At 60.2% G+C, this 56,769-nt stretch carries 52 protein-coding genes, 2 tRNA genes, 1 other RNA gene and 1 pseudogene (1 of these 56 running past the window's edge); 32 read left to right on the forward strand and 24 right to left on the reverse strand.

Features of this window, described 5'->3' with window-relative positions; translation table 11 throughout:
* The 9 genes and pseudogenes from murD to rnpB all read right to left on the reverse strand — a co-directional run.
* Nucleotides 1-833: the 5' portion of a UDP-N-acetylmuramoyl-L-alanine--D-glutamate ligase gene (gene murD, locus P5689_RS13080; RefSeq protein ID WP_023977566.1), read on the reverse strand. The gene continues 535 nt to the left of window position 1, outside the view; the window shows 833 of its 1,368 coding nt (coding positions 1-833); it begins with the start codon at nt 831-833; its stop codon lies off the left edge, out of view.
* Between the two features lies 1 nt (nt 834).
* A complete protein-coding gene (mraY, locus tag P5689_RS13085; protein ID WP_023977565.1) occupies nt 835-1,926 on the reverse strand; it encodes a phospho-N-acetylmuramoyl-pentapeptide-transferase in 1,092 nt (363 codons plus the stop codon).
* The gene (gene murF, locus P5689_RS13090) at nt 1,926-3,302 is read right to left on the reverse strand and encodes a UDP-N-acetylmuramoyl-tripeptide--D-alanyl-D-alanine ligase (protein ID WP_285533494.1); all 1,377 of its coding nucleotides are present in this window, start codon (nt 3,300-3,302) and stop codon (nt 1,926-1,928) included. Before murF ends, mraY begins: the two co-directional genes overlap by 1 nt.
* Complete coding sequence (locus P5689_RS13095) at nt 3,299-4,762, reverse strand: UDP-N-acetylmuramoyl-L-alanyl-D-glutamate--2,6-diaminopimelate ligase (protein ID WP_285533495.1); 1,464 nt, start codon at nt 4,760-4,762, stop codon at nt 3,299-3,301. Before P5689_RS13095 ends, murF begins: the two co-directional genes overlap by 4 nt.
* Before the next feature lie 4 nt (nt 4,763-4,766).
* A complete protein-coding gene (locus P5689_RS13100; protein WP_408868547.1) occupies nt 4,767-6,797 on the reverse strand; it encodes a peptidoglycan D,D-transpeptidase FtsI family protein in 2,031 nt (676 codons plus the stop codon).
* Nucleotides 6,798-6,927: 130 nt separating this feature from the next.
* Complete coding sequence (locus P5689_RS13105) at nt 6,928-7,941, reverse strand: hypothetical protein (protein WP_285533496.1); 1,014 nt, start codon at nt 7,939-7,941, stop codon at nt 6,928-6,930.
* Entirely contained in the window at nt 7,938-8,939 is a 1,002-nt protein-coding gene (rsmH, locus tag P5689_RS13110) for a 16S rRNA (cytosine(1402)-N(4))-methyltransferase RsmH (RefSeq protein WP_285533497.1), read from the reverse strand. The genes P5689_RS13105 and rsmH overlap by 4 nt, the downstream gene beginning before the upstream one ends.
* Nucleotides 8,931-9,406, reverse strand: a pseudogene (gene mraZ / locus P5689_RS13115) (division/cell wall cluster transcriptional repressor MraZ); the annotation flags it as partial. The gene rsmH and the pseudogene mraZ, both read right to left, overlap by 9 nt.
* Before the next feature lie 422 nt (nt 9,407-9,828).
* Nucleotides 9,829-10,225, reverse strand: an RNA gene (rnpB, locus tag P5689_RS13120) — RNase P RNA component class A.
* Between the two features lie 289 nt (nt 10,226-10,514).
* Here rnpB and P5689_RS13125 point away from each other — a divergent pair.
* Entirely contained in the window at nt 10,515-11,495 is a 981-nt protein-coding gene (locus tag P5689_RS13125) for an alpha/beta hydrolase (RefSeq protein ID WP_285533500.1), read from the forward strand.
* 28 nt (nt 11,496-11,523) lie between these two features.
* On the opposite strand, the gene P5689_RS13130 is transcribed toward P5689_RS13125, so the two are convergent.
* Together P5689_RS13130 and zwf are read right to left on the reverse strand one after the other, a co-directional pair.
* Nucleotides 11,524-11,997, reverse strand: coding sequence for a hypothetical protein (locus P5689_RS13130; protein ID WP_285533501.1), 474 nt, complete (start codon nt 11,995-11,997; stop codon nt 11,524-11,526).
* A gap of 9 nt (nt 11,998-12,006) precedes the next feature.
* Nucleotides 12,007-13,476: a glucose-6-phosphate dehydrogenase gene (zwf, locus tag P5689_RS13135; protein WP_285533502.1), complete on the reverse strand. Its 1,470-nt coding sequence runs from the start codon at nt 13,474-13,476 to the stop codon at nt 12,007-12,009.
* A gap of 252 nt (nt 13,477-13,728) precedes the next feature.
* Here zwf and P5689_RS13140 point away from each other — a divergent pair, with 252 nt between their 5' ends.
* The 7 genes from P5689_RS13140 (at nt 13,729) to P5689_RS13170 (ending at nt 22,139) form a co-directional block, all read left to right on the forward strand.
* Nucleotides 13,729-14,028, forward strand: coding sequence for a DUF2312 domain-containing protein (locus P5689_RS13140; RefSeq protein WP_051395789.1), 300 nt, complete (start codon nt 13,729-13,731; stop codon nt 14,026-14,028).
* 266 nt (nt 14,029-14,294) lie between these two features.
* The gene (locus P5689_RS13145; RefSeq protein WP_062164309.1) at nt 14,295-14,801 is read left to right on the forward strand and encodes an RNA polymerase sigma factor; all 507 of its coding nucleotides are present in this window, start codon (nt 14,295-14,297) and stop codon (nt 14,799-14,801) included.
* Nucleotides 14,798-15,685, forward strand: a complete 888-nt coding sequence (locus tag P5689_RS13150) for a DUF4880 domain-containing protein (RefSeq protein ID WP_285533503.1) — start codon at nt 14,798-14,800, stop codon at nt 15,683-15,685. Before P5689_RS13145 ends, P5689_RS13150 begins: the two co-directional genes overlap by 4 nt.
* A gap of 108 nt (nt 15,686-15,793) precedes the next feature.
* Nucleotides 15,794-18,388, forward strand: coding sequence for a TonB-dependent receptor (locus P5689_RS13155; RefSeq protein ID WP_285533504.1), 2,595 nt, complete (start codon nt 15,794-15,796; stop codon nt 18,386-18,388).
* Entirely contained in the window at nt 18,385-19,614 is a 1,230-nt protein-coding gene (locus tag P5689_RS13160) for a histidine-type phosphatase (protein ID WP_285533505.1), read from the forward strand. Before P5689_RS13155 ends, P5689_RS13160 begins: the two co-directional genes overlap by 4 nt.
* A gap of 163 nt (nt 19,615-19,777) precedes the next feature.
* Nucleotides 19,778-20,761: a hypothetical protein gene (locus P5689_RS13165; RefSeq protein ID WP_285533506.1), complete on the forward strand. Its 984-nt coding sequence runs from the start codon at nt 19,778-19,780 to the stop codon at nt 20,759-20,761.
* A 307-nt stretch (nt 20,762-21,068) separates the two neighbouring features.
* Nucleotides 21,069-22,139 carry an SDR family NAD(P)-dependent oxidoreductase gene (locus tag P5689_RS13170; RefSeq protein ID WP_285533507.1) on the forward strand — a complete coding sequence of 357 codons (1,071 nt, stop codon included), beginning with the start codon at nt 21,069-21,071 and terminating at the stop codon, nt 22,137-22,139.
* Between the two features lie 198 nt (nt 22,140-22,337).
* On the opposite strand, the gene proB is transcribed toward P5689_RS13170, so the two are convergent.
* From proB to rplU, 4 genes are all read right to left on the reverse strand, one after another.
* The gene (gene proB / locus P5689_RS13175) at nt 22,338-23,474 is read right to left on the reverse strand and encodes a glutamate 5-kinase (RefSeq protein ID WP_285533508.1); all 1,137 of its coding nucleotides are present in this window, start codon (nt 23,472-23,474) and stop codon (nt 22,338-22,340) included.
* Nucleotides 23,471-24,490, reverse strand: coding sequence for a GTPase ObgE (gene obgE, locus P5689_RS13180; protein WP_023977547.1), 1,020 nt, complete (start codon nt 24,488-24,490; stop codon nt 23,471-23,473). The genes proB and obgE overlap by 4 nt, the downstream gene beginning before the upstream one ends.
* 95 nt (nt 24,491-24,585) lie before the next feature.
* On the reverse strand, nt 24,586-24,852 hold the full coding sequence (gene rpmA, locus P5689_RS13185; protein ID WP_023977546.1) for a 50S ribosomal protein L27: 267 nt from the start codon (nt 24,850-24,852) through the stop codon (nt 24,586-24,588).
* 28 nt (nt 24,853-24,880) lie between these two features.
* Nucleotides 24,881-25,195 (reverse strand): 50S ribosomal protein L21, encoded by a 315-nt coding sequence (rplU, locus tag P5689_RS13190; protein WP_023977545.1) that lies wholly within the window; start codon nt 25,193-25,195, stop codon nt 24,881-24,883.
* A 279-nt stretch (nt 25,196-25,474) separates the two neighbouring features.
* Between rplU and P5689_RS13195 the strand changes: the two genes are divergently transcribed.
* The 3 genes from P5689_RS13195 to P5689_RS13205 all read left to right on the forward strand — a co-directional run bounded on the left by P5689_RS13195 (nt 25,475) and on the right by P5689_RS13205 (nt 27,248).
* Nucleotides 25,475-25,564: transfer RNA gene (locus P5689_RS13195), tRNA-Ser, on the forward strand.
* Between the two features lie 209 nt (nt 25,565-25,773).
* Nucleotides 25,774-26,163, forward strand: a complete 390-nt coding sequence (locus tag P5689_RS13200; RefSeq protein WP_285533510.1) for a zinc ribbon domain-containing protein YjdM — start codon at nt 25,774-25,776, stop codon at nt 26,161-26,163.
* A 32-nt stretch (nt 26,164-26,195) separates the two neighbouring features.
* Entirely contained in the window at nt 26,196-27,248 is a 1,053-nt protein-coding gene (locus P5689_RS13205) for an alpha/beta hydrolase (protein ID WP_285533511.1), read from the forward strand.
* A gap of 33 nt (nt 27,249-27,281) precedes the next feature.
* Here the strand turns inward: P5689_RS13205 and guaD are convergent, their stop codons facing one another.
* Nucleotides 27,282-28,640 (reverse strand): guanine deaminase, encoded by a 1,359-nt coding sequence (gene guaD, locus P5689_RS13210; RefSeq protein ID WP_285533512.1) that lies wholly within the window; start codon nt 28,638-28,640, stop codon nt 27,282-27,284.
* Entirely contained in the window at nt 28,637-30,775 is a 2,139-nt protein-coding gene (locus tag P5689_RS13215) for an FUSC family protein (protein WP_285533513.1), read from the reverse strand. Before P5689_RS13215 ends, guaD begins: the two co-directional genes overlap by 4 nt.
* 964 nt (nt 30,776-31,739) lie before the next feature.
* Between P5689_RS13215 and P5689_RS13220 the strand changes: the two genes are divergently transcribed.
* From P5689_RS13220 to P5689_RS13230, 3 genes are all read left to right on the forward strand, one after another.
* Nucleotides 31,740-32,231 (forward strand): MucR family transcriptional regulator, encoded by a 492-nt coding sequence (locus P5689_RS13220; protein WP_023977541.1) that lies wholly within the window; start codon nt 31,740-31,742, stop codon nt 32,229-32,231.
* A 90-nt stretch (nt 32,232-32,321) separates the two neighbouring features.
* Complete coding sequence (sppA, locus tag P5689_RS13225; RefSeq protein ID WP_285533514.1) at nt 32,322-33,266, forward strand: signal peptide peptidase SppA; 945 nt, start codon at nt 32,322-32,324, stop codon at nt 33,264-33,266.
* Between the two features lie 67 nt (nt 33,267-33,333).
* A complete protein-coding gene (locus tag P5689_RS13230; RefSeq protein ID WP_023977539.1) occupies nt 33,334-33,630 on the forward strand; it encodes an integration host factor subunit beta in 297 nt (98 codons plus the stop codon).
* A 189-nt stretch (nt 33,631-33,819) separates the two neighbouring features.
* On the opposite strand, the gene P5689_RS13235 is transcribed toward P5689_RS13230, so the two are convergent.
* Together P5689_RS13235 and trxB are read right to left on the reverse strand one after the other, a co-directional pair.
* Nucleotides 33,820-34,710 (reverse strand): LysR family transcriptional regulator, encoded by an 891-nt coding sequence (locus tag P5689_RS13235; protein ID WP_023977538.1) that lies wholly within the window; start codon nt 34,708-34,710, stop codon nt 33,820-33,822.
* A gap of 175 nt (nt 34,711-34,885) precedes the next feature.
* Entirely contained in the window at nt 34,886-35,842 is a 957-nt protein-coding gene (gene trxB / locus P5689_RS13240) for a thioredoxin-disulfide reductase (protein WP_285533515.1), read from the reverse strand.
* A 259-nt stretch (nt 35,843-36,101) separates the two neighbouring features.
* Between trxB and P5689_RS13245 the strand changes: the two genes are divergently transcribed.
* From P5689_RS13245 to P5689_RS13260, 4 genes are all read left to right on the forward strand, one after another.
* Complete coding sequence (locus P5689_RS13245) at nt 36,102-36,599, forward strand: Lrp/AsnC family transcriptional regulator (RefSeq protein ID WP_051395788.1); 498 nt, start codon at nt 36,102-36,104, stop codon at nt 36,597-36,599.
* Nucleotides 36,596-37,687 carry a glycosyltransferase family 2 protein gene (locus P5689_RS13250; protein ID WP_285533516.1) on the forward strand — a complete coding sequence of 364 codons (1,092 nt, stop codon included), beginning with the start codon at nt 36,596-36,598 and terminating at the stop codon, nt 37,685-37,687. The genes P5689_RS13245 and P5689_RS13250 overlap by 4 nt, the downstream gene beginning before the upstream one ends.
* Entirely contained in the window at nt 37,656-39,131 is a 1,476-nt protein-coding gene (locus tag P5689_RS13255) for an ArnT family glycosyltransferase (protein WP_408868548.1), read from the forward strand. Before P5689_RS13250 ends, P5689_RS13255 begins: the two co-directional genes overlap by 32 nt.
* 195 nt (nt 39,132-39,326) lie before the next feature.
* Nucleotides 39,327-41,477 (forward strand): prolyl oligopeptidase family serine peptidase, encoded by a 2,151-nt coding sequence (locus tag P5689_RS13260; protein WP_285533518.1) that lies wholly within the window; start codon nt 39,327-39,329, stop codon nt 41,475-41,477.
* 223 nt (nt 41,478-41,700) lie between these two features.
* Here P5689_RS13260 and rpsU read toward each other — a convergent pair whose 3' ends face one another.
* Complete coding sequence (gene rpsU / locus P5689_RS13265; protein ID WP_007283570.1) at nt 41,701-41,904, reverse strand: 30S ribosomal protein S21; 204 nt, start codon at nt 41,902-41,904, stop codon at nt 41,701-41,703.
* A gap of 221 nt (nt 41,905-42,125) precedes the next feature.
* Here rpsU and def point away from each other — a divergent pair, with 221 nt between their 5' ends.
* From def to P5689_RS13285, 4 genes are all read left to right on the forward strand, one after another.
* Nucleotides 42,126-42,656, forward strand: coding sequence for a peptide deformylase (gene def, locus P5689_RS13270; RefSeq protein ID WP_023977532.1), 531 nt, complete (start codon nt 42,126-42,128; stop codon nt 42,654-42,656).
* A gap of 3 nt (nt 42,657-42,659) precedes the next feature.
* Complete coding sequence (locus P5689_RS13275; protein ID WP_031239950.1) at nt 42,660-43,142, forward strand: MarR family winged helix-turn-helix transcriptional regulator; 483 nt, start codon at nt 42,660-42,662, stop codon at nt 43,140-43,142.
* Between the two features lie 83 nt (nt 43,143-43,225).
* Nucleotides 43,226-43,960, forward strand: a complete 735-nt coding sequence (locus P5689_RS13280; RefSeq protein WP_023977530.1) for a response regulator — start codon at nt 43,226-43,228, stop codon at nt 43,958-43,960.
* A gap of 7 nt (nt 43,961-43,967) precedes the next feature.
* Nucleotides 43,968-45,314 carry an ATP-binding protein gene (locus P5689_RS13285; protein ID WP_023977529.1) on the forward strand — a complete coding sequence of 449 codons (1,347 nt, stop codon included), beginning with the start codon at nt 43,968-43,970 and terminating at the stop codon, nt 45,312-45,314.
* 201 nt (nt 45,315-45,515) lie between these two features.
* Here P5689_RS13285 and P5689_RS13290 read toward each other — a convergent pair whose 3' ends face one another.
* Nucleotides 45,516-46,088, reverse strand: a complete 573-nt coding sequence (locus P5689_RS13290) for an outer membrane protein assembly factor BamE (protein ID WP_023977528.1) — start codon at nt 46,086-46,088, stop codon at nt 45,516-45,518.
* A gap of 188 nt (nt 46,089-46,276) precedes the next feature.
* Here P5689_RS13290 and P5689_RS13295 point away from each other — a divergent pair, with 188 nt between their 5' ends.
* From P5689_RS13295 to P5689_RS13325, 7 genes are all read left to right on the forward strand, one after another.
* On the forward strand, nt 46,277-46,894 hold the full coding sequence (locus P5689_RS13295; RefSeq protein WP_081866767.1) for a DUF177 domain-containing protein: 618 nt from the start codon (nt 46,277-46,279) through the stop codon (nt 46,892-46,894).
* A gap of 137 nt (nt 46,895-47,031) precedes the next feature.
* Nucleotides 47,032-47,235 (forward strand): 50S ribosomal protein L32, encoded by a 204-nt coding sequence (gene rpmF, locus P5689_RS13300; RefSeq protein ID WP_023977526.1) that lies wholly within the window; start codon nt 47,032-47,034, stop codon nt 47,233-47,235.
* A gap of 65 nt (nt 47,236-47,300) precedes the next feature.
* Nucleotides 47,301-48,392 carry a phosphate acyltransferase PlsX gene (plsX, locus tag P5689_RS13305; protein WP_023977525.1) on the forward strand — a complete coding sequence of 364 codons (1,092 nt, stop codon included), beginning with the start codon at nt 47,301-47,303 and terminating at the stop codon, nt 48,390-48,392.
* A gap of 68 nt (nt 48,393-48,460) precedes the next feature.
* On the forward strand, nt 48,461-49,414 hold the full coding sequence (locus tag P5689_RS13310; protein ID WP_023977524.1) for a beta-ketoacyl-ACP synthase III: 954 nt from the start codon (nt 48,461-48,463) through the stop codon (nt 49,412-49,414).
* Between the two features lie 69 nt (nt 49,415-49,483).
* On the forward strand, nt 49,484-49,807 hold the full coding sequence (locus P5689_RS13315; protein WP_023977523.1) for an integration host factor subunit alpha: 324 nt from the start codon (nt 49,484-49,486) through the stop codon (nt 49,805-49,807).
* Nucleotides 49,804-50,718, forward strand: a complete 915-nt coding sequence (locus P5689_RS13320) for a MerR family transcriptional regulator (RefSeq protein ID WP_285533520.1) — start codon at nt 49,804-49,806, stop codon at nt 50,716-50,718. The genes P5689_RS13315 and P5689_RS13320 overlap by 4 nt, the downstream gene beginning before the upstream one ends.
* 84 nt (nt 50,719-50,802) lie before the next feature.
* Nucleotides 50,803-50,876, forward strand: a tRNA-Pro gene (locus P5689_RS13325).
* A gap of 249 nt (nt 50,877-51,125) precedes the next feature.
* Here P5689_RS13325 and P5689_RS13330 read toward each other — a convergent pair.
* From P5689_RS13330 to P5689_RS13340, 3 genes are all read right to left on the reverse strand, one after another.
* Nucleotides 51,126-52,292, reverse strand: a complete 1,167-nt coding sequence (locus P5689_RS13330; protein WP_408868579.1) for an AI-2E family transporter — start codon at nt 52,290-52,292, stop codon at nt 51,126-51,128.
* 177 nt (nt 52,293-52,469) lie between these two features.
* Entirely contained in the window at nt 52,470-52,838 is a 369-nt protein-coding gene (locus tag P5689_RS13335; protein WP_285533522.1) for a DUF3574 domain-containing protein, read from the reverse strand.
* A 178-nt stretch (nt 52,839-53,016) separates the two neighbouring features.
* On the reverse strand, nt 53,017-53,853 hold the full coding sequence (locus P5689_RS13340; RefSeq protein WP_285533523.1) for an NUDIX domain-containing protein: 837 nt from the start codon (nt 53,851-53,853) through the stop codon (nt 53,017-53,019).
* An 89-nt stretch (nt 53,854-53,942) separates the two neighbouring features.
* Here P5689_RS13340 and P5689_RS13345 point away from each other — a divergent pair, with 89 nt between their 5' ends.
* From P5689_RS13345 to rpmB, 3 genes are all read left to right on the forward strand, one after another.
* Entirely contained in the window at nt 53,943-55,748 is a 1,806-nt protein-coding gene (locus P5689_RS13345) for an ABC transporter transmembrane domain-containing protein (RefSeq protein ID WP_285533524.1), read from the forward strand.
* 64 nt (nt 55,749-55,812) lie between these two features.
* The gene (locus tag P5689_RS13350; RefSeq protein ID WP_231944660.1) at nt 55,813-56,157 is read left to right on the forward strand and encodes a hypothetical protein; all 345 of its coding nucleotides are present in this window, start codon (nt 55,813-55,815) and stop codon (nt 56,155-56,157) included.
* Nucleotides 56,158-56,277: 120 nt separating this feature from the next.
* Nucleotides 56,278-56,580, forward strand: coding sequence for a 50S ribosomal protein L28 (rpmB, locus tag P5689_RS13355; protein ID WP_023977516.1), 303 nt, complete (start codon nt 56,278-56,280; stop codon nt 56,578-56,580).
* The last annotated feature ends 189 nt before the right edge of the window (nt 56,581-56,769 follow it).

Here is a 56,769-nt window from a genome sequence, read left to right on the forward strand (position 1 = left end):
GCGCCGGGCAGGGCGGGCGCTGCTTCAAGGGCTTTCGCAACCGGCGCGATAAGCGTTTCATCATGAACCGAGATCGTGACGACGTTCAGACCCTCGGCAATCAGCGTTGATGCCTCGGCGCGTGTGTAGGTGTCATCCATGCCCACCACAGCGAGATCACCCGGGGTCATGTTATCGAAAACGTGGCGTTTGGCTGCGGCATAGCCCGCCATATCCCCGTGACGGTCCAGATGATCCGGCGTCAGATTGAGCAGGCAGGCTGTCGCAGCATGATACTGGTCCAGACGCTCCAGCATATAGGACGACATCTCGATGACATACACGCCGTCATCCGGCAGGAGCGGCAGGGCAAGCGAGGCCGTACCGAGATTGCCCCCGGCCAGAACGGGCACTCCGGCTCTATCAAGCATGTGGGCGAGCAGGGCAGTCGTCGTGGATTTGCCGTTCGTCCCGGTGATCGAGGCGAAACGGGCCTTCGAGCCCGCCTTGCGCACCGCACGATATAGGATTTCGGCATCGGACAGAACGGGGACGCCAGCGTCACGTGCCTTGACGGCGACGGGGTGAGGGCTCGGAAGCCTGTGAGGAATGCCCGGTGAGAGGATCAGCGCCTCGAACCCCGTCAGGTCCTCCAGAGGGGCTGCGGTAAAGCGGCTATTTTCGCCCTGCGCCCCATAAGCATCAGGGGCCGGGGGTGATTTGTCATCCCAGGCCTGAACTTCTGCCCCCATGCCAAGCAGGGCCTTGACGACAGCATGGCCATTGCGGCCAAGGCCGACCACAGCAAAGCGCGACCCGGCAAACAGATCGGAGGGGAAGGGGCGACCCGTCATCTCAGCGCAGCTTCAGCGTGGCAAGGCCAGCCAGGCCGAGCAGGATGGACACGATCCAGAACCGGATGACAATCTTGGGCTCCTGCCACCCCTTCTTTTCGAAGTGATGATGCAGCGGGGCCATCAGAAAGACGCGCTTTTTTGTGCGCTTGTACCAGAACACCTGAATGACCACGGAGAGCGTCTCGACCACGAAAAGCCCGCCCACGATGCAAAGCACCAGCTCATGCTTGACCGCTACCGCGACAGCGCCCAGAGCGCCACCCAGCGAGAGTGAGCCCGTATCGCCCATGAACACATCGGCCGGGGTCGCATTGAACCAGAGAAAGCCGAGCCCTGCGCCGATAAGCGCCGCGCAGAAAACCGCAAGCTCGCCGGTGCCGGGGACAAGGTGGAGCTGCAGATAATCGGCGAAAACGCGATTGCCGACCAGATAGGCGATCAGCGCGAACACCAGCGAAGCGATCACGACAGGCACGATGGCGAGCCCGTCGAGGCCGTCGGTAAAGTTCACCGCATTGCCGAACCCGGTCATGGTGAGCATGGCAAAAAGCGGAAAGGCAAAGCCGAGCGGCAGCAGGAAGTCTTTCACGAACGGAAAGGCCACCATATTGCGCAGTTCGGGCGGCATCAGGCTTTCCATCCAGTAGCCGGCAATCAGCGAGGCAGCGAATTCGCTCCCCAATCGGGCTCGCTTGGATACGCCTGCCGTGTTGCGACGCGACAGCTTGAGATAGTCATCCGCAAACCCTACCGCACCGAAAGCGGCTGTCACGAACATGACGGCCCAGACGAAGCCGTTCGTGAGATCGGCCCAGAGCAAGGTGGAAGCAAAAAGCGCGATCAGGATGAGCATGCCGCCCATTGTGGGGGTGCCGGCTTTTTCGAGGATATGGCGTTCCGGGCCGAGTGTGCGAATGGGCTGCCCCTCGCGCTGGATACGCTTGAGCTGCGCAATAAAGGGACGCCCGAAAACCAGCGAAATGACGAAAGCCGTCAGGCATGCGCCGCCTGAGCGGAATGTCAGGTAATGGAACAGATTGAAGAAGCCGCCATGAGTCGTGTCGTGGATGGCGATAAGATTATACAGCATCAGGCCTGCACGCCCCCTGCAAGAAGAGGGGTGACAATATCGCGCATGCGACTGCCAAGACTGCCTTTTACGAGAACCACGTCACCGGCTTTCAGATTGGATTGGACGAAGGGGGCGAGAGATGCCGCGTCTGATTGCCAGACGCCACGCTTTTCTTCGGGAAGAGCGTCAAAAACATGGCGCATATGCGGGCAGCAGCAAAAAACCAGATCGGCGTTCGCTGTGACATCCGGCACGAGTGAGAGATGCTCTGACTCGGCAAAGTCACCCAGTTCGCGGATATCACCCAGAACGGCGATTTTTCGCTGGCCCGGCACGAGAGAGAGCGTCTCCAGCGCTGCACGGATGGAAAGGACCGAGGCGTTGTAGCTCTCATCCAGCAGGGCAGCCTGACCGGCCAAGATAGGCTGAACCTGGCCACGCCCCGCGCCGGGGCGCCACGCGGCCAGAGCCGCTATGGGGTGGGCAAGAGGCAGGCCGAGCGCCTGAAGGGCCGCAAGGGCCATGCCTGCGTTGCGAACGAGATGGGCTCCCGGTGCAGCAAGCGCCACCGCATAACTCATTCCGTCACGACAACCGAGCGTGAATTGTGAGCCTTCTGGCGCAGTATGCACCCCGTTCAGACGATAATCGGCGTTCTCGCCCAGACCGACACGGGCCAGGCGGCACCCGGCCTGTGCGGCAGCATCCTCGAAAACGGCGTCCAGGCCTGTATCGTCTGGAACCAGCGCCACTCCAGCGTTACTGAGGGCGCGGATCAGGTCGGATTTTTCCTCTGCAATGGCCTCCACGCTCCCCATATAGCCCAGATGCGAGCTGCCTATGGTGGTGATGACCGCTGCATCGGGGCGCACCATCCCGGCCAGTGGAGCGATCTCACCACGATGGTTCATGCCGATCTCGGCCACGCAGAATGCGGCGTCGCGCGGCATACGGGCGAGCGTCAGCGGGACACCCCAGTGGTTGTTGTAGGAGGCGACTGCCGCATGGGTCGGCCCGAGCGCCGAGAGGGCGCAATGCAGCATGTTCTTGGTCGTGGTCTTGCCGACCGATCCCGTCACACCGATCATCACACCGGTGAAACGCGCCCGTGCGGCCTGTGCCAGGGCGCGTAGCCCCTGCATGGTGTCCTGCACATGCAGCAATCGCGGGTCGTCGCTGCCTGACGCACTGTGAACCATAACGCAGGCCGCGCCTTTCTCCAGTGCCGTCGCGATATGGGCATGGCCGTCGCTGGTATCGCCCACGAGGGCGATGAACAGGTCTCCCGGTTCCAGCGTGCGGGTATCGATGGAGATGCCAGTGACGGCGACATCGGCAATGAGCTGGCCTGATGTGGCCTCACGAAGCTCGGTGCTGGTCCAGATCGGTGTCATGCCGGCACCCCGGCCAGTTCGCGGATCACCGCACGGTCGTCAAACGGGGTCGTGACACCAGCCACGGTCTGTCCACTTTCATGGCCCTTGCCCGCCACGACCACCACATCACCCAGTCTGGCTTCGGACAGGGCAGCGGCAATGGCCGCGCGTCTGTCCCCGATTTCCAGGGCATCAGGGCAGGCGGCACGGATGGCGGCGCGGATTGAGGCGGGATCCTCGCTGCGCGGGTTATCATCCGTCACAATCGCCAGATCGGCCAGTTTCGCAGCGATGCCACCCATGAGGGGACGCTTGCCCCGGTCACGGTCCCCACCGGCACCGAATACGACAATCAGGCGGTTCTGAGCATGAGGGCGCAGGCTGTGCAGCAGATGATCCAGCGCGTCGGGGGTGTGGGCGTAATCGACATAGACACCGGCACCATTATCCAGCGTCACGGCCAGTTCTGCGCGACCGCGCACGCCTTGCAGATGGGGGATGAGGTCGAGAGTACCCCGCGCCTGATCGTCCTGCGCCCAGATCATCGACGCCGCCAGAAGCACGTTATCAACCTGAAAGCGGCCCGTCAGCCCGATAGTGAGGTCGGGCAGTTTCTCACCGAACAGGGCGAGGGAGACAATCTGACCATGCGGCAATGGGGTGGCATTCAGCAGACGGATCGTCTCACCCTGTTCGCCCACGCTGCGCGGCTTGAGGCGTCGTGCCTGCGCCAGATCGCGCAGGGCCGTGACAGTTTGCGCATCCATGTCCGCGTTGAAGGCAGCAATGGCCCCGTCGGGCAACAGATCGGCAAAAAGGCGCAGCTTGGCGGTGCGATAGGCGTCCATCGTCCCGTGATAATCCAGATGGTCGCGTGTCAGATTGCAGAACCCGCCCGCGCCGAGACGCACGCCATCCAGACGATGCTGATCAAGACCGTGAGACGAGGCCTCCAGCGCGACATGATTGATGCCAGCAGCTTTGAGCTGGGCCAGTGTCTGGGCCATCGAGACGGCGTCGGGCGTCGTAAGTGGCGGCGGGGCCTCGACGGGAATATCGCTGATCAGTCCCAGCGTGCCGATGCTGGCAGCGGGATTGCCGCTCATGGACCAGAACTGACGCAGGAAATCTGCGGTGCTGCTTTTGCCGTTTGTTCCTGTTACCGCAGCGATATGCGCTGGCTGGGGCCCGGCAAGGAGGGCGGCCATGAGCGCCAGCGCATGGCGAGGCGAGGACGACGAGACGCAGGGTACGGAAAAAGCAGGGGTCACCGCGTCTGAGGCCAGCAGGGCCGAGGCACCTTGTGCGAGCGCCTGCGGAATGAACGTCGCGCCATCGACAGCAACGCCGGGCAGGGCGGCGAAGATCATACCCGGCCGCACCGCACGACTATCCGCTGTGATGCCATGAATTTCAGGGTCAACGACAAGAGGCGGGACCGTTAGTCCGGCCCGCTTCAGGATCTCGGAAAGACGCATGGGCTCAGCCTCGTTCGGGAATGTGGTGCGCGGCGCGATCGGCGGCTTTGGCGGCGAGCTTCGCCGCTTTCTCGGCAGCCTTGGCAGCTTTCTTCTCGGCTTCTTCCTTCTGCGCGGCAATACGCGGGTCGCCGGGATCATTACCCGGCCCGAGAGCGCGACGCCCGGCGGGAATGCCGGGTTCAAGCGGTATGGCCATCTCGGCGTCGATACGGGCAACGTTCTTGGTGTCCGGAAACAGGCCGAGCATCGGGCCGATACGCGCAATCAGCTTGCCGGTGGTTGGCGCCGCATTCCAGCCGGAGGTCACAAAGCCATGCGTCTTGGGCGTAGGATGCGGAGAGTCGAGCATGACGTACACGGCATAACGCGGCGCGTTCATCGGGAAGATGGAGGTGAAGGCCGAGATATTGACGTGCTTGAGGTAACGACCATTGGGGCCGACCTTTTCTGCCGTGCCGGTCTTGCCGCCCACGAAGTAGCCCGGCACCTCGGCGCTACGTGCCGTACCCTGTGTCACATCGAGACGCAGCATCTTGCGGATAAGTTTTGAATTTTCCTCTGACACGACACGTTCGCCTTGCGGGGCAGGCGGCGGCGCAGGGGCATCGCTACTGGTGTCGGCGTCCGGCTTGAAGGCCGCCGGGACGACAGGCGCGTGAGAGGCTTGCGTGGTGGCAGGGGCCGTGTTCAGCGCGCCATTCTGCGATGCGGCGTCGCCTGTGGGCGGAGGTGAGGCATTTCCCGGTATTTGGTCCGTCGCGGCGTTGGTGCCATCATCCTGCTCGCGGGCGAGGAGGGTTGGCTTGATCAGGATGCCGCCATTCACTGTCGCCGCCGTGCCGCGCACGATCGAGAGCGGTGGCTCGGCAACGCCGTGACCGAAGCCGACCGTCATGACGGTCGATATGCCCCAGTTCTTCGAGGACGGCACGATCGGACGCCCGGCCTCGGGCAGCTCGATAGGCACGCGGTTGAAGAAACCCATCGTCCGCAGCCATTCCTGCTGCCTTTTCGCGCCGACATCGAGCGCAATATGGGCAGCTGCCGGGTTCGAGGATTTTGCGAGAACATCAGGCAACGCCAGCCAAGGGGCGAAATGATCGGTCTTGATGTCAGAGATGGTGAACCGGCCGATATGGATGGGAATGGTCGAGAAGCGGTCCCAGATATGGGCAACACCGTACTCGATGGCCATGGCCGCTGTCTGCAGCTTGAAGGTCGAGCCGGGCTCATACATGCCCGTAACAGCGCGGTTGAAACGGGCATCGGCAGGCGCATGGCCGAATTCATTGGCATCATAATCAGGCAGGCTGACCATGGAGATGATCTCGCCTGTATTCACATCCATGACGATGGCAGCCGCACCGATGGCCTGGAACTCATCCATTGCCGCCTGGGTCACTTCACGCGCCACGGCCTGGATACGCACATCAAGCGACAGGCGCAGTGGGGTACGATCCTTGTTGAGGCGCTCGTTGAAGTAGCGTTCGACGCCAGCCACACCATGATCGTCAATATCCACGCCGCCCAGAATCTGAGCAGCGGTGCGCCCTAGCGGATAATGACGCCGCTCACTGGCCTCGAAATAGATGCCGGGGATGCCAAGATTGTTGATCGCAATTTCCTGCACCGGCGAGATGTCACGCGCGATATAGACGAACTGCTTTTTGAGCGAGAGTCGACGTGTGGTTTCGGCTTCATCCAGTTGCGGAAGCACGCTCTTGAGCTTTTTTGCCGCATCGGCCGCGTCGATCAGCTCCATGGGGTTTGCATAGACCTGCGCCACAGGCAGGGACAGGGCAAGCGTCTGACCGTTGCGATCGACAATGCTCGCGCGGTGCACGTCGGGGAGCGAGAAGTCACCGGCAACCTGACCCTTTGGATCGCTTTTGGGGATTTCCGGAACCTGGGAGGCAATCTGACGCTTCTCGGGCGCCATGGGCATAAACACGGTGGCAAGGCTGAGTTTGGCCGCGACAAGGCTGAAAAGCAGCATGAAGCCGAGCCCCACGCCAATCAGTCGCGTATGCATCTGGTCGAGCGAGGCCCGAACCCTCTTAGTGGTCTTTCCCTCGGCGCGAGACGATGCGCCGCTGCGATGGCCCGACCTGTTAGAGGGTGGGGGTGTCCTGCCAGCCATGCTCAGCCGCTTTCATATCCGCTCAGTTGGCGAGTGGGGTCGGGGGCGGCAAGGCATCACCATAGCCTGCCAGCGCCGATGAAGACCCGGAATCGCTTTGCACATGATGCGGCTTTGGAGACTGCATGGCAATGTCATGACTGGTGTGCGCGCTGTGAGAGGCGGCCTCGCGCGCGCTGTGCCATGACGTTGCCGGGGTCGCCTGCGGGCGGTTACCACGAAAGCTGGCCAGACGTACGGCGAGGTCTGAATCGTCGCTTGACTGGGTTGTATTGTCACGGGCAGCGGCATCGCGTGGCGACGCATGAACCACGGCACCATAGCGTGACTTGTGACGGCCGGTCTGGCCGAGTTCGTCAGACACGACATGGGTACGCGGGGTTTCCTGCGCGAGTTCGATGGCTGGGTGCGAGGAGACGTTCTGGGTCCGAACCGTATGGGGCGCAGAAAGTGCCGGACGTGCTGCTGTAGCCACGCGCGGCGTTACCGATGCGACCATGACGCGTGGTGCCACCACCGGGGGTGCGACAGTGGGTGTTACAACCGGCGCGTGATGATGAGCAGGCTCGGCACTCGCTATGAGAGCCGCAGTGTCGCGTGGGGTCTGCGCCTTGGGGCTGCTGACCTTGGGTGCCGGCGCTGCGGGGGCAGGGGCGGGATCGGAGGCACGAGCCACGGGGGCCGCCGGCGCCTGCGAGACCGCAATGCTCAGGCTTTCGCGCGGATCATGAAAGGCCGGACGTGTGGAAGGCGCAGGCAGCGTTTCGATCATGCTGGCAAGCCGCACATATTGCGTGGGTGCCATCGGATGAAGCTGTCCAAGAAAGCGCGATGACAAGGCGCTCAGGCGATCCGGCTGGTTCAGAAGGGCCCATTGCGTGCGCAGCATGGCGGTTTGCTGTCTTACGCGCTCGGTCTTCTGGACAACCGATGTGATGTTCTGGTCCAGGACCGTTGTTTCGTGCTTCTTCGTATAGAGAAACATTCCCGAACCACCAGCGAGAAGCGCGCAAAGAATCGTAAACGGCCGGATCATGAAGAAGACCCCCTAACAGAGGCTGATGGTGCGGTACGGAGAAGGCTGCGCAGCTTGGCACTGCGCGAGCGGGGGTTGCGTCCGATTTCCTCGTCAGAGGCGAGAACGGGGCGGGTATGGGGCAGAACATAGTCGGGCGTGACGAAACGCTCGGCCATGGGCTCGTGGCGTGACGGGCGGCTTACCCGTCCGGCAGCCTGCGCGAAGGCACGCTTGACGAGACGATCTTCAAGGGAGTGGAAGGTCACCACGACCAGTTTTCCGCCTTCATCCAGAAGGGCGGGGGCCTCGTCCAGCGCACGCTGTAGCTCGCCGAGCTCGTCATTGACGGCAATACGCAGCGCCTGGAAGCTGCGCGTGGCGGGATGAATGCCAGATTTGTCAGGGCGCACGACGCTACGCACGATATCCGCAAGGCGCGCCGTTGTGCGGATCGGCTCTTCCTGACGCGCACGCACGATGGCTGAGGCGATACGGCGTGACATGCGGTCTTCGCCATAGTGATAGATGATATCGGCCAGCTCGGCTTCATCCGCTTCATTGACGAGATCCGCAGCTGAGCGACCGGCACGGGACATGCGCATGTCAAGCGGACCGTCATGGCGGAAAGAGAAGCCACGCTCGGCTTCGTCAAGCTGATACGATGAGACGCCAATATCGAGCACGATGCCATCGAACGGCGCATCATCACTCAGAAGCTCGGCCATGGCGCCGAATGTGCCCTCAACAGGCACAAGGGCTCGGCCCGGCGCATGAGCGTGCAGTTCTGCGGCGAGCTCGGCGGCACGGGCAATAGCCGTCGGGTCGCGATCAATTCCCCACACAGTGCAGGCGGCACGCGCGAGGACGCCGCGCGTATAACCCCCACCGCCAAATGTGCCGTCGACATAACGTCCGCCATCACGTGGCGCGAGCGCATCGAGCACCTCTGGCAGCATCACGGGCACATGGCCGGGGTCGTGGCGAGTCAGCATGGCGAGCGGTGCAAGGGCGTTCATGACGCCACCTCGCCGTGCGTGACGGGGCGGCTGGTCATGCGTCGAGCGCGCGCACGCGCTTCCTCACGACGCCTGGCGCCGGCTTCGGGCTCCCAGATCTGGAACACGCGCCCCAGACCCATGAATGAAATCTCGTCGACGAGATTGGCGTGACGCTTGAGGACGTCTGGCAGGATAATACGCCCTTCCTTGTCGGCGTCGATCGGGTAAGCGTCAGCGTAGAGACTGGCGGCCAGGTCATCATGATCGTCAGAGAAGATATCGAGCGATTCCACCGGACCTGCCAGCGTGGCGAACGCGGCGCTGGGCCACGCCTCGATGCAGGGATGAAGATGGGATGGGCGGAGAATCACAAGGCTCTCATCGGGTTGCGCCTGAGCCCTGAGGGCCGCGCGAAAGGAAGCCGGAATGGACACACGGCCCTTGGCGTCGAAGCGGTTCTGATGCGTGCCGAGGAACACACTCACGCCGTTCGATGCCTCCCCTTCGTCCTGGAGTGATTGCCGCAGATGTTTCGGACCCGACACGGGACAGGACTTCGAGCGTCATGTCGGAAAAGCCGCTTGGGATGGTTTTGGGATATCATGGGATTTCATGGGACGTCAAACAATTCGCAACAAGAAACGACGGAATTTCCAAGTTTTTTAAACAGAGCAAAGATGAGTGTTCTTGATATGTTCTGGATCAAAATCAAAGACCAATGAATCAATTCATCGATGAGGCGTTTTTGTTATGTTCCTATTGTGGCAATCCGCACCGTGATTGAGGCATGATTGGGGCGAAAAGCGTAAAAGAAGCGTATATTTGGCGCTTATTTACATCAGCCGACTATTTCGGAATATTTCTTCGGCAATGCCGGTATTGGTGCCGCAAGTGCGGCCGGTAACTAAGTGTCAGACGGTCTGTAAGCCGGGTTCTGTCCGCTGAAAGCGGGGCGATCATTCCTCTGGGACCGGTCTTGCAACCGGCCTCACGCAACCAACCCGAATGACAAGGCGGGAGAGCCTCTGATCCCATCCCGAGGGACGGATCCGCCATTCCTATTCGGTCTTGCTCCCGATGGGGTTTGCCCTGCCTCCCGCGTTACCGAAGGAGCGGTGCGCTCTTACCGCACCGTTTCACCCTTGCCTGCAGCCCGAGGGCCGGGCAGGCGGTTTGTTTTCTGTGGCACTTTCCCTAGGGTCACCCCCGCCGGCCGTTAGCCGGCATCGTTCTCCCGTGGAGCCCGGACTTTCCTCCATCACGACGGTTCGCACCGGCGCAACAGCGATCGCCCGACCGTCTGACGGGCGCAACCTGACCCAACAGGGCGAGTGGGTCAAGCGTGACACCGTGCTTTTTGTCCACTTCCGGCTCACGCAACCAGCATACGATACCTGAAATCGAGGCGGCTTCTGGCAGGTACTGCACCCGGCATGAAGAGCGGGGGAGCCATATCATGGCGCCGTGAGGGGAATATCCGCCTCATCCCGATTATCCGTGTGATCGTCTTTCGCGAGAGAGTGAAGCTTGTCGCGCCAGGGGCTGTTGATTGAAGTCCGGCTACATGCAGGCATCCTGTGCTAGGGTCAGTTCATGACTGATTTGCCCGTTGCTCGTCCCGGATTGCCCTACAGGATCTTCCTTTCATGGCTCAAGCGCGCCGCAAAAGGGCGTGATGGTCTGCCCATGCCAGACTACCTAACCCCGGAATCGCTCGCTGCCCTGCGCCGCATGACGGGCATGCCGAGCTTTCCGCAGGCTCTCTCTGCCTTGCAGATAAAGTCGTGGCGGAGTCTCGATATCCCATGCGGCGAGCATGTGCGTCCGGCGAGGTTATATCGCCCGAGAGGCAAGGTGACGGGCGTCATCCTGTTTCTGCATGGTGGCGGATTTGTCCATTGCGATCTGGTGTCGCATCACGGCATGTGCTGCCGTCTCGCGCGCCATGCAGGCGCGATGGTTTTGTCGCTGGATTACCGGCTGGCCCCGGAACATCCCTATCCGGCGGCCGTCGAGGACGGATGGGCGGCCCTGAAATGGCTCGATCAACAGGCCGGGATGCGTGACCTGCCCATCGCTGTCTGTGGCGACAGCGCGGGCGGAAATCTGGCAGCCGTGCTCGCTCGCCGTGCTGGAGTGGAGGGCATGCGGCGCGTGGTCGCCCAGCTTCTTTACTACCCCACGGTCTCGGGCCTTTGGTCACCCTCAAGCCGCGCTGTCTACGCGGAAGGGTTTATGCTCACGGCGCGTCTGCTCGACTGGTATGGCCGACAGTATATCCGGCGCGACCGTGACATGCTCGACCCGGATTTTGCGCCAGTTTTCGCAGATGATCTGTCAGCGGCGCCTCCTGCCATGATCGTGACGGCCGGGTTCGACCCGTTGAGAGGTGAGGGTGAACTGTATGCGACCTTGCTGCGTGAGGCGGGAGTAAGAGTGCGCCTTGTCTGCTGTGCAAAAGCCATTCACGGCTTTCTGAATTTCTACGCTGTCGTGGTCGAAGGGCGACACGCCTTGCGGCTTGGCGGGGCGTATCTGCGCGCGCAATTCGCGCGGTACAGGAAGGCGCAATAAAAAAACCGGGCTCAGGGCCCGGCTTTCTTTATTGTTGCGACATGGCATGGAACCGGCCGGGTGTACCCTGGTCGGTTGCCAGCATGCGATCGGCACGATTGACCTTGATGGTGAACAGGCGGTCAAAAGTACCCGGCTTGCCGGGGCAGCCATCATTGCTGCGTTGCATGAAATCGATACGCGTTGCATCTGGCGGATCATTGCCATTGAGAATGGGCACGAGGCATTTGGCAGGCACGTCGGTCATACCGTTATGCGTGACCATGACGCGCAGATGCTCGACCAGCTTCGTGTTGTCGAACCAGGCCAGGCGGTCGAACTGGATCTTGTCCGCCGCCTGATCCAGCCACCCCATTTTCATGACGAGAATGGCCAGAAGCGAGGCGGGCACCAGCACGATCAGGCGGCGCAGTAGATGCTGCTTGAGCGTGCGGGGCTTGCGGCGGCCCGAACCAAGTCTGGGCGCGCCGGGCTGCGAGGGTATTTTGGGTTCAGAGGCCAAGGGGATGCCTTATTCCATGTCTTCGTGCCAGATCTGCCCGTCACGGGCGAGCATCTGACGCGCTTCCTCGGGGCCCCAGCTGCCTGCCGCATAATGCGCCATCGGCACTTCGTTCTTTGCCCAGGCATCCATGACCGGCGCGACCCACTTCCATGCGGCCTCGACCTCGTCACGACGGATGAAGAGCACTGGATAGCCGCGCACGGCATCGAGCAGCAGGCGCTCATAGGCATCGGGGTAACGGACCGAGAATTCGCGCTCGAAATGCACGTCCATGTTGGTTTCCCACAGGCCGAAATCATCATCGAGCGGGTTCTTGACGTTGAACTGCCACGACACGCCCTCATCCGGCTGGATGCGGATCACCAGCACGTTCTTCTCCGGCTGAGAGGGGAACAGCTTGGTGGCGGATGGCTTGAACGTCACCACGATCTCGCTGACCTTGGCTTTCAGACGCTTGGCCGAGCGGATATAGAACGGCACGTTCTTCCAGCGCGGGCTGTCGATTTCAGCGCGCAGGGCAACATAGGTTTCGGTGTTGCTGTCATGGCCGAGCTCGTCGAGATAGCCATCGACTGTCGCGCCCTTGCTATGACCCTTCGTATACTGGGCACGCACCGTGCTGGTAGGCAGCGTGCTGGCATCGAGCGGCACGAGCGACTTCAGGACAGCCACCTTGGCGTCACGCACGTCATCGGCCTGCAGGGAGTCCGGCTTTTCCATGGCGACCAGGCAGAGCACCTGCAGCAGATGGTTTTGCACCATGTCGCGCAGGGCGCCGGAATTGTCGTAATAGGCAGCGCGGCCTTCAACGCCGACGAGCTCACCTGCCGTGATCTGCACGGACTCGATATGCTCACCCGACCAGACCGCCTCGAAAAGCGGGTTGGCAAAGCGCAGGGCGATCACGTTCTGGACGGTTTCCTTGCCGAGATAATGATCGATGCGGAAAACATAGCTTTCCTTGAAATACTGACCAACACCTTCATTGATCTCTTCGGCAGTCTTGAGGTCGATGCCGATCGGCTTTTCCAGCACGACGCGGCTGTCATCGGTGATCAGCCCTTCGTGGTGCAGGTTCTTCGAGATTGCGCCATAGAGGTCAGGAGCCGTGGCGTAATAGAATACGCGCACATGCTCTTCTGCCTTGTGGCTGAGCACCTCACGCAGACCTGCCCAGTTGCTGTCGGGCTTGGAGCCGTCGAGGCTGACGTAGTGGATCATGTCCAGGAAGCGATCGACCGTGTCTTCGTCGAAATCATCGGTTTTGACGAAGCGCTTGAGTGCGTCGCGTGCACGCGTCTGGTACTCGCTGCGCTTGAGCGGGGAGCGTGCCGTGCCGATGATGCGGGCCGTATCCGGCACCTGTCCCATGGTCAGACGGTAATAGAGGGCGGGCAGCAATTTGCGCATGGTCAAATCGCCGGTGGCGCCGAAAATGACATAGTCGAATGGGGCGACCTGGTGGCAGTTGGTCATCTTCCTGGCTCTCCGGTTCTGGGTGGGGCAGTGCGGTCTTATGACATGCGTGCCCGGACGGGGTAAAGGTAGCAAAGCAAAGCCGCCAGATGGTCGGTCGTTCCCTCGCAATATGCGTTGACCCGGCCTATACCGGCGCGATAAGCCGCCGTTCTTCGCAAGTGCCTGCAAAATCCAGCTGCGTGCATCTGTGGCTGTTCTGGCCCGACCGGGCCGTGTGCAACCCCTGTTTTCGAGGTCACCATGTCTGACATGCCTTTTGATATTGACGAAGCCGCCGCCAGCCGCGCGCGTCAGGCTGCCGATCCTGACTCGAATGTAGGTGGCATTGCCGTTGACCGCCTGCGCAGCGTTATCGAACGCGTCGAGCGTCTGGAAGAAGAGCGCAAGGCGCTGGCAGGCGACATCAAGGATATCTTCAGCGAAGCCAAGTCAGCCGGGTTCGATGTTGCAACCATCAAGAACATCATCAAGCTGCGCAAGAAAGAACCCAATGAGATTGAAGAGCAGGAGACGCTGCTTGATATCTATCGCCGCGCGCTTGGAATGTAAGGCGTCTGACTAACACGAACCGGGCATGTTTTTTTGATGCCCGTTTCCGGAGCCCCCGGTTTCACGAGGCCGGTTTCGCAGGCGCGCGACCCGGCAGGGCGTCAGCGCGCTGCTGCCGGGCCGCACTGTGATCCTGCTGAGGGCAGCAAGGGCCTGTGCCGGGTTTCATGAAGATTTAAAGACACGATCTATCTCTCCCTGACTTTGGCAACGGCCATTGATATGAAACGCCCCGTTCCGGTTGTTTCATTACGGTCAGGATGGCGATGTCAGCGGCAGAATGGTGCCTCAGACAGTCCGTTTGGACGTCTTTGCACGAGCGTATCCGGCGTCAGAACCGGCGCAACGATACAGATGATCTGCTTCAGACCGCGCTCATGCATCTGTTCGAGCGCGGGCTGGACGGCATCGAACATCCCGAAGCCTATGTTCTGCGCGCGGCACGCAATCTCGCCATCGACCGCACTCGGCGCGAAGCACGGCTGCGTGTGGGATCGCTGGACGATGATACCAGCGCAGAGCCCGTCTGTGCTGCGCCGGGACCGGAACGCATCGTCTTGGGTCGCGAGCAACTGAGGCGCGTGCGCACGGCATTCAATGCGCTCGATCCCCGCACGGCGCGTATCTTCCTGATGCATCGTCTGGATGACCTGACCTACAGCCAGATTGCCGCGGCCCTCTCGCTGAGTGTCAGCACGATCGAAAAATCCATGGCGCGAGCCCTTGCCCATCTGGCGATGGCGCTCCTGACCGATACAGCGGTGGACGCGTGACACCGGCAGAAATCGAACAGGCGGCAAACTGGCAGGCGCGTCTTATGTCCGACCGGTGTTCCGACCTTGACCGCAGGCGTTTCGACGCGTGGCTTGAGGAAAAAGAGGCGCATCATCAGGCCTATAACCTCGTCTCACAGATCTGGCAGGGCGGGCAGTTTGCACGGTCGCGTCAGGGAAGCGTCTCCCTGCCGTTGTCGCGTCGTGGCGTCGTGGCCGGTATCGTCGGGCTTGGGGCAAGTCTCGGTGTTGCGGCAAACGTGGCAGATGCGCGGACGATCTGTACGGGCCGCGGCGAGCATCGGCGCGTCATGGCATCCGGGCTGCGCGTGGAGATGGATGCATGCAGCTCTCTTGTAATCGCGCCGCGCACCGGTCGCATGGTTTTCGAGGCGGGGCGCTATGAGGTGATGGCCGCGCCATTCGGGCTGCAGGCACAATTCGGCTGTTGCTCGTGGGCCGTGTCGGGGCGTGGTGGACGTTATGCGCTGGATGTGACGAACGCTGCCATGACGCTTGCGGTGCTGGAGGGAAGCGCAAGGCTGGAGAAACCCGGCGCGTCGCATGTTGTGCAGGCAGGGCAGGTCTTTGCATATGACAGGCAGACCCGTCTGGTGACCCAGCGGCCCGGGAGGCTGGATGATCTGCTGGCATGGCGTGAGGGGCGCGCCGTGTTTCATGGCACGCCGCTTGCGCAGGCTTTGAACGAGATGGCCCGTTACAGCGATCGTCCTGTCAGGCTTGTTTCGCCCTCGCTTGCCCCTCTGCGCATCAGCGGTGTCTTTCACACCCATGACCCGGCCCGTTTTTTCCGGGCGCTGGCGCATCTCCTGCCGTTGCGGGTGGTTTTTGCCCCCGATCTGATCTCGGTCGTGCAGCTCTGATTGTTAAGCTTTGATGAAACGACACCGAAACAGATGAGGGCCTGATCGTGCCTGTCGTCTCGCCAGGGAGAGACCAATCCGGTCGTGCCCTGACGGAAGCCCGCTTCGATGATTCCCGCCCTGTATGCCTCTGATCGCCCTGCCTCATGCCCTCTTCCTGCCATGCAGCCGCGCAGGAATCGCCAACGTTTGGCGATGGTGCTGCTGTCGCTTTGTGCCTGGCCACTCCCTGGCCTGGCTCAGACCTCCACTGTACGGCAGACAGAGGCAGGGGATGCGGTCTCCGGGAAGGGGCGTATGGTCACAGGGTTCAGTCAGCCCGCGGGACCACTTGAAGACTCCCTGACCGCCCTCGCAAGGCAGTCAGGGCGCGACATCCTGTTTTCGAGCGATCAGGTGCGTGGCAGGCATGCTCCGGCGCTGAAAGGGCGCTTGACGCTCGACAAGGCACTGGAGCGTCTGCTGGGTGGGTCCGGGCTGAGTGCGCATATCCAGCCCGATGGGACTGTTGTGATCGCCAATGCCGCTCGTGGCAGCAATTTCGCGCATGACAAACACGACGACAAAACCGGGCAGGAGCATATCACGGTCATCGGGCGGGCTGAGCGCCTTGCGCCTTCCACCGTGCCGCTGACCATTACCGAACCGACCTCGGTCATCCAGAAGCGCTTCATCACCAATAATATCGTGCCACTGGCAAGCGTGGATGACATCATCAAGTTCCAGCCGAGCATCTGGACACAGAACCCCAACGGCCCCGGCATGGGCAAGGCCGAGACCATGAGCCTGCGTGGCTTTCAGGATGGTCAGTACAACATGCTGTTCGATGGTATCCCCTTTGGAAATGCCAGCGATCTGCACCACACCACCTCGTCGCTTTTCATTTCGCATTTTCTGGGTGAGGTGCAGGTCAATCGCGGGCCGGGCACCGCCTCGACTATAGGCAATGCGACCTTTGGCGGGACGATCGGGTTTCAATCCCGCACCCCTGCACAGCATTTCGGGGTCACGCCCTATGGCACCTATGGCAGCTTCAACACGCGTGCCGGGGGTGTAGAGGTCGATTCCGGCAAGACCCGTTTTGGCTCGATGGTGCTCGATCTGCAGCATGAGGAGACGGATGGATATTTGACCGGCTCGGGGGAGCGGCGCAACAACCTGCTGTTCAAGGATGTCGCGCGACTGGGGGAAAACACGACCCTGACCTTGCTGACCACCTATAACTGGGAAAACCAGAACACCACGCAGGGGGCCACGCTGGCCCAGTACCGTAAATACGGCAAGGATTATGGCCTCTGCTTCAATCCTGCGCTGCAATGCTATGCCGGGTATCAGCCGAGCACCTACACGTCGGATTTCGACTACATCGATATCAAGAGCAAGGTGCTGCCCTGGCTTACAATCGAAAACCGTCTTTATACGAACGGCTTCGAACACGATTACACCGAGTCCACCGACGCGAGTTCGGATGATCCGGGCGCTAATGGCGTGACCTTCTATTCAGCTGCGGGCAAGAAGCTGGCCACCTACAAGAATGACGTGCCCGGCAAATATGCCGATGCGAAATTCCGTGACTATGGCGATACACTAACCTTCAAGGCCCATACGTCGCAGGGTGATGTACTGCTTGGCGCCTGGGCCGATCTGCAGGACGACCGACGCTATACCTATGCTCTCGATCTGACGAAGGGCGGCATCATGGTGCCCGGCAAGAATGGCTCGGCCTATAGCTATGACATCTCGGATTTCAACACGACCGTTCAGCCCTATCTGGAATTCGACTGGAAGCCATTCCGCAACACCATCATCAAGCCGGGCATCAAATACTCCTACTTCCGACGTGATTATGATGCGGCGGTCAATAAATCGACCAAGGTGCCGCTGAACGCGACGCAGCAATTCAGCTCATGGCAGCCTTCGATCTCGGCAAACCAGATCATCCTGCCGGGCTGGAGTGCCTACGCCCAGATTGCCCGCGGTTTTCTGGCCCCGCCCATGAGCGTGTTCCAGACCCAGAATGTGGGCAATGTCAGCCCTGAAACCACGCTGAACTATCAGATCGGCACAGTGGTGCAGCAGAAGCGCTGGACGGTCTCGTTCGACGCCTTTTACATCAATTTCTCGAACTTCATTGCCTCGGCGCAAATCAAGGTGCCCGGCTTTGGCACGCAGAGCACTTCGGTCAATAGTGGTGGCGCCATATACAAGGGGCTTGAGGTTGAGGGGCAATATGCCATCGGTCATGGCGTATCGCTTTATGGCAATTACAGCGTGAATGACGCGCAGTACAAGCACAGCTCAGTGCGCGTGGCAGCTACCCCCAATGTGCTCGCCTCTTTTGGTGTGCTCTATGACGACAATAAGGGCCCTTATGCTTCGCTTATCGGCAAGTTTGTCGGCAATCATTATGGGCTCGACAGCACTACCGATAGCGCTGGCAATACAGTCTTTGCCAATCAGTATCGTATTGGCAGCACCACCACGGCCGATCTTGCTCTGGGGTGGCATTTCAAGAAGCTGGGGGGCTTCATGCGCGATGTGACGCCCAGCCTCAAGATATCCAACCTCTTCAATAATCGTGCCATCAGCGATTTTGCCGGTAACCAGTCTGCCGCCAGTGCGGGCTATCCCGATGGCGCACCGCTCTACTGGCGTCTGGCGGGTCGCTCTGTGTTCTTCAACCTGACGGTCACCCTGCCATGAACCGCGCGCTCATTCTTTCTCTTGCGTTGGCACTGGGTGGTGCAGGTACAGCACAAGCTGCCTCATCTCCTGTTTTCTCTTCGGTCGAGCCTGAAGCGCCAGCGAGACTGGAACGCGTTGTGCTGATCGCACGGCACGGGATACGCAGCCCGACGCATGATGCTCGTAGCCTCGAACAGGAAACCGGGGTTGTCTGGCCCTCCTGGCCAGTGGCCCCCGGCGAACTGACCGATCATGGCCGCGCCACACTCGATGCTATGATGCAGGGCGTGGCTCGCTATTATGATCTCGCCTGCACGCACAACACGTCTCCCTGCCTTGGGGCGACGCCTCCTTTCATATGGGCAGATTCTGCCGATGACCGCACCCGTGAGAGCGGGCAGATCATGGCCCATGCCCTTTCGCCGGGGCATGAAATCATGGCCCGCTCACTTGCCGCCGGGCAGCATGATCCGGTGTTTGACGCTGTGACGACTGAATTCGTGAAACAGCACCATGATCAGATGGCGCAGGACGCGACGCAACTGGCCCGAAATGACAGGCTGGCGCGTCCTGACAGCGTGAATGTCGGGCTGGCGGCGTTGCAGCAGCTTTTTGCGCCCCAAGCCTGTGAGACGGGGCAGGGGCCCTGTTTCAAAACCGGCCTCGTGGTCAGTGAGAAAAAAGGGCGGCCTTCGCTGGGCAGAGGGATGACACTGGCAGCAACGCTCGCGGAAAACCTGATGCTGATCCATGCGCAAAGCCTTGACCAGACCTCCGATGCATCAGTCCGTGAGGCATGGGTTGGAAAAATCAATCCGGCTCTGCTGACAACCCTACTCCCGGTGCATGACTATCTGTCCAGGCTCGTCCGCCGTCAGGGTGTGGCTGTAGCCGCACGCAGCGCGGTCATGGCGGATATCATCGCGCACTTCATGGCGGGCGAGACGATCAGGCTGGGGGATGGTTCGATCGTCTCACCCGCAACGCGGCTTCTCGCCTTCGCGGGTCATGACACGACGCTCGATGCATTGGCGGCCCGATATGGTTTGGACTGGCATTTCAGTGATCAGCCGGACAGCACGGCTCCGGACACGACACTGGCTTTCGAGCAATGGCGCGATGGAAAAGGACAGATCGTCTTTCGCGCCCGGGTATTCCATCAATCCCTGCAAGCCCTGAGGGAAGGCAAGGGCGGTGCCGCTCAACCTCTTTCTGTAACCCTCACTGGGAGGGATCTGCGCTAGAAACTGAGCGGCCGAGAAGGGCATCACTCTCGCGGTTGGAGACAGGAGAGACACCGTTACGGACGCAGGAAGTCAATCTGAGCGCCTATCGCTGTGCGGCAAGGAGGCTGGCCGTAAAGATCGCTCTTGGCGGAGTCGGCAAAATTAGCATAGATCGCTGATTATGACGACCGCGCTCCTTTCTCTCCCTCTGTGGATGCAGTTTCTTGCAGGATTTATCCTGCTCGGGCTGGGACTTATGTTCATCCTCATGCCGTTTTCCATCTTCGGTGTAAAACCGCGGCTGGAAGAGGTGGAGCTACAGCTCAACGAGGTGCGGGCGGAACTGCGGATCATCGCCATGAGGCTGGCTCAGGGCGCTGGCGAGACTGGCCCCTCGGGTGAGCCAATCTATGCGCCGCCCCGGCGAGCGGCAGCGTCTGCAGGGCAGGCTGAGCCGCCTCTTCGTCCGACTGAAACCATGCGCGCTCCCGACCCCATGCCGTGGTCGGCGCAGGCCGGTCGGCAGGCAGCCCAGCGGCCTCCGGTTGAACGTTCCCCGGTTGAACGTCCCTTGGGGGAGCGTTCCGCCGGCGAGCGGGCTTCGGGTGAGCGCCTTACGCCAGATTATGCCCCGGCTGAACGTATCCAGCCGGACAGGATGCAGTACGAGCGCTCAGGCCAGGATGAGGCGTTGCGTCCCATGCCTGCTGCCGAGGAGATTTCACCGCGCGAGGCCTTCCAGCCGCGTCACCCGGCGAGTGACGAGCGTCGTGACCGCCAGAGCCCGCCAAGTGTGCGGGATGACTACAGCTATGCAGAGTCGGGCGCACAGGAGAATCTGGAGCGCATCCTGCGTCCCACGCATTTTGACCCGCCGCCACCGCGAGAGGCGCCGCGTCCGCCAGGTGCCACTTATGACACGCGGGCGTCTGCCGCACCCTATGTCGGGGCAGGCGGTACCGCTGCACCGATATCCAGCTCTCAGGGCAAGGATCAGAATGAGGTAGCGAGCCGCAACGATGATGCATGGCGCCTGAAGGCGCAGCGTCAGGAAATGGCACCGCGCGGTGCCGGAGCGGAAGCTGAAAAACTCCGTCAGGCGGAAGAGGCCGGCGCGCGCCGCGTTCGTTCCGAGCCGACCCTGCGCTGGCCGCCGCGCCCCTGATCAATGTCGACACTGAGCGGTCCTACACACAATTTTTGAGACGATGAAGCACAGGGTAAGTAACCTTGCCTGAAGCCAATGCAGGTATGCTGCTCCATCCTGTGTGGTAGATAGAAAATATAATTTAGTTACGATAATAAATCTATTTCTATGGTTATTCACTAAGGCTTTGTCAGTGATTCCTGCGACTGTTACTGGCAAGGCTCGCGTTCAGAGCAAATAGACACAATGATGTGTACCTATTTGTGTCTTATTGTGTCGTAGTATGTCCAGGCCGAACACGTCGGTCAGACAAGGGAATACGACCATGCCACACTCGCAGACAAGCAAGACACTCATGAGCGATGAGGCCCAATCTTCACCGGTTCACGCACGGCGAGCCTTGCTTGTGGCCGGACTGGCCGGAGGGGCAGCATTTCTCTCCTCGGCAAACGGTTCCAAGGCCGCTGCGGTCAATGACGACGGGCCTGGAACGGCGCCGAGAGCTTCTGATGCGTTCAGTGCGGGGGCGATCCGGGCGGGGAGAGGCTCGCAGTTGCAGGGACGCGTGGCTGTCGTCACGGGGGCGGCCCGGGGCATTGGTCGTGCCATTGCGGTCGAGTATGCCGCAAACGGGGCCGACGTGGTGGCTCTGGATATCGCCGGGCCGATAAGTCATGTGGCTGACGCTGTTCCTGCCAGTCATGAGGAACTGGACGAGACCGTTCGGCAAATCCGGTCATTCGGTCGCCGGGCAATGGCGATCAGGGCTGATATCCGTCAGATCGCGCAACTGCGAGCCGCAGCGGAAGAGGTTGTCAAAGCCTTTGGCCATATCGACATCCTCGTGGCCAATGCCGCCATACAGGGCTGGAAGGCGCTGCTCGATATGGATGACGCTGACTGGAACGATCAGATAGAGAACAATCTCAATGGCACCGCACGGACCCTGCGGGCCTTTGTACCGCACATGATCACGCGCCAGGGCGGTCGAGTGCTGATCGTCTCGTCCATGCAGGGGCGACACGGTACGAAGGGGGGCGCGAGTTATTCCGCCTCAAAATGGGGTCTGATCGGCCTGATGAAATCCGCAGCAATGGAAGTTGCGCCCTATGGTATGACGGTTAATGCCATTATACCGGGGCTTGTGGGCACTGCTCTCACGCTCAATCAACAGCGCCTTGCGGCCCTTGAGCAGCAGGTGCACCACACGGTGCATGGCGAGATCTCACCCGCCCAGGCATGGAAGGATCGTGCCCGAACCGAGGTTCAGCCAATCGGATGGCTACAGCCCGAGGATATTTCACCTGTTGCCGTATTTCTGGCTTCTGACGCATCTGCCCTCACGACAGGCGCAGAATTCGAGGTCAATGGCGGTGACAGTGCTCTGATGACCTGAGCGGATATGTTCAGGAGCGTTGAAATGAGTGACGACGACCTCGGGTGCCGATAACAGGCACCCGAACTCATCCGACAGGGGCTATATCTCACGCCGTTCCTTGCTTCTGACGGCAGACCATCTTTGGCTGCCGGTGCCCCACCGCATGACTGAGTCTTTCAGGCGCCCTATACGGTTACCGTACCGGAGCGCAGAGGCTCAGGACGGCTCGCGGGGGGGGCGGATCAGAACCAGATCATCGCGGTGAATCAGCTCGTCCCGACCTGAGTGACCGAGGCATGTGACGATGTCCTCAGAGCGATGGCCGGCAATCAGGCGAGACTCGTCGGCATCATAGGCGGTCAGGCCTCGGCCGATTTCCTGTCCGGTTTCATCGCAAACAACGACGAGATCGCCCTGGCTGAAACGGCCCTCAACCTGTTTCACACCCGCAGGCAGGAGAGAGCCACCATGATCGAGAGCGCGTACCGCGCCCTGATCGATCATGACGCGACCTCTGGTTTCGAGCGCACTGGCTAGCCAGCGCTTGCGGGCCGAGCCTGCATCTTCCGCTGCCAGAAACCAGGTGCAGCGCCCGGTATCGAGTAACTGGCTGATCGGGTGAGGGGAGAGGCCAGAGGCAATGGCCATGCGGGCACCTGCACGTGTGGCAATCTGAGCCGCTAGCAATTTGGTGTGCATACCGCCTGAAGAATAACCGGGCGGGGGCGCTCCACCCATGGCCATGACCGACTCAGTCAGTGCAGCGACCTCAGGCAGATGTTCCGCTCGTGGGTCGAGGCGGGGGTCAGCGGTATACAGGCCATCGATGTCAGAGAGCAGGATCAGCGTGTCAGCGCCGATCATCTGGGCGACACGAGCTGCCAGACGGTCATTATCGCCAAAGCGGATTTCAGTCGTGGCAATCGCGTCATTTTCATTGATGACAGGTACGCAGCCCAAGCCCAGCAGGGTACGTAACGTTGCTCTGGCGTTGAGGTGACGCTCACGGTCTTCTGTGTCACCAGGGGTCAGCAGCAACTGACCTGCCGTGAGGTCCTGAAGGCCCAGAGCGGCGCTCCATGCCTGTGCAAGCTGGATCTGTCCAACACTGGCGGCTGCCTGTTTTTCCTCAAGACGGAGCTTGCGCCCCACCATGCCCATGCGCACACGCGCAAGCGCAATGGCACCCGAGGAGACAACCACGACATCGGTGCCCTGACGGCGAAGCCGGGCAATATCCTCGCAGACAGTGTTCAGCCAGTGATGGCGTAGCGCGGCGTTCTTGGCATCGACCAGCAGGGCCGAACCAATCTTGATGACAACACAGCGCGCTTCAGCCAGTCGGTTGGTCACTGATGGGTCTCGCGTTCTTCCAGACGGTAATGGGTGACGCGATCCTGCACGATACGCAGCAGCTCGGCCAGCCCTTCATGGGTTGCTGCCGACAAGGTGAACACCTCGGCACCAGAGGCCTTGGCGAGGGCCTTCGTCTTGGCTGTAATCTGGGTTTTGGTCAGGGCATCGCATTTGTTCAGCACGATGATTTCCGGCTTTTCAGCGAGCGTCTCATCATAAGCAGCGAGCTCGCCACGGATCATGCGGTAATTCTTGACCAGCTGGCTCTCTGTGCCGTCGAGCAGATGGATGAGCATGGCGCAACGCTCGACATGGCCGAGAAAACGGTCTCCAAGACCAGCGCCTTCACTGGCACCTTCGATCAGGCCCGGAATATCGGCAATAACAAACTCTTCCGTGGCCGAAAGGCGCACAACGCCAAGCTGCGGGTGGAGCGTGGTGAAGGGGTAGTCGGCAATCTTGGGCTTGGCCCGTGAGCAGACAGAAAGCAGGGTGGATTTGCCGGCATTGGGCAGGCCCACAAGGCCGACATCGGCAATCAGCTTGAGGCGCAGCCAGACCCAGCGTTCCTCGCCAGGCCAGCCCTTGTCAGCACGGCGCGGCGCGCGATTGGTGCTCGTCTTGTAATTGGCATTGCCGAATCCGCCATCGCCGCCCTTGCAAAGCAGCACTTCCTTGCCGTCCTCATCGAGGTCGGCCAGCATGGTCTCACGATCATCGTCGAAAATCTGCGTGCCGATCGGCACATTGATGATGACGGTCTCGGCCTTGGCCCCGGTGCGGTCCGAGCCCGCGCCATTGCCGCCCTTGCGGGCACGGAAATGCTGGGTGTAGCGAAAATCGATGAGGGTGTTCAGGTTCGGAACGGCGCGAAAGATGATGTCGCCACCGCGGCCACCATTGCCGCCATCAGGACCACCGAATTCGACGTATTTTTCACGACGGAACGCGACAACACCATCCCCGCCATCGCCGGAGCGCACATAGATCTTGGCCTGGTCGAGGAATTTCATGGTCTGTCTCGTCTTCGTCCAACAATATCGTTCAAAACAAGAAAGGCCGGCCCAAGCGGACCGGCCTCTCCCGTCAACTGGTATTGGCCAGTCTTTTATTCTGCGGCTTCTGCCAGCGTCACGGAAACGTGGACGCGGCCTTCGGCGCGGCGCGTGAACTTCACGGCGCCATCGGCGAGGGCGAACAGGGTGTGGTCACGACCAACGCCAACGTTAGGGCCAGCCATCATCTTCGTGCCGCGCTGACGGACGATGATGTTGCCTGCGAGAACGGCTTCACCGCCGAACTTCTTGACGCCGAGACGGCGGCCTGCACTGTCGCGTCCGTTACGGCTCGAACCGCCTGCCTTTTTTTGTGCCATGGAGGTCTCTCCTTCTCTCTAGCGTCAGTTACGCTGCGTTGATCGCGTCGATGCGCAGGACGGTCACGTGCTGGCGGTGACCATTCTTGCGGCGGCTGTTCTGCCGGCGGCGCTTCTTGAAGATGATGACCGTGTCCAGACGGTCCTGGGCGATGACGGTTGCCGTGACGGTGGCGCCAGCGACCAGCGGAGCGCCGATCTTGATGCCTGCGTCGGAACCAACGGCCAGAACGTCGGAGAAGGTGATGGTCGTGCCGGCTTCGGCTTCGAGCTTCTCAACCTTCAACGTTGCCTGCGGGGCCACGCGATACTGCTTTCCGCCGGTGCGGATGACTGCGAACATGTCTTAAACTCTCTATCAGTCCGATCTCTTGGCAATTTTGCCAGGGTTTTCCCCGGTCGGCATTGCCCAGTCGCTTTTTATTATTGGCCGAACCACGCACCACAAGACGCATGCTCCCGCGAGGGGGGCTCACTACAGGAGGCAGGCCGCTTCCGTCAATCATTATCGCGTGGAGAACAGGGCGAAATGACGGCTTTACGAAAAGAATCGCATTAACCCCTCTTGCAAGCTACCGGACCTGCCCCTTATAAGCCGCCCACGACCAGGTGATCCTGCTACGGAGAGGTGCCAGAGTGGTCGATTGGGACGGTCTCGAAAACCGTTGTGCCTTCACGGGCACCGTGGGTTCGAATCCCACCCTCTCCGCCAGACCCCGAAAAAAGGGTCGACAGATCACGACAATAATCCATCAACAAAGACGTTCGACGCTGGGCCAGCGGGCCACGTAGCTTCTGTTACGCTAAGCGGCGAGACGCTTTGCCACGGCTTATGATTGATATGACTCTGGCAAAAACCATGCTGTCAGGGGTAAACGCCACCCTGCGCGTCAAGAAAAAGCGGTGCCCTGATATCTTTTCATGAGGCGCCCCAATGAACAGGAAGACAAGATCGTGAAAAGCGATATCTGCCCTCAATGCGGCTGCGAACATATCTATCAGGACGGCGGATTGTGGGTCTGCCCTGAATGTGCGCTCGAGTGGAGCGTCGAGGCCGACGCCCCGGATGGTACAGCCCAGGCTGGCGATGATACGACGGTGCGTGATGCCAATGGTAATGTGCTTGCTGATGGCGATACAGTGACCATCATCAAGGATCTCAAGGTCAAGGGATCGTCGTCGGTCATCAAGGGCGGTACCAAGATCAAGGGGATCCGTCTTGTCGATGCCAGCGATGGGCACAATCTGTCTTGCAAGATTCCCGGGATCGGCGGGATGAATCTCAAATCGGAATTCGTCCGAAAGGCCTGAGCGCCGTTCGCGACAAGCAGGAAGGAAGCCGCATGTCGCGTAAAGCGCCCGGAAGTTTCAGACCCGCTATCGCAATGGCGGAGCGAGGTTCCGATCGTGGTCTGACCGCTGCGAACGAGGGGCAAGCCGAGGCGAAGAGTGCGCTCAACCGCCGCCGTGTGCTGACATCCTCTCTCGCACTCTCCGCCGCGGCTCTGACAGGATGTCACGGGCCGTCCCGCTCGCGATCGCCAGAGCAGATTGCCCTCTGGCCCGAGATGCCACCCGGCGGGGGTGGTCCGAGCGGACCGGAACAGGCGACGGCCAAAGGCGCTCTTTACAACATCACCGAGCCTCGCCTTGAGGTTTTTCGCCCAGACAGCCCCAATGGCAGTGCGGTACTCATCGCGGCAGGGGGCGGGTATCAACGCATCGGCATGAAGCGTGAGGCCTATCCCGCTGCACGCTGGCTCTCGGCCCGTGGCGTGACCGCCTATGTGCTGGTCTATCGTCTGCCGGGTGAGGGATGGGCAGAGGGTCCGCTCGCTCCCTTGCAGGATGCTCGTCGTGCGCTTGCCCTTATCGGGCGCCATGCGCATCGTGACGGTATCGACAAGGCGCGTATCAGTCTGCTCGGCTTCTCGGCTGGAGGCCATCTTATGGGCATGACAGCCTCGCAATGGCATGGAGAAGGTCCGTTTGCGTCCCTCCTTGCAAAGATATCCGTGCCGAAACCGGCGGGCGCTGCCCTGATCTACCCTGTGATCACGCTTGAGAAGCCTTATGATCACACCGCGACGCATCGAGATCTCGTGGGCGTCGATGCAGCCCCCGATCTGGCGCGTCTATGGTCAGTGCAAAGTCATGTCAGGCCAGGTTATCCGCCGGTGTTTCTGACCCAGGCGGATAATGACCGTATAGCGAACCCCTATAATGCTGCACTGATGGCCCAGACCTGCGAGGCTATAGGGACGGCTGTCGATTATCACCGCCTGCCCAGTGGCGGGCATGGCTTTGGCATGGGTGAGCCTGATCAGGTCACCGCAAACTGGCCGGTCTGGTATGAATCCTGGCTTACCCAATACGGACTGATCCGCGCCACCTGAGCTGTGATCATGTCGGGTTGGGAGCTGGGCGTTTCACGGCGTTGGGCGTTGATGCCGCAGCCCCATGACATAAGTGGCGCTGATTGCCCTGTCGTCACCCAGCATGGAAAGCGCGAAAAGCAGATCTGACACCGTTTCGGCCCGTTTCGCACGTTGCGCCATAAGGGGCGTCGCATAAGGGTCCATCACGCAAAGATCAGCCTCGAGCCCGGGCTCCACCTGGCCGATCTGATGCTGAAGACCCAGCGCCCGTGCTGCGCCGACTGTTGCCAGCCAGTAGGCCTGCACCGGATGCAGACTCGTTCCATGTGACTGTGCAGCGCAATAGGAATCATTCATCACGCGCAGCATGGAGAGGCTGTTTCCGCCGCCAATATCGGTGCCCAGCCCAACATGCACACGCCGGTCGGGGCGCATGGCATCGAACAGGCGAAAGGCGCCACTGCCCAGAAACGCGTTTGAGGTCGGACAATGCGCCAGGGTGCAGCCCGCATGGGCGCAACGCGTCAGGTCCTGCTCATTTACATGGACAGCATGGCCGAAAATGCTGCGCGGTCGGACAAGCCCTGCCTTGTCATAGACATCCAAATAGCCTGTACGATGAGGGAAGAGGGACCGGACCCATTCTTCCTCGCGCAGTGTTTCCAGAAGATGCGTCTGCATGAACAGATCGGGCGCCGTATCGAGGAGGGCTCCTGCCAGATCAAGCTGGGCCTCGGTGCTGGTTGGGGCAAAGCGCGGCGTTACGGCATAGAGCTGACGGCCACGACCATGCCATTTGTCGATCAGGCGCTGGGACTCGTCATAACCGTCCTGAGCCGTATCACGCAGGTAATCTGGCGCATTGCGGTCCATGAGAACCTTGCCGGCGATCATACGCGTATTGCGTCGCGTTGACTCGCTGAAGAAGGCCTCGACCGACTCAGGATGAACCGTGCAGTAAACTGCTGCCGTTGTCGTGCCCTGGTCCAGAAGATTGTCGAGAAAATCCGAGGCGACGCGCTGGGCATAGGCCTGCTCGGCGAAGCGGCGTTCCTCAGGAAAGACGTAGCGTTCGAGCCAGGTGAGCAATTGCTCGCCATAGGACGCAATGACCCCGAGTTGCGGATAATGCACGTGCGTATCGATGAAGCCTGGCCCGATCAGGCTGCCGCGATGGTCGATGACCGCGCTGTTGTCTTTGAGCCCTGGCGCCAGCTGACCATAGGGCCCAACAGCACTGATGCGGCCATTCTCGATGATCACCAGACCATCCGTGTCGAAACTCAGAGCGTCATCCGGGGGCATATCGAACGGATTGCCGACAAAGCGCAGAACGGTCCCGCGCAGGGCGAGGCGGGGCGTGGGAGGGCAGGAGTCTGGGATAGCTGAAGCAGGTTGCACAGGGCTCATTTGACCTCTTCGAGGAGCTCTCGGCTAGTGAAAGCCTGTGTCTCATCCAGAAAGGCCGCGTTGGCAACGAGTTCGTCGCGAATCACCACGAGATAGGAAATGCCGCGAATAAGTTCGAGGCGTGTCACGAGGTCGGTTTCGGTTCGGTCGAGCGCACGCAGGCGACGCACTGCGGCGGCGGCAACACGCGCAGGGCGGTCGTGGCGGTCGCGCGTATATTCCATACGGTCGAGCAGCAATTCGATAGGGCGCCGGGCTGTAACGGGCAGATGCTCGCGGTCAAGCAGTGTGCGCAGCCGGATGGCGTTGAGACCGATGGTCATGATGGCAAGCGTGCCTTGCAGATAGCTCTCGACGATGGGAAGGGGCGAAGGGCCTGCATGGCGGATCAATCGGGCAAATCGATCGATATTGCGCCCGATCCATTGTCGTGTTTCCGGCGCCTTGCGCAGATGGCAGAGATTGCGCAGCTCCCCCAACATCTGCCGCCGCAGCCGCAGCCGCTCGGCCTGCGGGCTGAAAGGCAGAAAGGTATGAAAGACCAGCACAGCGGCGCAGGCAGCCATGAGGGTGCCCATGGCACCGTTATAGAAGGCAATCTCATCGAGGCGGTGGTGATTCTGGACATTCACCATGCTGGGCATGAGCAGGCCGTAAGCGGCGGCGGCACCTGCCGTGGCGACGTTGGCGCGCGCCAGCCCACCAATGAACATGGCAGGTCCGAATGCCATGATGAACATCTCGTAGGTGTCGAATTTCGGCACGAAGATGAAGGTGAGGATACCCCCGGCGATAACTGACCAGATCGTTCCCTTGAGAAAGGCTGTTGTGCCTAGAACCGGATTTTCCTGCGTGGCAAACAGACCGCAGATAAGAGATGTCATCGAGATGAAGCCGGTGCCGTTCGGCCATGCGGTGACTTCCCACACAAGGGCCGTGAAAAGAATGGCCGCCATCACACGCAGGCCGTTATTGATGGCGTTGCGCGGATCGTGATGGGTTTGCAGCCTGAAGTGAAACCGGTCGCGCGGAATCAGATGGGTGCTGGCATCATATTCGATGATCGCGATTTCAAGATCGTTGAGCAATTCACCAAGCGCGACATGCAACACCCGTTCGTCCACCGGGCCAAGATCCGGCAGGTCGCTGTGATCCGGCCTTATGAACGGTGCGGCATGGACGCGACATTCCTCGATCAGCAGATGGAGGTCGGCCAGAATACCCTGAACGGGTTCCGCATCGCGCAGGCGTGCTTCGAGTCCACGAAGGAAGAGTTGCGCATGGTGCGAGGTTTCATGAAAACTGCCGTGGCTGTGAGCAAGGGCCGCGAGGCGGGCCGCCATACCAAAGCCTCGGGAAAGCAGGATGGAGACGGCAGCTAGGGCAGCACGGGCGTGGTCGCCCTCATGCCCATGAGGCCCCATCTCGATTTCAGCGAATTCGATCTCGCTGTTCAGGCGCAGGATCGTGGCAAACAGCTCACGCGCCTTGCGTTGGGTCGTGGCGGCGTCGGAGAGGATGTCAGCGATGGAGAGCGAGACGAGGGAGAGCGCAGTCTGAAGCTTGGTGCGCACCGCCTGTCGGGCCTGTCGCTCCTGACTGGTGGCAAAGACGAGGCCCATACCTGCCTCGCAGATCACGCCGAGCGCGATATAGGTCGAGCGTGACACCGCGATCATGAAAACGTTCTCGGGGTCGTAAACCGCGCCCATCGCGATGATGGCGCAGGTATAGCCTGACAGGACGAGCGCATAGGCGCGAAAATTGCTCACGAAGGTGGCCAGCCCCGCGCAGAGCCCCATCCAGAGTGCGAGTGTCAGGAAAAACAGGAGCGGCTGTTGCGGAAAAACCGTGAACAGGCCGATTGCCGCCATCGCACCGATTACTGTCCCCACAATACGCCATCGCGCCTTGGAGAGACTCTCGCCACGGGTGCCCTGTGCCACGGCCCAGACGGTCATGGTGGCCCAGATCGGGCTGTCGAGTTCCATCCACATGGCGATGCCGAGTGCCAGGAGCGCTGCGATTGTATTGCGTAGCGCAAACTCTACCGATTGAGCGGAAGGGGCGAACAGCCAGGCCCATCGGTCACGCTTGAGGGTGTAAGGCAGGCGTAGCGATATCTTTTCTGCCAAGCGCTTTTTGCCGCCTGAACGACCGGTTTTGAGAAAAGAGTGTGTGAACAGGCGCAAGGAGACGGAACCGGTTTGTGAGCAATCGAAAGGCCACAGCGTAGCCATCGCTCCATGATGGCAGCGCCCCCCCGGGAAGGAAAGCGTGCCGGAACATGTCGCACCTAAAGAATCAGTAACAGATGCGCCGACTATCCCGATTTCCTTCCTGCGATGAAGAAGTCGGGGGCTGAGGCGCGGTCCCCGTGCGGCCACTCAGGCAGAGCAGGATATGACGATGGAAATCACCAAATAGTTAACAGGCGTTATTTTTCGTTTTTGTCCGACTTTGCTGATCGCGGTCTGCTCCCCGGCGGTCGCAGAAGGAACGCCTGTATCTGAGTTCAGAGACAGGATTCTTCAGTCAACCGGCACGACAGAGGCGATATCTATGAGTAACCAACTGTAATGGAGAAGAATCGATCATGACGTTCGCGCGTTGTCGCGGTATTGCCATTGTGGGCTAGCCTGACGACGTTCATGGTTTTCGCAAGGATTCTTTGCGTTGAATACCGTTTCATGTGGGCTGAACGGGTATCGATGCCTCCCGGAATGGGGCAACGCGAAAGGAAGGAAGAAGAAAACACAGCGTTAATTATTCGACAATTGCCTGGGGCGGCTGATTGAAAAAATGTGATATAAAAAAATACGGGTGATTTTCCCTAATTTATCAAAAACTTTACAAAGTTCTACTAGGCTGTTTTCACGTGTGTTGACGTGTGCATCGAAAAACGAACGTCGAAAAGATTTTTGTGAGAACTTTCTTCTTGTGCCGAAGTTGGAAACACTGTCTTGTCAGTTTGATTTTAACGAGATTGGATTGGAAGTATAAAAAACAAAAGATAAATCGTTAAACCTATTTACCTTGTAAAACTGATGCGATAAAAGATCCGGTTAAAAGAGTTAAACTTCAACAAAGAGAAAATAAATGTCAGAGTCAGAAACCAACGTCGCCCTGCTAGAGTTGACCGCTCAGATCGTTTCCTCTCACGTTGCCAACAATTCGATGGCTGGCGATGACCTGCCCGGTATGATCAAGCAAGTATACAACGCTCTGCAGGGTGCTGGTCAGGCTGACCCCGAGCCGGAGCGTCCGCAGCCTGCCGTGCCGATCAAGCGCTCTGTTTTCCCCGACTATATTGTCTGCCTTGAAGACGGTAAGAAGCTGAAGATGCTCAAGCGCCACCTGCAGAGCGCTTATGGCATGACGCCGGAGCAGTATCGCGAGCGCTGGGGTCTTCCGAGCGATTACCCGCTGGTTGCCCCGAATTACGCGGAGCGTCGTTCGCATCTTGCTCGTGAGATCGGGCTTGGCCGCAAGATCAATGCCGGTGCCGATGCAGCATCGCGCGCTCCCGCAGAGGAGAGCAGCGAAGGTGAAGAGCGTCCGGCCCGTCGTGGACGTGCAAAAAAGGCCTGATCTCTGGATTTACCCAGTAGACGCGCTTTGAAAGGCAACCCATCCTGCGATGGGTTGCCTTTTTTATTTGCGTGATGGGAAACAAGACCGATGACGGCGTTCAATCGCACGGATGACGATACCGGAGCCGCTCTGCTGCGCCAGCGGAGACGCCTTCTGCTCTGGCGCGGTATTGCTGTCGCGGCCTTGATCTTAACGATGCTGGTGCTCTTTATGCCGCGCAGGCCCCATGCACCACGCGACGCGATTGCGCGTCTCGAGATCACGGGTGTTATAGGCAACAGGGTCAGGCCGACTGTGGAAGCCATCGAGCGTGCCGGGCGTGATCCGCATATCAAGGGAATGTTGCTTGTCATTGACAGTCCGGGGGGCGGTGTGACTGGCGGTGAGGCGCTCCACGACGCCATTGCTCGCTTTGCCAGTCGCAAGCCGGTCGCCGTTTCGATGCAGGGTCTTGCGGCCTCGGCGGGTTACATGATTGCCGTCCCCGCCCAGCGGCTCTTTGCCTATCCCTCTTCCATCACCGGTTCGATCGGGGTCATCATGATGCGCCCCGATGCCTCCGTGTTGCTCGACCGCCTTGGCGTGAAGGCCGAGAGCATCACCTCCGGCCCCATGAAGGATCAGTCGCAGCCTTTCACCGCGCTCAAGCCTGAGGGACGGCAGATGCTCCAGGGGATCGTTGACGATCTGTTTGATCAGTTTGTCCTGATGGTCGCCAAGGGGCGTCATCGCCCCATAGAGGAAATACGCCAGCTGGCTGACGGGCGGCCCTATACCGGGCGCCAGGCTGTTGCGCTCCATCTGATTGATCAGATTGGTGATGAGGATCAGGCCGCTACGTGGTTGCACGGCCAGATCAAGGACGGCAAGGATCTGCCAGTCAGGAAGCTCGCCATCAAGAAACCGGATCGTACGATGTGGGAGCGTCTCTATCATCGCTTCGGCGGTTCGTTGTTTGCCTGGCCCGAAGCAATCGACAAGGTCATGGCCTATCAGAGTCTTGACGGTGCAGTCTCGATTTTGCCACGGTAAGAACTGAGCGTTGTCGGGCGTATCGGACGATCCGCCCTCCTGTTACCGAGAGTTTGCAGAGCCCCTGATGACAAAATCCGAACTCATTGCCGAACTCTCGGCGGCGCATCCTCATCTCGGTGCCCGTCATATCGAGTTGATTGTCCAGACCATCCTCTCCGAAATTTCCGGCGCTCTCGCGCGGGGGGATCGGGTCGAGATCCGTGGCTTTGGCGCTTTCGTGGTCAAGAAGCGCGATGCCCGTCAGGGACGCAATCCGCGCACGGGCTCTGCTGTATCTGTAGAGGAAAAGACCATCCCGTTCTTCAAGGCTGGCAAGGAATTGCGCGAGCGCGTGAACGCCCACGCGACCCGACGCGGCTGAGCACGCGCGTTGAGTAAAAGGCGAGAATAGGCTGTCGCATTGACGCGCAGCCCAGGCAGGTCAGCATAATTTTCGGCCGGATCGGGCAGGAACCTGCCCAACGATCTTTAGACGATTGATCCGAAAGCTATCCTTGCAGAAGCACGAGCCAGGACTCGGCTGCGTGTTCCAACTATCGAGCAGTCGCTCTCAGTGCTTTCCTGCCTGGATCTCACTCAGCAGGAAGTCGCGAAGTACTGTTATCCGCTTCGACATCTTCAGTTCTTCAGGATAGACGAAGAAGGCTTCAACAGTCGGTATCGGCTCATGGTCGAGAATACGGATCAGTTCCGGATGCGCCTGAGCCAGATAGGTGGGGACCGATCCGATTCCGGCACCTTTTGCGATGGCCGTCGCGATGGCCGGGAAGCTGTTGATTTCCAGCTTGTTGCGAACTGACCCATGACACTGCCGGCGAACCAGTTCGAGCAGCCAGAAGGCATCGGGGAGGGGAGGTGACATACCAGCGAACCCGACCAGATGATGCTGGCCGAGCTCTGCAATACTGTTCGGGACACCGTGCTGGTCCAGATAGGCCTGACTGGAATAGATAGGCATCGCGAAATTGGCCAGATGACGCTGGATCAGATCGGCCTGCCTGGGGGGATGCATACGTATGGCGACGTCGGCCTCACGCATCCCGAGGTCGAGGTCCGTATCCTCCATGATCAGACTCACCTCGATATCGGGGTGAAGCGCCAGAAAACGTTGGAGTTTGGGGGCCAGCCAGCCGAGGCCAAACCCCGACGTTGTGGTGATCTTGAGCTCGCCCTTGGCCTTGACCTTGCTCTCGCTCAGATAGGCCTGTGTCAGGGAGAGTTTCGAGAACACTTCCCGGACGGTGTGGTTGAGTGTCTCGCCTTGCTCGGTCAGGATCAGGCCGCGGGCATGGCGATGAAAAAGCGGGACGTTCAGCGTCTCTTCAAGAGCCGAAATCTGCCGGGAAACAGCCGACTGGCTCAAATTGAGCCGGTCACCGGCGTGGGTAAACGAACCCGCCTCGGCAACCGCATGGAATATTCGCAATTTGTCCCAGTCCATGCGGCTTTCCTAGAGCTCGTCCCCGACCACGTCAGAAAAAGAGCGCGAGCGGGCGGATTTCCCGGTCACGTGCCTGGCGGTCATCAAATGTTGATCACTATGACTTGGCAGCATTCTTAGGCCCTGCCAAGTCATTTTATGCAGCAACTCTTACGGAAGAATAACGATCGAAATGTCAGGACAGTCCAGCCAGAAGATGCTCGGCTTCGAGGGCTGCCATACACCCGGTGCCAGCAGCCGTAATCGCCTGCCTGAATTTCTTGTCCTGCACATCGCCAGCGGCAAACACGCCTTCGACTGAGGTTTTTGTGCTGCCGGGCACTGTGACAATGTAGCCCTCCGAATCACACTCCAGCGTTTCACGGAAGGGCCCGGTATTGGGGCTGTGGCCAATCGCCACGAACACGCCATCGACATCCAGGGTCTGTTCGCTGCCATCGAGCGTGTTGCGCAGGCGCACGCCACAAACGGTCTCTGGCTTGCCAGCACCGAGAATTTCCCCGACCGCGTTATTCCAGAGCACCGTGATCTTGGAATTGGCAAAAAGACGGTCCTGGAGGATGCGTTCTGCGCGCAAGCTGTCGCGTCGATGAACCAGCGTCACATGGTCGGCGTGGTGCGTGAGGTAGAGCGCCTCTTCGACCGCCGTGTTTCCGCCACCGATCACGGCCACTTTCTTGCCACGATAGAAGAACCCGTCGCAGGTGGCGCAAGCCGAGACGCCACCGCTCTGCAGTCTGGCTTCGGAGGGCAGGCCAAGCCATTTCGCCTGGGCCCCGGTGGCGATGACAACAGTGCGTGCCAGATATTCCGCGCCGGAATCCGCCTTCAGACGAAAATAGCCATCATCGGTTTTTTCGTTGAAGGCACATTCCGTGATCAGGTCGTAATGCATCTCGGTGCCGACATGCTCGGCCTGCAGGCGCATCTGCTCCACAAGCCAGGGACCCTGAACCGGCTCGGCAAAGCCGGGGTAGTTTTCAACATCGGTGGTAATGGTGAGTTGGCCGCCCGGCTGCAGCCCGGCCACAAGAATCGGTTTGAGATTGGCACGCGCTGCGTAAATCGCTGCGGTATAGCCTGCCGGGCCTGCGCCAATAACAAGCAGATCAGTCCTGAAACTCTGGCTCACTGGAAATGTCCTTGAACTGGTGTTCGTTTAATCATTGGTCATTGATCATCCGGCAGAGTGTTGATGCACCATGCCGAAGTGACAAGACAATTGCGAAGAGACATGGCTCTCGGGTCAGGATGCAGATATAGGTGATGATGCGCGCCTGCCAACCGACTAGTTTTGCCCGACCCTCACGGTGACGATGACTGACAACGATCCTGACGACCACTTCCCCCACAACGCTGCTCCTCACGACGCTACGGCGCGAGTCGAGTCACTGTCGGCAGGTCTCTCCCCGGGATCGTCCAGCGCGACGATCGTCGATCTGGATTCGATCGACCGTCAGATCGTGGCCGAGTTGCAGCGCGACGGCCGTATGACCAATGTCGAGCTGGCGCGACGCACGGGCATCTCGGCACCGCCCTGCCTGCGACGTGTCCGACGTCTCGAGGAAATCGGGGTCATTGAAGGCTATCATGCAGATGTGGATGCCTCCCGGCTCGGCTGGTCGCTGACATTCTTCGCGCTGATCGGGCTCGAGAGCCAGAAGGGCAGTGTGCTGGAAGCTTTCGAGCGCGAAGTCGCAGGCTGGGCCGAAGTGCGTGAGTGTCACATGATCCGGGGCGGCGGCGATTTTCTCGTGCGCCTCGTGGCCCGTGATGCTGCGCATCAGAACTACCTGACGAAACGCCTGACGGATCTGGATCACGTGGTGCGCGTGCAAACGTTGCAAACCATACGCACCAGTCTGAACAGGGCCGGCGTTCCGGTATGATGTCCCCGCTTCCGGCGGATCTGACCCTCGTCATTCCTTGCTATAACGAAGCCGCCAATGTGGCCCCCCTGATCGAGGGGGTGCGTCGCGCGCTTGAGGGCATGCGCTGGGAAGTCGTCTTTGTTGACGATGACTCGCCTGATGGGACGTCGAAAGCGGTCGAGAAAGCCGCGCAGGAAGATCCCCGTATCCGCCTGATCCGCCGTGTCGGGCGCCGGGGGCTTTCCTCTGCGGTGATCGAGGGCGCGTTGTCCTCCACATCGCCCGTTATCGCGGTGATGGACGGCGACTTGCAGCATGATGAAGGCATCCTGCGCGATCTGGTTACGCCGTTGCTTGAAAACCATGCCGATATCGCTGTCGCCAGCCGCCATGTAGAGGGTGGGGATAGCAGCGGCCTGGCTAATCGGTGGCGGCATATGCTGTCGCAGGCCGGGATAAGGTTGTCGCAATCACTGCTGCCTATGCCGCTCTCCGATCCGATGAGCGGTTTCTTCGCGGTCAGACGGCCGATATTCGAACAGGCTGTTCCGAAACTTACCGGGACGGGCTTCAAGATCCTGCTCGAGATCGTCCTCTCCGTGCCGCGTCAGGCGCGGCTCATTGAAGTGCCCTTCGTGTTTCGTCCGCGTGTATCGGGTGAGAGCAAGCTCAGTCCGCTGGTCATGGTGCAGTTTCTGGGCATGCTGATCGAGCGTGCCTTTGGTGGATGGCTGCCGACACGCTTCATCATTTTTGCAGCTGTTGGGCTGATCGGGATTGCGGTCAACCTGTTCATCTCGGAACTCGCGCGTTTCTCCGGGGCTGGTTTTCAGGTGAGTCAGATACTCGGTACGGCCTGCGCCATTCTTGCAAACTTCCAGTTGAACAATCGTATCACCTATCTCGATCGCCCCCTGCGCGGTCGCCGTTGGCTGCCGGGACTGTGTATCTTCGTCATTGGCGCCACCATCGGGGCTTTCGGTAATATCGGCGTTGCCGAACTGATTTATGACACGCATGGGCACTGGAGTCGTGCCAGCGCGGCTGGCGCAGTGATTGGTGTGGTCTGGAATTATGCGATTGCCTCTACCCTCGTCTGGCGCTGAGTCGGCTCCCCCCGCCAGAGGGGAAACGAGGGAGCTCGTCGCCCTGTTCTGGGGTGTCCTGCTTGTCCTGACCCTCCTGCGCATCGGTCTGGCTGCCACATTAGGAGTCTCACCAGACGAGGCCTATTACTGGACGTGGTCGCGCCATCTTCAGGCGGGTTACCTCGATCATCCGCCCATGATCGCCCTATGGATCAGGCTTGGCACAGCCTTGTTCGGAGATAGTGCTTTCGGGATCAGGGTACTCGGCCCTATCTCGGCGTTGCTTGGTTCGATCGTACTGGTCCGCGCCGGACGCGATCTTCTCGGAGGTGTTCAGGCCGGGTATCGTGCCTCCCTGCTGCTCAACGCGACACTTATGCTTGGCCTCGGGGCCGCCACAGCGACGCCAGATACACCGCTGGTTTTTTTCCTGACGCTTACTCTATGGGCCCTGGGGCGCCTGATCGTCACGGGGCAGCCGCGTTGGTGGCTGGCAACAGGACTGTTTTTTGGCCTGGCCTTTGACAGTAAATACACCGCTGTCTTGCCCGCTTTTGCCTGTGGGCTCTGGGTACTGGCAACGCCCGCACAACGCCGTCACTGGCTCTGGCTTGTTGGTGGAGCCGTCATCGGGCTTGCGACCATCCTCCCCGTATTGGCGTGGAACGCAGCGCATCACTGGGCCAGCTTTCTGAAGCAGGGTGGCCGGGCTGGCGACTGGCACCCACTTAAGGCGGTCAACTTTCTTGCGGAACTGGCTGGAGGTCAGATCGGTCTGGCTACGCCGCTGGTTTTCCTGCTTTTCTGCATCGGGATTATCTGGTGCCTCAAACGCGCAGGGCGCGAACCAGTGGCGCGCCTTCTGGCCTGTCTGTGCATCGTGCCGGTTGCCGTTTTCGTTCAGCATGCTTTTGGAGGGCGGGTGCAGGCCAACTGGCCGGTAGTGATCTATCCTGCAGCAGCTCTTGCGGCTGCTGCAACGCATCGGCGCATCGGTTATGCCTGCGCCCTCGGTCTTGCGATCACCGCGCTTATCAGCCTTCAGGGTATGGTCGCGCCGCTCCATCTCTCGGCGCATCACGATGTCATCGCCCGCCAGACTGCGGACTGGTCCGGGCTGGCACACAGGGTGCAGGGAGAGGTCTCACCGGGGCATAGCCTCGTTGTGGGCGATTATGCCCTGGCCGCCATCATGCGCTACGAGACGCCCGATCAGCCGATATACAGCTATGACAACCGCTGGGGTTTTCTTGGCGGACACGACGCGCATGACCACGCCTATCCGGGGCCCAAAGCGCAATTGCTGCTACGCGAGAGCGAAAAGCCGGATCTTCCCTCAGCGTGGCTCGGCGCGGCTGAAACGGGCCGTTTCTGTCGCCTGCTGCGCGGCCAGCCGATCATCTGCTACCGTCTGATCAATCTGAACCTACCGGCCGGGACAGCAATGTACCGGCTACCTTGAGACTTTACCCATCGGGTTGTTTTTTTTTGGATCAGTCCCCCCTAGGCCACAATGTCCGGGCTTTCTGACCGAATCATCGCATGTGGGGTAGAAATGGCCGCCCCGACATTCGCAGTCCTGAAGCTGTGTCAGGTCCTTTCCATCATGTAACGGTATGCTTTAGGCTGCCTGTGATTTGCATGAAGGAAATGGCTCATGAAGCGCATCTTGATGGCGATGACCTCGCTTGTCTGCACGACCCTCCTACCTCCCGTGGTCGGTCAGGCCCTCGCCCAGACGGGGGTAACGGCTGAGCCCTCAGGTAAGGATGTGCCGTCCCGCGCTGTACTGGAGCAGGTTCAGGGGCAGCAGGCGCTCGATTGGGTCAAGGCCCAGAACAGCCGTAGCGCAGGGCTCCTGCAGTCCGATAAGCGCTATCAGAAATTCTACGATGATGTGCTTGCGGTCGAGCAGGCGCCGGGACGCCTGACCCTACCCGAGCAATCGGGAGGCAAGTTGTGGAATTACTGGCAGGATGCCAACCACCCAAAGGGAATTTGGCGGGTAACCTCGCCAGATTCTCTCGCCAAGGCGGAGCCTGACTGGACGACGATGCTCGACATCGACGCCCTGTCACGCGATGAAAAGCACGACTGGGTATTCCAGGGCGCGGATTGCCTCGAGCCCGATGCAACGCGCTGCCTCGTCACGCTGTCGCTCTCGGGTGAAGACGCTGCCTCTTACCGCGAGTTCGACACAAAGACGCGTCGTTTCGTGCCCGATGGCTTCAATCTTCCCCACTCCAAGCAGCGAGTGGCGTGGCTCGACCGCGACACGCTTCTGGTATCGCGCGACTGGGGGGCGGGCTCCATGACGCACTCAGGCTATCCGTTCAGCGTGCGTCTCGTGAAAAGGGGTGAACCTCTCTCGGCAGCGAGGGAGATCTATCGCGGGCAGGAAAGCGACATGATTGTCGAGCCCGAGGTGCTGCATGACGAGACCGGCGAGCGTATCGCCATCATTCAGCGTAATCTTGACTTTTTCCGCAGTGAATATCGTGTTTATGACCCTGCCACCGGGACGCTGCGACAGATCGCCCTGCCTGAGAAGATCGGTTATCTCGGCTTCTATGCCGGCAAGCTGATCATACGCCTCGATCAGGACTGGAATGTTGGCGGGCACTTCTCTCGTGGCAGCATTGTCGCTGTCGACCCTGCAGCATCCAACAAAGCGCCAGCTCTGGTTTTCAAGCCCGAGGCCAGCGAAACGACAACCGATATCGGCGTTACGTCCAAAGGGATTATCGCGGTGGTTTATCGCGATGTGCATCCTTCCGTGCGGCTTTACACGCCCTCTGCAAAAGAGAGCGGCTGGCAGGAGAAGTACTACGTCCTGCCACGCATGAGTTCAGCGACCCTGCAATCGTCGTCAGCTTCTGTCAGCTACGCGTATCTCAAGGTTGAGGGCTATATCATCCCGCCTGAACTCTGGAGTTTCGATACCGACACGGGCAAGTCCCAGAAGGTCAAGACAACCCCGGCACTGTTCGATACCAAGGGGCTGCGAACCGAGCAGTTTTGGGCAAAATCGAGTGATGGTGTCGATATCCCCTATTTCGTGACCCATCGCCGGGACTGGAAGCTGGACGGACATAACCCCGTGCTGTTCACCGCTTATGGTGGTTTCGATCTCTCCTACCTGCCGACCTATTATGCCGATATCGGCAAGACCTGGCTGGAGCGTGGCGGCGTTTATGTGGTCGGCAATATTCGCGGCGGCGGTGAGTTCGGCCCAGCTTGGCACGAGGCGGGGATGAAATCGGGCCGTCAGCATGCCTATGACGATTTTGCGGCGATTGGGCGCGATCTGGCCAAACGCGAGATTGCTGATCGCGAGCACCTTGCCATACGCGGGCGCTCAAATGGTGGCCTGTTGATGGGGGTGGAATTTACCCAGCATCCGGAACTATGGAAGGCCGTCATCATCGGTGTGCCGCTGCTGGATATGGAGAATTTCGAGACGATGGCGGCTGGCGCGTCCTGGGCTGCGGAGTACGGCCATATGAGCGTGCCGCAGGAGCGCAAATTTCTTGAGGGAATATCGCCGTTGCAGCATTTGAAGAAAGACGTGTCCTACCCGGTACCGTTCATCTTCACCTCAACCAAGGATGATCGCGTGGGCCCTGTTCACGCGCGTCTGTTCGCCGCCCGTCTGCAGGAACTAGGCAAGCCGTTCTACTATTATGAAGACACGGAAGGCGGTCATGCCGGGACAGTCAACGCCCGGGAAATTGCTCATGAGCGGGCATTGGAGGCCGTCTACCTGTCAAAAAGCCTCATGGATCAGGACCCCGCCTTCAAATACTGAGAGCCTGATACCTGCCCAGTGCTCGCACCTGCGGCAGGTATCACCCACAGGTGACAGGCGAGGGAAGTTCTCTCTCGCCAAGGGCTTTTTGCAGGGAAGCTGGCCAGCATCGGGAAACAGCGTGGCGAAAGTCGATGCAGGGCGATAACTGCCCCCGGGAAGCAGGCACAAAAAAACCGCCGTGAAAACGGCGGTTGTTCTGTTTGCCGGTTCGGCAGGCTGATCAGAAGCCTTCACGCTCCAGGCGCTTGCGCTCCATCTTGCGTGCACGACGAACCGCTTCGGCCGCTTCACGAGCGCGACGCTCGGAGGGCTTTTCGAAGTGGCGACGCAGCTTCATCTCGCGGAAAACGCCTTCGCGCTGCATCTTTTTCTTGAGCGCCTTGAGCGCCTGATCAACATTGTTGTCACGAACCAGAACCTGCACGGGTCTGCCATCTCCTGTCCGACCATGAAGATCATGGTCTGTTTGTAAATGCGATGCCAGGAACGCGATACCGATGGCAGAGCGTTCCAGAGAGGCCAGCGCCTTAGCACAGGTTTTGAAGGGGACACAAACGGTTTGAGCAGTATCGCCCGAAAATTATTCATGTCACCATGCGACAGGAGGCGGGAACTATTCCCGCGAATAGAAGGCTGTGTGCAGAAATGGCGTTGCTGAAAATTGCGCGTATGGGGCATCCGGTATTGCTTCAGCGAGCGCAACCGATTGAAGACGCTCATTCTTTATCGGTCAGACAACTGGTTTCAGACATGATCGAAACGATGCTTGATTCGCGCGGCGCCGGGCTCGCCGCCCCACAGGTTCACAAATCATTGCGCTTGTTCGTTTATCATGTGCCTGAGGGGCGATGCGGCCCCAATGAGGCGCCGATTCCACCGCGTGTGCTGATCAATCCCGAAATCATGCCTCTGGGCGAGGAGATGATGCAGTGCGCGGAAGGATGTCTTTCTCTCCCGCTATTACGGGGTGTCGTGCCACGCCACGCTGCCATCGCCTATCGTGGTCTGGATCTTGATGGCTCGGTAATTCAGGGAGAAGCGCGTGGGTTCCACGCCAACGTCCTGCAGCACGAATATGATCACCTTGATGGTATTCTCTACACCATGCGCATGACTGATTTCGCGAGCTTCGGCTATGCCGAGGAATTCGCCATACCTCGTGACAGTGAGGGCTAGTTGATGTCCGGCCTGCGTATGCAGCGAGATGCTCCTGGCCAAGCGCATCTCTACCTTCGTGAAGAACAGATCCGGCTCACCTACGAGGCCATGCTTCTGGCTTGGCGCGAACTGAGCGCAACCTGTGAACCACTCCAGCGTGACAACCAGTTAGGCTCGGCCCATCATAGGGTGATGTTTCTGGTTTCGACCCATCAAGGCCTGACCATGAGCGCGCTGCTGCGACGTCTGAATATCACCAAGCAAAGTCTCAACCGCGTCCTGCAGGAACTCATGGCCCGCGGTCTGATCGAGCAACGCGCTGATGAGCATGACAGGAGACTCAAGCATCTCCATCTGACGCCGCAAGGGGCGTCCATCGAAGAGGAGATCTTTGTGGCCCTGCGTGACCGCATGACGCTGGCCTATCGTGCTGCCGGAGGGCAGGCTGTCGAGGGGTTCAGGCGCGTGCTGGCCACCCTTCAAGGCGAAGGCGGCGTACCATGACCGGAATGCCGGATATGAGGGCAGGAAAGGCGTCAGACGCGGTGCCGGGCAAGACGAGTGATACGACGATATCCGGGGGTGGTATGGGCGAGACCAGATCAGCAGAGGGTAAATCGCAAGGGGGTGTCGGTCATGGTGCCCATATCCTTGTGGTGGATGATGACGCGCGCCTCCTTCGCCTGTTGCAGCGCTTTCTGACCGAGGCCGGGTTTCGTATCACCACGGCGGTTGATGCCGAGGCGGCGCGCAAGATCCTGGCTGTCACCCAGCCCGATGCGATGGTGGCGGATATCAACATGCCCGGTGAAGATGGCTTGAGCCTGACTCGCTGGCTGCGCGAAAACGGCCAGGTCTGGCCCATCATTCTTCTGACTGCCCGTGGCGAGCCTGCGGACCGTATAATCGGTCTCGAATCCGGCGCGGATGATTATCTGGGCAAGCCTTTCGAGCCGCGTGAGTTGCTGCTCAGGCTGCAGGCGCATCTGCGCCGCCATGTTCCACGCCCTATCGGCACGCCGCGCCTGCTACGGCTTGGGCGGCTCGAATTCGACACAGGTCGTGGGCTCCTTACCGGGCCGGAAGGTATTGTGCATCTTACAAGCGGCGAGGCAGCCCTGCTGGGTGTGCTGACCCGCGTACCGGGAGAAATCCTGTCGCGCGAGGCCATTGCAGAGGCACTGGGCATGGATGAGATTGGCGAACGTGCCGTCGATGTACAGGTTACGCGCCTGCGCCGCCGGATCGAGCCAGACCAGAAGGAGCCGCGCTTTCTTCAGACAGTCAGAGGCAAGGGTTATGTGCTGAAGCCGGGGAGCTGAGACTGGCATGAAAGCCGCCCGCATGCTTGAGCGCGTGGTTCGCCGGCTGTTGCCGCGCTCTTTTCAGGGCCGGTCGCTCCTGATCGTGCTCATGCCGCTACTGATCACCCAAATCGTGGCCTTGCAGCTCTTTTACGGCAACTACCTGAACGTCGTGTCGCGCCGTCTGGCCGACAGTGTGGTGTCGGATCTCGCCTATATCAGGGATTCGGTCGAGCATATGCCGGGGCAGCAGGACTGGATCCTGGATCAGGCCCGCTGGCGCACGCAGCTTGTAATCACCTTTCATCCCGGTGCACGGCTGACCGATGCACCTGCGCCTTTCGTGCTGGGCCCCATGGATGAGGACCTGACGAATGCAGTGCGTCGGGTGTTCGATGCCCCATGCTATATCGACTGGAACGCCACGAGACAGAGTGTCCGGCTTGATATTCCTCTACATGATGGCGTGCTTGAGGTGATCGTCCCGCGCAAGCGGCTGGATGTCGGGCCCATATGGCTGTTTGTGGCATGGGAGGTCGGAAGCGCCATCCTGCTCTTCATGGTCGCCGGTCTTTTCATCGGTCGGCAGGTTCGCGCTGTCAGGCGGCTGGCTAGGGCGGCAGAGAATTTCGGCCTGGGGCGCGATGACGGGCCGATTCACCCGCAGGGCGCGCTGGAGATACGCAAGGCTGCGCTCGCCTTCAATCGCATGCAGGCACGGGTGAACCGTTTTGTGACGCATCGGACGGCGGTTCTCGCTGGCGTTTCGCATGATTTGCGCACACCTCTGACGCGGCTGCGCCTGACGCTGGCCATGATGCCCGTCGAGGGCATGGTCGAGGCACAGGAGCTGCGTCCTGACATCGAGGATATGGTTGCCGACATTGCCGAGATGGAACGCCTGATTGGTAGTTATCTCTCCTTTGCCCGGGGGGAGGGCGAGGAGGATCCCGTTCCGACCGATCTGCTCGCACTGCTGCGCGATGTCGCGGCGGCAACGACGCGGGCTGGAGGCGATGTGCTTGCCATCCATGCCGAACAGAGCCTGACGGTGCCTGTGCGCCCGGATGCGATGCGCCGTGTATTGATCAATCTGGCGGAGAATGCGCGTCGCCATGGCGGGCGTATGATGTTCGCGCTGCGTCAGACCGGGCGCATGGTGGAAATTACCATCGACGATGACGGACCGGGTATTGCGCAATCACGACGTAAGGATGTGTTTCGGGCCTTCAGCAGCACGGCGGGCCCGGAGGGCGGAAGCGGGCTAGGCCTCACGATCGCGCGTGATATCATGGCCGCACATGGGGGGAGCGTGGTGCTGCGGAACAGTCCACTCGGTGGCCTTCGGGTCATGCTCAAACTGCCGCAATAGGGATCTTCTCCCCGCTGAGGCGCAATGCTGGGAGAGGGAGGCTCAAATCTGGTCCGGCGAAGAGCCCTTGCGCAACGAAAGGGCCCGGTCCCACAAGGGACGCCTCATGAAAAAACCGGCATCGCGTGAGGGCGAAGCCGGTTTATCAAAAGGCGATACCGTCCCAGCGCTCTCGCAGGGCCAGTTAGGCGATTGGGGTGATCAGGGAAGCGAGTTGCCTGTTCCACCATGACCCGTGCCCACACCGGCACCCAGCGGACCCTGTGTGCCGCCAAATGTGCTGCCCATGTTGCTCATGGGGTTGTAGCGGCCCACATTGCCCAGCAGCTGCTGCAGGACGTTGACCTTGGTGCCCGGCGTCGGGGTCGTCTCGCCGACCATGCCGACATTATAGCCGTTCTTGCGGTGCAGCGTGTCCATGCGGCGCAGGACGCCCGTGGTGTCAAATGCCAGAACCAGAACATTCTGCTTGGTCACACGAGGAAAGCCCAAAGGCTGGGGCACGGTCACCATCGACACATAGAACCAGGTATTGTCGTCAAAGGTCGCATGGGCGGTCGGTGAGCCGAGGATATCGGTCACGTCGTTGCGTGTGCTGGTTCCCGGTACGAGCTGTGCGTAGTCATCCTTTTCGATCAGCGAGCCACGATTCTGGGGAATCGGGCTGAAAACCGAGCAGCCCGCCAGGGCGAGGGGCGCGATGCAGAGCAGGGCGCGCGCGAGGCCCGCATGCGATTTCTGCCGCTGGGAGGTCTTCTGGGAGGCGCTCTTCATGGCGGGTTATGTCGTCCTGCAGTGATCGTGAAATAATCCGGGCGATCTTCTCGGATTGGTGGGAACATCGTTTCACCAACGTCGATAGGACCATCAGGCTCTTCTATATTGCGGAGAGCGACGTTAAGGCAATTCGGAAAAGGAAGCCCGCTCCCGGGTTTTTGCCAGCAGCATGTCAGGAAGGCAGCATGACAGACAGCAACGACCCGAAATTCTCCCGTGCTGAGTCCGTGGCTGCGGTTACGGCGCCTCCGGAGTTTTCTCGCCGCCTTGTGATTAACCGCATCGGTCATGACGGCATGGCAGAGACGATCAAGGCCAACGAGGCCGAGTGCCGCAAACTGGCCGGAAGGCTCGATATCCCGGCCATCCACGCCTTGAACTGCCGGTTTCGTATTATTCCGGAACCGGGCGATCATTTCGTGCTCGAAGGGGTGCTGACCGCCCATGTGACGCTCGAATGTGTCATCACGGGCGAAACATTCGAGGATGCCCTTAACGAATCCTTTGCCGTGCGCATGGTGCCGGCGCGTCGTTTTTCTGAGGACAGCGCCTCGGATCTCGAGGCGATTGACGAAATTCCGTATGAGGGAAACGCGCTTGACCTCGGTGAGGTCGCCTCGGAGCAATTGGCGCTGATGCTGCCGTCCTATCCTCGCAAGCCCGGGGCCGCACTCGAAAATGCGGTTGACGAAGCCCCACGGGAGACGGCAGAGGAAGCAACTGAAGAGGAAGGCGGTCGACCCAACCCGTTCGGTGCCCTCGCTGGACTGTCTTTGAGCAAAAAAAAGGCAGATCTGAGCTAGAATTGAACAGGATGCTTGCGACCCGGCCTAGGGTCTGCTAGAGCCGCCCGCCTGATCATAGTGAACAGCATCGTTATCTGCTGAGGCCGAATGGCGGCCGAAAGCAGGGACGATCTAAGAAGAAAGAGGCTCCCGCCATGGCCGTCCCCAAAAGAAAGACCACGCCGTCCCGCATGGGCATGCGTCGCAGCCATCACGCCCTGACCGTTCAGGCTCACGCCGAATGCAGCAACTGTGGTGAACTGAAGCGCCCGCATCACGTGTGCGCCCATTGCGGTCATTATGACGGTCGTGAAGTCGTGGCTTCCGGCAAGACGCTGAAGACGACCGTTCGCGTTTGAGGCTCGATCGGGTCGACCCCCTTCGGGTCGGCTCGTCTTGTTCAAAATAAGACGCGGGGCGGAGCATGACTGACCTAGATGCGCCGGCCAGCCAGGCTGCGCCTTATAGTTTGGCCATTGATGCGATGGGTGGGGATCATGCCCCCGAAATCGTTCTGGCTGGTTTGGATCGCGCTGCCGATCGACATCCTACAGCAAAAATTCTGCTTGTTGGTGACGAGGCTATTCTGCGCCCTCAGCTGGCGCGCTACGCCAAGGCGCAGCGTATCTGCGAGATCCGCCACGCGCCTTCTTCCATCTCGATGGAAATGAAGCCCACAGCGGCTTTGCGCCTGCGTGACTCTTCGTTGCGTATGGCGATCGATGCCGTAGCATCGGGCGAGGCAGGTGGCGTTGTGTCAGCTGGCAATAGCGGCGCCATGCTGGCTCTTGCCAAGATCGTTCTCAAAACCCTCCCCGGTATCACGCGGCCTGCCATGGCAGCGGTCAACCCGTCTGCCCGCGGCGACGTGGTGATGCTGGACCTTGGCGCCAATATTGCCTGCGATACGCGCAATCTGGTCGAGTTTGCCGTGATGGGTGAGGCCTTCGCCAAGGCGGTTCTGGGTTTGCCCGCACCGAGTATCGGTCTGCTGAATGTCGGTGCCGAGGAACTCAAGGGTGACGAGCGTCTGCGTGCCGCGGCCGATATTCTGCGCGAATCGCCGCTTGCGGCCCAGTTTCACGGGTTTGTCGAAGGTCACGACATCACCGCGGGGACGACCGACGTGGTCGTGACCGACGGGTTTTCCGGCAACATTGCGCTCAAGACAGGCGAGGGCGCGCTCAAACTTGTCTCGATGCTGCTGCAGCGCGTTTTCAAGACCAGCCTGCTGACCCGTATCGGTTACCTTCTTGTGCGTCCCGGGCTGGAGCGCATGAAGGAATGGATCGATCCGCGACGGTATAACGGCGCGGTATTTGTCGGCCTCAACGGTATCGTCGTGAAGTCGCATGGCGGCGCTGATGCCGAAGGATTCGCGGCAGCCATTGATGTTGCGATGGATGCCGTAACCCACTCCATTAACGAGAAGATCCGCGAGCGTCTGCGCCAGGTCGAAGCCCTTATGGCGGCGAATGTCGAGACCGAACTCGCCACCTCTCCCAGCGCTGCCTGAGGGGCGCGCTGAGGAAGCCGCCGGTGCTGGCCTGAGTGCTTGACCGGTATCATTCAAGAGGAAGACACATGTCCCTGCGCGCGCGACTGACCGGGTTTGGCAGCTATCTGCCGAAGCAGGTTGTCACCAATGCCGATCTCGCCGAGCGTATCGAGACCTCTGACGAATGGATCCGCACGCGCACCGGTATCGCCCAGCGCCATATCGCCAGCGGGGATGAAAATGCCGTCAGGATGGCCGTGGCAGCAGCACGGGCCGCCATCGATTATGCCGGGGGCGATTCGACCGATATCGGCGCGGTGATCGTGGCGACAGCGACGCCTGATCAGACCTTTCCTGCGACAGCGGTGCGTGTGCAGGCCGAGCTTGGGCTGAGCGGTGGTTTTGCATTCGACCTGACGGCTGCCTGCTCGGGTTTCGTCTACGCTCTGGCGACGGCTGAGGCGTTCATCCGCAGCGGTCAAATCCGCAAGGCGCTTGTTATTGGCTCGGAAGTCTATTCGCGGATTCTCGATTGGGAAGACCGCACGACCTGCGTGCTGTTTGGCGATGGTGCAGGCGCAGTCCTTCTGGAAGCGACCGAAGAGGACGGCGTTGGTATCCTCTCGACCCATCTGCACAGCGACGGCGCCCATGGCGATATTCTTTTCGTCGATGGTCCTTCTACACCGTCGCCTGTCCTGCACATGCAGGGCCGTGAGGTTTTCCGTCACGCAGTGGCCAAACTCTCCGCAGTGGTGGATGAAGCTCTGGCCCTTCATGGGCTGAGCGGGCAGGACATTGCGTGGCTGGTGCCTCATCAGGCCAATCTGCGCATAATCGAGGGCATGGCTAAGAAGCTTGCCCTCCCGCTCGATCGTGTGGTCGTGACGGTCGATCGTCATGCCAACACGTCAGCGGCTTCCATCCCGCTGGCGCTGGATGAAGCCGTGCGCGACGGACGTATCCGCAAGGGCGATCTCGTGCTTCTCGAGGCGCTTGGTGGCGGTCTGACCTGGGGATCAGCGCTTCTGCGCATGTAGAGCGCAAAGCGCACTCTTACACTTCACTGATTTGATTGACCTTCATTACTGTCATGATACGGTGGTGTCATGACAACGGTGACACGCGCGCAAATCGCAGAGCATATCTACAGTGAGGTTGGACTGTCCCGGCACGAGTCCGCCGATCTGCTCGAGAGCGTTCTCGAGCTGATCGCTGCGCGCCTCGAGAAGGGGGAGACGGTCAAGCTGAGTGGATTCGGAACCTTCTCCGTTCGCCAGAAAGGCCGACGTGTCGGCCGTAATCCAAAGACCGGCATCGAAGTGCCTATTCTGCCGCGCTCGGTGCTGGTGTTTCGGCCCAGCCAGATCCTGCGCGCCGTCGTGAACGGCGAATCGACCGAAGGGCTGGTCAGCGAAAGCGATGATTCATGACGACGAGTTTTCCTGTGGCGTCCGTATTGGGCGGCCCGGAAGAGCGGACAGATTTTGACCGTCTGGTAAAAGGCCCGAATGCCTATCGCACAATCAGCGAAGTGGCAGACGAGCTTCATGTGCCGCAGCACGTGCTGCGTTTCTGGGAGACGCGTTTCCCCGAGGTCAAGCCGCTCAAGCGTGGCGGCGGGCGACGCTATTACAGCCCGTCTGATATCGAGATCCTGCGCCATATCACTGATCTGCTCTATGTTCAGGGCTATACGATCAAAGGCGTACAGCGCGTTCTCAAGGAGCAGCTTTCAAGTGCCGAGACAGTGCGTGCTCCGATCCCAGTGGCGGGATCTGGCACGGAATCCGGTGCCGCTGCGACCTCTGATGAGGCGGCCCGTAGCTCATTTGAGATACCGGCATTCCAGGCTCCTGAGCCTGAGCCTGAGCCTGAGCCGGCGCATCTGGCGTATCCTCCCGAGGGTGATGCCGTAATGGATGCGGGGCATGCGTTGCCAGAGGAGTCGGAGGATCTTGATGGGCCGGAGGCTGCACAGGGTCCAGCTGATGCCCATACATCCGATTCTGAGTGGGACGCAGGCGCTGAGGACCTTCGCGACGGTGCCATGGAGCCTATCGATAGCCATGAGCCGACAATCCTTGATCCGGGCGAGGAAACCAGCGGTATTCCGGTTGTGGCGGCATCAGAGATGGCTTCTGCCGCGCCGGATCCTGTCGTGACGCAGCCCGCTGCTTCGTCGGATATGGATGGGGCGCTCGTTACAATTCTTCAGGATGAACTTGAGGGGCTGCGCAAGGAGCAGGGGCGCTGGAAGCAGGAGCGGCGCGCCCTGCGTCTGGCGCTGGAAGACGTGCTGGGCGAGCTCGATAGCCTGCGCGAGATGCTGCCCACCGCATGAAAAATCGTTTCCTTGCAAAAACCTGCACTCAGGTGCTTGCAGGGAAAGCCCCTCGCTGCTAAATGGCCTTTACCGCAGGACTGACGGGCAGTAGCGCAGCCTGGTAGCGCATCAGTCTGGGGGACTGGGGGTCGTGGGTTCGAATCCCGCCTGCCCGATGTCGTCCTGTCCTGCGGTAATCTCTCCAAGAAAAACAAGATCGGTCAGGCAGGCTGGCACCTGCAGCGCCCTCTCAACTTCATCGCGTGGTTTCGAAGCGAAGTCTGGCCCGAGCAATCACATGTTCGATGAACCGTCAGAGACGGCTAGCGTCTGACGGGGGTGATGGGAGTGCCGTCAATCGGCCCGCGAAGGCGAAAGCGAGAAGCCGGTGAGTTGCGCCGCGCGACTGGCGGCGCAACGACGCGTCAATACGCCTCGTCTTTAAGGACGACTTCAGAGTCGGAACTCCAGATTCGCCAGAGTAGGTGAACGGCCGCCATGATCGCAGGCCCAAGGAACAGGCCAAGCAGGCCCCAGGTTTCCACGCCGCCGAGAATACCCAAAAGCACCCAGAGGAACGGCATTTGCGTGCTGCCGCCAATCAGGGCAGGGCGGATAAAGTGGTCGGCGACGAAGATGACAATGGCGCCCAGCGCGACAATCACGATCCCCGCGATCATCTTGCCCTGAACGATGACCAGGAGAGCCGCGAGCACCACTGTAGGCAGGCCGAGGAAGGGAATCATGGCAGCAACCCCGGTCAGCAGTGCGAAGAGCAAGGGTTGTGGCGTATCGGTCAGCACGTAGGCGACGCCCATCACCAGCCCCTCACCAAGCCCAACCAGAACCAGCCCTGCGACTGTGCCGTGCACGGATGAGATCATCTGTCGGGCGAGCTTCTCGCCGCGTTGGCCGAATGTGCGGTTGGAAACCACCAGAACGCGATGGATGATATCGGCGCCATCACGGAGCAGGAAGAACAGGGTCAGGATGGAGAACAGGAACAGCGTGGCTCTCTTGGCCACCTGCGTCGTAACCTGACGCGTCACGGCCATACCGTGATTGGCATCGACCGAATGGAACAATCTGTTCAGATGCTCGGGATTGACCAGATTATTCTGCCACCATCGCGCAACCTGCGCCCGCTCGAAGGGCAGATCGTTCAGCCATTCCGGCATGGGAATGCCTGTATGGCGAACCTCGTCGATCCAGTGGAGGGCGCTCTGCGCTTCTTCGGCTGCCTTGTAACCCACCAGACTGAGCGGGATCAGGAAGATGAGCGCGATTGCCGCTGTAAAAAGCATCGGGAGCCATTCGGTACGGCCGAACCGTGCCTCGGTACGCTTGTAGAGCGGCCAGGACGCAATGGCGAACACGCACCCCCAGAGCAGCGCCGGCAGGAAGTTCTTGAGCGTGAATAGCGCGAGCGCAATGAAGAAAAACCCGAGGAGGCCGCGTGAGCGTCTTTGTCCCCGGCCAACCGGTGACCCTGTTACAGCCTCTTCCGGAAGATCGTCCTCTGCCGCACAGTCCTGACCCTTGTTTCTGTCGCCGGTCGGGCTGTTTGGTGGCATGGCGTTCTGGTCGGTCATCATTGTCCTCAACCTCGGCGTACCGCCTCGGATTTAATATTTTGGGCATGACAGCACAGCGTGACGCCTTGCGAAGGGTCATTCTGTGCCGTGGTCCTGCGTGTCATTACCGGCAAGTCCAGGCTGCGCGTCAATAACGCAATTTGGACTCGGATGTTCTAAGGGCCGAGCGAACCCTCAGAAAGAGGCACAGCCCGAGTGGATGAACGCGCCGACCGATTGCTGGTTGAACCGTTTCCTGTAGGCGTCACGAATAGCGGCAAGAGCAGGGGCAAGCGTTGCTGCTCTTGGTGTGAGGATCCATATCAGCCGGGCTGGCTCATGTGTCACGCTGCCTCCAGGCCCGTCTTGCCACTGCCCTTGTGCCTCGACAACGGAGAGCCCCGCAGGAAAACGGGGCGTGACTTCCTGTGCCAGGAAATCGGACCATTCAGATGCAGTAATGGCCCGACCACCCGGCTCGGCGAGGCCGAAAGCCAGCGTTACGGAGAGCATTTCGTGGCTGTTGGTCAGGATGTTCTGGGCCATGCAGGCGGAGGTCGACATAGCTGGCGTGCCGGGTGAGGGCGAGCTGCATCCGGCCAGCCCAATAAAAAAAACAGCAGCGCCAAGCGGCTGACACGACCAGCCCATCCCGACACGGTGAAATCATGACCTGACCCGTTTCTACGGGGCGACAGTCCGAGTTGTCGGAGCATGGAAGCGGGGCGCATCGCTTTCGGTGTCAGCGCTGATCGAGGGCGCGGCGCAAAAATGCGCTGTCAGCCTCGGAAAACAGGCCGCGACGGATAAACAGGTCAATCAACACCAGATTGACGTTGAACTTGATGTCGTTGGTATCGCGCACCAGACGAAACACGGTGTCTATGGACATGAGTTCGAAAAAGGCGACTTCGCCATCCACAGGCTGCGGGATGAAATCCTCAGGCAGAATCAGGTCATAACAAAAGAGCGTATCCTGACGCAGTCCTTCCGGGCGTGCCATGGCGTAGCGTAGTGTCGCTACTGGGTGTGCCTTGGCAGCCAGTTCAGGTGGAATAGCGGCTTCCTCCCCCGCTTCCTTGATGAGCGCCTCAAGCGGGGTTAGGCCAGTGCAGATGCCGCCCGCAGCAAGGTGATCAAGCTTGCCGGGGTCGAGGCGCTTGTTCTGCGCTCTATGGCCCATCCAGAGATAAAGACCGTCTGCTTTCTCGACCAGACCGTTCAGATGCACGCCAGCCGCCGTGCAGCCGAGGAGGGGCAGGGCCCCGCGATCGATCTGGCCAATGACCTCGCCGCCCTCGTCAAACACGTCAAAGAGCTCGTGATGAGGTCTGTAAAGCCCCCTATCAGCCAATTCGACCCCTAGAGGCTGGAGGGCGGCGCCATCGGACACACGAAAGATCTCATGCCCCCTATCTTCGGAGGCATAGCCGAGGGCGGTGAGGGCCTCGAAAACCTTCGGATCGGCAAGGCCGAAGCGCCTGTCCCCAGCCAGTACGGGCCGCCGCCCGCCAGGCAGAATGGCGGTCTGGCAGCTTTTGATGTGGTCGAGAAACGGGGCGAGGCTGTCTGAAGTCATGAAAGGCGCAACTCTCTTGTCTGGAAGACAACGATATCGCGTATCACCGTTCGATTGCAAAACGCCGGGCGCATGCTCAGGTTGGGCCCATGAACCTTCCTCCTTCCCGTCCTGTGGGCCGCCCTCTCGCCCTGCCTCTGGCCTTGTCGAGCCTTTTGCGTGCCTGGCGTCTCGTCCTGTCACACGACATACGATTCTTCCGTATCGGGATGGGGCTCACTCTGGCGCTGCTGGTTGCCGAGCGTCTTTGTATTCTGGGCACGCCCTACATGTTCAGTCGTCTTGTCGCGCATTATGCGACGGCGGATCTACGCGTGGTCGTGCCGGCCGCGCTTATACTGGGCTATGGCGGACTGATTTTCTTCCGTAGCGTGTTTTCTGCCCTGCAGGAGCTTGTGTATCAGCCCGTGGGACAGCGCTTGCAGGCGCTGACCGCGCAGGCGGCGTTTCGTCACCTGCTGGACCTGCCATATCGCTTCCATCGTGACCGTCAGACCGGTGCCCTGACTCGAGCGATCGAGCGGGGATCGGAGGCGGCCGATACGCTTTTGCGGCTTGCGCTGTTTAACATCCTGCCGGCTATTCTCGACACCGGGCTGACAGTGGCGGTCGTCTTTCATTTTCTTGGCGGGCGCTATGCCTGCGTCATTCTCGTCGCGTTGCTCAGCTATATCATTCTGGCGCAATGGTTCGTTCGCCAGCGGGTCCGTGCCCGGCGTCAGCGTAACGAGGCCAATGGCAAGGCCCAGCATTTCCTTCTCGATTCCCTGCTGAACTTTGAGGCCGTGCGTCATTTCGCCAATGAGCCGCATGAATATGCCCGATATGAGCAGGCTAGGCGCGAGCAGGAGAAGGCCAGCCTGCGCATGACATTTGTCGCAGGCTTATCTTCCGTCAGTCAGAACGCCATGATTGCTCTGGCCACATTGGCGATTTTTTTCATGGCCGGGCGGGATCTGGCGACGGGCAGGCTCGATGTGGCGGCTTTCGTGCTGATCGGCACCTATCTGCGTACCCTCTATCAGGCCATCATCTCGCTCAATCTCGTTTACGCGGGCTGGCGCAATGCCTGTGTCGATCTGGAGCACCTGACCGACCTCATGGACGAAGCACCGCGCCCTGCACTGCCTTCGCCGGAACGCGAAGGTGAAGCGACGATGGAACCTGCTTCTCTCGTGTTCCAGAATGTCAGTTTCGACTATGACGGACGCGAGATCCTTCATGCCCTGTCGTTCCGGGCAGGGCCGGGGGAGACCATTGCCCTGGTCGGTCCGACCGGGGCCGGAAAATCGACAATTGCGCGCCTCATCCTTGGTGCCTATGCGCCAGCCAGCGGTCAGATCCTGCTCGATGGCCGGGATCTTGCCTCCATACCGCCAGTCGCCCTGCACAGGATGATCGGTGTGGTGCCTCAGGACACGCAACTCTTCAACGATACGATCGGCTACAACATTGCTTATGGCCAGCTCGATGCCACGCAGGCGGAAATCGAGCAGGCAGCGCGTCTGGCGCAGATCCATGATTTCATCGAAGGGCTTGAGAACGGATATGAGACGCTTGTCGGTGAGCGAGGGCTGAAACTCTCGGGGGGCGAGCGACAGCGCATTGCTCTGGCACGCATCATCCTGCGCAAGCCGAGGCTTCTTCTGCTGGACGAGGCAACGAGTGCGCTGGATACGGGCACCGAACTGCGACTTATGGACGCCCTGCGCCGCGTGACGTCGCGCCAGACGACCATTGCCATCGCCCATCGTCTCTCCACCATACGCCACGCGACGCGCATACTGGTCATCGAGGCAGGCAGGATCGTCGAGGAAGGCACACACGAGAGCTTGATGGCCCTTCAGGGGGCTTATTTCGATATGGTGTCCAACCAATCCGGGCCAGAGGCCTAGTTTTCCTGGGCGGCCTTCCCTACGTGAGGGGCAAGGATACGAAGCAACCACAAGGAGAACGCCCATGACCAAGCCGGCTGATGACCTCGCCCAGGATTTCCGCCCCGATCAGGCCGTGGAAGAGGATATTCGCGAGCAGGCGGCTCATGAGGTGTCAGGTGACCCGGAAGGTGTCGAGATTCCTGAGGAGCTTCGTCAGTGCGGCGTCGTGATCGACAAGGCGATCGGTTATCTGGTCGAGCAGAACCTGCCGACCGAACTCATCGCGTCGGCGCTGCTAGGCGGATCGATGGGCGTGCTGGCGCGGACAACCGATGCCGAAACGATGGTTCGCATGCTTCAGACGGCCATAGACAGCGTCCGATCGGGTGAACTGCTCTGTGCGGACGCCTTTTCCGACGGTGAATGACCGGTTTGGGTCGCTTTCGGCTTGACGGAAGCGGGGGGCTCCGTCATAAGCCGCGCCTTAACGCATCGTCGTATGCCGGGAGTGGTCTCGGCGATCATATTACTACCGAGGATCAAGTCCATGTCACGCCGCTGCCAAATCACGGGCAAGGGTGTGCTGACGGGCAACAACGTCAGCCACGCCAACAACAAGACCCGTCGCCGTTTCCTGCCCAACCTGCAGGAAATCACCCTTCTGTCCGACATTCTGGGCACGGGCGTTCGTCTGCGTCTCTCCACGCAGGGCATCCGTACGGTTGAGCATAATGGCGGTCTGGACTCGTTCCTGATCAGCACGCCGAACCGCAAGCTCCCGGTCGAGGCTCAGGTCATCAAGCGCCGCATCCTGCGCGCTCAGGAAAGCAAGGCCGCTCAGACCGCCTGAGTCTGACGGCGCCAGCCTGACGCTTCGGCAGAAAAGGCTGGCTGCAACAAAATTGGCCTTGAAAACGTGGTCGGGTTGTTTCATTCGAGCCTCTCGATCACAAGGCCCACTTGGTCGGTCCGGCTTCGACGTATTTCTTACCGGGTTTCTTCGGAAAAAGCGTCGATCTGTGACGGCCACGGCAAAGGT

It is taken from the genome of Asaia sp. HumB (assembly GCF_030263835.1).
Classification (GTDB): domain Bacteria; phylum Pseudomonadota; class Alphaproteobacteria; order Acetobacterales; family Acetobacteraceae; genus Asaia; species Asaia bogorensis.

Bases quoted from the DNA above. Each gene is read 5' to 3' on its own strand.
- mraY (WP_023977565.1), bottom strand. From the start codon at position 1,926: ATGCTGTATAATCTTATCGCCATCCACGACACGACTCATGGCGGCTTC.
- murF (WP_285533494.1), bottom strand. From the start codon at position 3,302: ATGACACCGATCTGGACCAGCACCGAGCTTCGTGAGGCCACATCAGGC.
- P5689_RS13095 (WP_285533495.1), bottom strand. From the start codon at position 4,762: ATGCGTCTTTCCGAGATCCTGAAGCGGGCCGGACTAACGGTCCCGCCT.
- P5689_RS13100 (WP_408868547.1), bottom strand. From the start codon at position 6,797: ATGCATACGCGACTGATTGGCGTGGGGCTCGGCTTCATGCTGCTTTTC.
- P5689_RS13105 (WP_285533496.1), bottom strand. From the start codon at position 7,941: ATGATCCGGCCGTTTACGATTCTTTGCGCGCTTCTCGCTGGTGGTTCG.
- rsmH (WP_285533497.1), bottom strand. From the start codon at position 8,939: ATGAACGCCCTTGCACCGCTCGCCATGCTGACTCGCCACGACCCCGGC.
- P5689_RS13125 (WP_285533500.1), top strand. From the start codon at position 10,515: ATGACTGATTTGCCCGTTGCTCGTCCCGGATTGCCCTACAGGATCTTC.
- zwf (WP_285533502.1), bottom strand. From the start codon at position 13,476: ATGACCAACTGCCACCAGGTCGCCCCATTCGACTATGTCATTTTCGGC.
- P5689_RS13140 (WP_051395789.1), top strand. From the start codon at position 13,729: ATGCCTTTTGATATTGACGAAGCCGCCGCCAGCCGCGCGCGTCAGGCT.
- P5689_RS13145 (WP_062164309.1), top strand. From the start codon at position 14,295: ATGTCAGCGGCAGAATGGTGCCTCAGACAGTCCGTTTGGACGTCTTTG.
- P5689_RS13155 (WP_285533504.1), top strand. From the start codon at position 15,794: ATGATTCCCGCCCTGTATGCCTCTGATCGCCCTGCCTCATGCCCTCTT.
- P5689_RS13160 (WP_285533505.1), top strand. From the start codon at position 18,385: ATGAACCGCGCGCTCATTCTTTCTCTTGCGTTGGCACTGGGTGGTGCA.
- P5689_RS13165 (WP_285533506.1), top strand. From the start codon at position 19,778: ATGACGACCGCGCTCCTTTCTCTCCCTCTGTGGATGCAGTTTCTTGCA.
- P5689_RS13170 (WP_285533507.1), top strand. From the start codon at position 21,069: ATGCCACACTCGCAGACAAGCAAGACACTCATGAGCGATGAGGCCCAA.
- obgE (WP_023977547.1), bottom strand. From the start codon at position 24,490: ATGAAATTCCTCGACCAGGCCAAGATCTATGTGCGCTCCGGCGATGGC.
- rpmA (WP_023977546.1), bottom strand. From the start codon at position 24,852: ATGGCACAAAAAAAGGCAGGCGGTTCGAGCCGTAACGGACGCGACAGT.
- rplU (WP_023977545.1), bottom strand. From the start codon at position 25,195: ATGTTCGCAGTCATCCGCACCGGCGGAAAGCAGTATCGCGTGGCCCCG.
- P5689_RS13200 (WP_285533510.1), top strand. From the start codon at position 25,774: ATGAGGCGCCCCAATGAACAGGAAGACAAGATCGTGAAAAGCGATATC.
- P5689_RS13205 (WP_285533511.1), top strand. From the start codon at position 26,196: ATGTCGCGTAAAGCGCCCGGAAGTTTCAGACCCGCTATCGCAATGGCG.
- guaD (WP_285533512.1), bottom strand. From the start codon at position 28,640: ATGAGCCCTGTGCAACCTGCTTCAGCTATCCCAGACTCCTGCCCTCCC.
- P5689_RS13220 (WP_023977541.1), top strand. From the start codon at position 31,740: ATGTCAGAGTCAGAAACCAACGTCGCCCTGCTAGAGTTGACCGCTCAG.
- sppA (WP_285533514.1), top strand. From the start codon at position 32,322: ATGACGGCGTTCAATCGCACGGATGACGATACCGGAGCCGCTCTGCTG.
- P5689_RS13230 (WP_023977539.1), top strand. From the start codon at position 33,334: ATGACAAAATCCGAACTCATTGCCGAACTCTCGGCGGCGCATCCTCAT.
- P5689_RS13235 (WP_023977538.1), bottom strand. From the start codon at position 34,710: ATGGACTGGGACAAATTGCGAATATTCCATGCGGTTGCCGAGGCGGGT.
- P5689_RS13250 (WP_285533516.1), top strand. From the start codon at position 36,596: ATGATGTCCCCGCTTCCGGCGGATCTGACCCTCGTCATTCCTTGCTAT.
- P5689_RS13255 (WP_408868548.1), top strand. From the start codon at position 37,656: ATGCGATTGCCTCTACCCTCGTCTGGCGCTGAGTCGGCTCCCCCCGCC.
- P5689_RS13260 (WP_285533518.1), top strand. From the start codon at position 39,327: ATGAAGCGCATCTTGATGGCGATGACCTCGCTTGTCTGCACGACCCTC.
- def (WP_023977532.1), top strand. From the start codon at position 42,126: ATGGCGTTGCTGAAAATTGCGCGTATGGGGCATCCGGTATTGCTTCAG.
- P5689_RS13275 (WP_031239950.1), top strand. From the start codon at position 42,660: ATGTCCGGCCTGCGTATGCAGCGAGATGCTCCTGGCCAAGCGCATCTC.
- P5689_RS13280 (WP_023977530.1), top strand. From the start codon at position 43,226: ATGGGCGAGACCAGATCAGCAGAGGGTAAATCGCAAGGGGGTGTCGGT.
- P5689_RS13285 (WP_023977529.1), top strand. From the start codon at position 43,968: ATGAAAGCCGCCCGCATGCTTGAGCGCGTGGTTCGCCGGCTGTTGCCG.
- P5689_RS13290 (WP_023977528.1), bottom strand. From the start codon at position 46,088: ATGAAGAGCGCCTCCCAGAAGACCTCCCAGCGGCAGAAATCGCATGCG.
- P5689_RS13295 (WP_081866767.1), top strand. From the start codon at position 46,277: ATGACAGACAGCAACGACCCGAAATTCTCCCGTGCTGAGTCCGTGGCT.
- rpmF (WP_023977526.1), top strand. From the start codon at position 47,032: ATGGCCGTCCCCAAAAGAAAGACCACGCCGTCCCGCATGGGCATGCGT.
- plsX (WP_023977525.1), top strand. From the start codon at position 47,301: ATGACTGACCTAGATGCGCCGGCCAGCCAGGCTGCGCCTTATAGTTTG.
- P5689_RS13310 (WP_023977524.1), top strand. From the start codon at position 48,461: ATGTCCCTGCGCGCGCGACTGACCGGGTTTGGCAGCTATCTGCCGAAG.
- P5689_RS13315 (WP_023977523.1), top strand. From the start codon at position 49,484: ATGACAACGGTGACACGCGCGCAAATCGCAGAGCATATCTACAGTGAG.
- P5689_RS13320 (WP_285533520.1), top strand. From the start codon at position 49,804: ATGACGACGAGTTTTCCTGTGGCGTCCGTATTGGGCGGCCCGGAAGAG.
- P5689_RS13330 (WP_408868579.1), bottom strand. From the start codon at position 52,292: ATGACCGACCAGAACGCCATGCCACCAAACAGCCCGACCGGCGACAGA.
- P5689_RS13335 (WP_285533522.1), bottom strand. From the start codon at position 52,838: ATGTCGACCTCCGCCTGCATGGCCCAGAACATCCTGACCAACAGCCAC.
- P5689_RS13340 (WP_285533523.1), bottom strand. From the start codon at position 53,853: ATGACTTCAGACAGCCTCGCCCCGTTTCTCGACCACATCAAAAGCTGC.
- P5689_RS13345 (WP_285533524.1), top strand. From the start codon at position 53,943: ATGAACCTTCCTCCTTCCCGTCCTGTGGGCCGCCCTCTCGCCCTGCCT.
- P5689_RS13350 (WP_231944660.1), top strand. From the start codon at position 55,813: ATGACCAAGCCGGCTGATGACCTCGCCCAGGATTTCCGCCCCGATCAG.
- rpmB (WP_023977516.1), top strand. From the start codon at position 56,278: ATGTCACGCCGCTGCCAAATCACGGGCAAGGGTGTGCTGACGGGCAAC.